The organism is Myxococcaceae bacterium JPH2, assembly GCA_016458225.1.
GTDB lineage: Bacteria > Myxococcota > Myxococcia > Myxococcales > Myxococcaceae > Citreicoccus.
In genome coordinates this window covers 57,672-114,019 of sequence record JAEMGR010000032.1, presented here as the reverse complement: position 1 = coordinate 114,019, position 56,348 = coordinate 57,672, and the positions used below count along the sequence as shown (strand labels likewise).

The following is a 56,348-nucleotide window of genomic DNA, read 5'->3' as shown; positions in this document are numbered from 1 at the left end:
GCCCCGTCGGGTGCACTCGCGGCCGAACGCGGCGATGGCGCGCGGGTGGGCCAGGAAGAAGCGCGACTTCCTGCGCCGGCAGAGCAGCTCGTCGAAGTCGTCCGGCGTGGGCGGGCCCGAGCGCGTGTGGAGCCGCTGCTTCAGGTCCGCGTTGTGCAGCAGGCCGAAGTCGCGGTTGTTGACGAGCTCGTACTCCTGCCGCTCGCGCAGGGCTTCAATCGTCAGGCGCAGCTGCTCTTGCGTCTGGTTCATCGGACCATTGAAGAGGTCCGCCACGCGCGTGTGCACCCGGAGCACGGTCTGCGCCACGCTCAGCTCGTACTCGCGGGGCTTCAGCTCGTAGTCCACGAAGCCGCCGTGCAGCGACGGCTCACCGGCGTGCCCCGCGGCCATCGGGATGGCGGCCTGCCCCATCTTGTCCTGGGGCTTCTTCAGCCGCGCCTTGAACTGCTCGATGTGCGCGCGCAGCGCCGGAGACTGGGAGATGAGCGACTCGAAGACCTGCTGCGGCAGCGCCAGCACCGTGCACGCGGTGGTCGCGCGAACCGTGAAGGGCCACTTGTCGTTCGACTCCACCACGGCCGCGTCGCCGAAGTGGTCGCCGTCGCCGAGCGTGTCCAGCGTGACTTCATCGCCGTACTTGCCCTGCCCCACCTTGCGCGCCTTGCCGTGCGCCAGGAGGACCACGTGCTCGGCGGACTGGCCCGCCTCGACGATGGCCTCTCCAGCCCGGACCTCGCGCTGGACGAAGCGCCCGGCGAGCGCGGTGAGGACCCCGGGGTCCCCGTCGAAGCCGCGCAACAGCGGCAGCTTGGCCAGCTCCTGGGGAGCGACCTCCACCTTCGCGCCGATGTTGCTGAACACGAGGCGGTCATCGCCCGCGGTGTACGTCAGGCGCCGGTTGACGCGGTACACGCCACCGGACACCTGCACCCACGGCAGCATGCGCAGCAGCCAGCGGGGCGAGATGCCCTGCATCTGCGGCGCGGACTTCGTCGTCGTCGCGAGCTGGCGCGCGCCCGCGGTCCCCAGACTCAGCTGGGACTCTTCTTCGGAGTGGGCCATGGATCAGTCCTGGTTGCGGCCAATCTCGACGCTCTCGAGGATGCCGAGCGCGTCCGGGATGAGCACCGCCGCGGAGAAGTAGCTGCTGACGAGGTACGAGATGATGGCCTTCTCGTTGATGCCCATGAAGCGCACGTTGAGGCTGGGCTCGATCTCATCCGGGATGCCCGCCTGGTGCAGGCCGACGACGCCCTGGTTCTTCTCTCCGGCGCGCATGAGCAGGATGGAGCTGGTGCGCGAGTCGGAGATGGGAATCTTGTTGCACGGGAAGATGGGCACGCCGCGCCACGAGGGAACCATGTTGCCGTTCATCTCCGTGCTGGTGGGGTAGATGCCCCGGCGGTTGCACTCCTGGCCGAACGCGGCGATGGCGCGCGGGTGGGCGAGGAAGAAGGACGGCTCCTTCCACACGGTGGCCAGCAGCTCGTCCATGTCGTCCGGCGTGGGCGGGCCCGAGCGCGTGTGGATGCGCTGGCTCAGGTCCGCGTTGTGCAGCAGGCCGAAGTCGCGGTTGTTGATGAGCTCGTGCTCCTTGCGCTCCTTCAACGCCTCGACCGTCAGACGCAGCTGCTGCTCCGTCTGGTTCATCGGCTCGTTGAAGAGGTCCGCCACGCGCGAGTGGATCTGGAGCACCGTCTGCGCCACGCTCAGCTCGTACTCGCGCGGCGACGTCTCGTAGTCCACGTACGTGCCCGGCAGCACCGGCTCACCCGAGTGGCCCGCGGCCAGCTCGATGGCGGCCTGACCCGAGGTGTCCTGCTTCTTCTTCGCGCGCGCCTTGAACTCGTCGATGTGCTTCTTCAGCGAGGGCGACTGGGCCACCACCGCCTCGAACGCGGACTGCTCCAGGATGAGCACCGTGCACGGCGTGACGGCCTTGGCCGTGAACTGCCAGTAGTCCTGGGACTCCAGCAGCGCCTGGTAGCTGTAGTGGTCGCCGTCCGCGAGCACGCCGAGCACCGTCAGGTCGCCGTACTTGCCCGCGCCCAGCTTGTTCACCTTGCCGTGCGCGATGAGGCAGATGGAGTCCGCCTCCTTGCCCTTCTCGGTGATGACGTCGCCCGCCTTGAACTCCTTCTGCACGAAGCGGTTGGCGAGCGCGGTGAGCACCTCCACGTCGTCGTAGCCACGCAGGAGCGGCAGCTCACACAGCTCCTGGGGAATCACCTGCACCTTGGCGCCGGTGGTCGTGAACGTCACGCGGCCATCGCCCACGGCGTAGGAGAGGCGGCGGTTGACGCGGTACACGCCGCCGGACACCTGCACCCACGGCAGCAGCTTCAAGAGCCACCGGGACGAGATGCCCTGCATCTGCGGAACGGACTTGGTCGTCGTCGCGAGCTGGCGCGCCGCCGCGGTCCCGAGGCTCAGCTGCGAATGCTCCTGCTCACTGCCCGGCTTCATCGAATTGGCCATGACTCACCTGATGTCACTGAGGGAAAGGGTTGAGGGATGCGGGAGAAATCAAGGGAGGCGGGGACCGGCGCGGCCCCCACCGAACAGCGAGGCGATGCGCGCGGCCGAGGTGCCCAGCCCCGTGGGGCCCACGTACCGGAGCGCGCGCCCACGCGAGGCGCGCAGCTCGAACTCCTTGTAGCGGTCCACGGTCTGGTGCCACTTCAGCACGCCCGCCATCCACGTCTGGAGCTTGGTGACGTACCGCTGCAGCTTGTCCCGAGCTTCGGCGTTCAGGTTGAAGTTGCGCACGAGCTGCGACAGCTCCGTCGCGACGATGTGCTCGAACTGCTTCATCCGCGCGGTCATCAAGTCATTGACGACCGCCACGGCCTTCGCCTTGTCCACGTCCAGGAAGCGCTGGACCACGAGGACGCCGTTGTTCAGCTCCCCCTCGAACTCGATCTCCTTCTGGTACGAGAAGACGTCGTTCGTGAGGCAGGCGTAGTCGGCCGCTGAGTTCTCCAGCGCGCGGATGGGGCGCGTGTGGAAGATCTCCATGGGGATGGCATCCCCCTGCGACAGCCGGGACAGGCTCATGGTCAGGTCCGAGCCGAACGTCCTGCGCCGCATCTCCACGTAGTCGACCGGGTCCGGGATGCGGTTCTGGATCTGATTGGCCAGCTCCCAGAGCCAGCTCTCCGTCATGTCCTGGATGGCCTTGCGGAACAGGCGGCGCGAGTTTGGCGTCAGCGTGGCCACCGTGCGGGCCCACAGGTCCGCCAGCCCGCGCTCCACGGGGTTGGTGGCCACCGCGCCCTGCGCCGTCGGATCATCCGGCATGAACGCCGTCAGCCGGGCGTTGAACACCTTCGCGCCGGCCATGTCCTTGGAGTGGCCATAGAGCGCGGGGAAGTAGTCATCCGCGTAGGTGCCCCACACCAGCCAGCCCGCGGTGAGGTTCAGCTCGGTGGGCGTGGCATCCGGGTGGATGAGCGCGCCGCACAGGGCCACGTCCGCCACGTCGAAGATGTGATCGTCCCAGATGACAGCGCCGGGGACACCGGGCAGCGCGTCCAGCATCCCCATGCTGCGCGCCCATTCCTTGGAGTGCCGGCGCGCGGCGTCCAGGTGCGGACTGGCGGACGTGGTGTACGGCATGTGGAACTTCGGGAGCGTCACCGGGCCCACGGGCAGGTAGGGCGCGTGGGTGAAGGCCTTGATGCGGCTGAGCCCCAACGCGCCGGGCGTCCGAGGAAGCCGCGCCGCGGAGAGCCCCAGCCCCGAGAGCCCCAGGGGCAGCGCCTCCTCCTTCTGGACCGCGCCCTTGTTCATGTAGCGGCTGGAGCGCAGGTGCCACTCGTGTCCGCCCGACTGCCAGTCCTGGAGCCCTCGGACATAGGTGAGGACCTGGGCCTGCTCCACCGGCGTGATGGCATGCTCGGCGAACAGCGACGGCAGCTCCGTCACCACCGTGTTCTCGAACTGCTGGAGCCGCGACGTCAGAATCTCATTGACGAGGTTCGCCGAGCGCTGCGTCTCCGTGCCCAGGAAGCGCTCCACCACGAGGACGCAGTTGGCCAGCTCGCCCTCCTCCATGATCTCCCGCTCGTAGGAGAACAGGTCGTTGCGCAGGTGCACCGCATCCGAGAACGTGTCCTTGAGGACGCGCATGGGACGGCTGGCCGCGATGCGATCCGGCACCTCCGCGGCCACCGCGTGCTCCACCAGGTCCGCGGACCACGGCGCACCGCCCACCTTGCGGCGCATCTCGATGTACTCGATGGGGTTCGAGACCCGGCGCTCGCTGATGTTGGCCAGCTCCCAGGTGGACTCGTCCAGCAGGCTCTGCGTGCTCTCGAAGAAGCGGCGTCGCCACTCCACCGAGCGGCTGGGCACCGTGCGGGCCCACAGGTCCGCGAGCCCTCGCTCCACGGGGTTGCTCGGCGGCGGTGACGCCACCGACAGGTCCACCGGCATGAACAAGGGCAGGCGATCCAGATACGCCTTCGCCCCCGCTTGGTCCTGCGTCTTCTTGTAGACCTCCAGGAAGTGGTCGTCGAAGTAGAAGACCCAGACGTACCAGTCCGTGATGAGGTCCAACTCCAGACTGGGCGCCTCGGGATGCGTGTAGGCGCACAGCAAGGCGTAGTCCATGGCATCGAACTTCGCCTCGCTCCAGATGACCGGAGCGCTCCCATCCGCGGGCGCCCCGATGATGCCCAGCGCGTGCGCCCAGGCCTTGGAGTGCACCCGGGCCGCTTCCAGATGCGGGTTCAGTCGCGCGGGCCAGGGGACGTAGAAGTCCGGAAGTTCAAAGGGTTGCTTCGATCGCGGCTTGGCCATGGCCACCTCTTGCGGAAAAGCGCGGCCGTTGTAGTGACGTCAGGCATTGAACTCCACGTCAAAGTAGGGCTCGCAGGCTTTTCCAAAATTCAAGAAATGACCCCATGCATGGGTAGATGGGAACCTCAAGGAACGTCAGAGAAGGAACGCTGCGGTGGTACGGTTCCGCCATGTTGCGCCGCGTGCTGACCTGGATGGGCCTGACGAAAGGCCACGACGCCGAGGAACCCCTGCTGGAGGCAGATGAGCTGGCCCGGTGGTATGCGCGCCTGCCGCTCGAGCAACGGCAGGTGCTCAGCCGGGAGCTGGCGAACCGCGTGCGCCCGGCAAGCCCCCCCGGGTCACTTGACGCGCTGCCCGCGGTCGCCACGGGCCGCGTGGTCTTCGAGCATGACGGCCCCACGGGGCCCATTCCCTTGCATCACCTGAAGGTCGAGCTGTGGGACCGGGACTTCGGCACCCCGGATGACTTCCTGGGCGAGGGGTTCACGGACGCGGAGGGCCGCTTCGCGGTCCGGTACGATCCGGCCAGCGCGGGCGCCGGCGATCTCCCGGACCTGGAGCTGCGCCTCTTCGAGCCACAGCACACGTTCGCGAAGAATGGCCGCGTGGTGGAGCACTGGCGGCGCATCGGGACGGAGCGAGGCCCGGACGACTTCGCCGGCCTGGAGTACGACTTCGGGACGCTGCGGCTGCCGTACTGGGAATACGATCCGACCACGCCCCTGGCCCGCCTGCTCGTCACGGAGGAAGGCACGCCCCCCACGGCCTATGCGCCGGGCCGCGCGCTCGCCATGGTCAAGGCCGTGGCGCCCATCGAACTCGTCAAGCGCCGGCACCTGCTCCAGAGCCGCCTGGGCAAGTCCCCCAGCCTCGAAGCCATCCAGGCGGACTACCCCGAATCCATGACGCGCCGACTGGAGCGCGAGTCTCCCGGGTCCACGCGCACGGATGCCTTCTTCGGAGAGCGCCTGCTCAACGGCATGTTCTCCACCCTCCTGGACGGTGACCCCGAGTCGCCCGGCGACACGGGCGCCTTCCGTCTGTATTTCCCGTGGAATGCCTATGAGCAGGACGGCATTCATTGTCTTCCGGACGTGGACATCCGTCTGCGATTGGAGGACGGGCGGCTGCTCCCCACCCGCATCATCCTGGGGATGCGCGAGCCCGGAGCCACCGCGCCCGGCTCGCCGGTGACGCGACGCACGTTCACCCCCCAGGACGGCGCGGGCTGGGAAGCCGCCAAGCGGATGGCGCGCGTGAGCGCCACGCTGGACACCGAGCTGGGCAACCACCTGGGCCAGTGCCACTTCAACGTCGAGCAGTACGCCATCGCCGCGCACCGCAACCTGCGGCTCAATCCCTTGCGCTGGCTCCTGCTCCCCCACCTGCGCGAGGTGGTGCTCATCAACCACTCCGCCAATGGCTTCCTCATCGGGCCTTCGGGTTACATCACCCGGGCCAGCGCGCTCACGCCCGCCGCGGTGGAGACGCGGCTCGCCCACTTGCTGGGCAGCTACGACTGGAAGGGCTTCGCGCCCAAGGCCCCCGTGTGCGAGGGCCACCACTACGCCCACTGCGCCCACCTCTTCTGGCGACTCATCGGCGAGCACGTGGACGCCTTCTTCGCCGAGCACGGCGAGCAGATTGAAGCCCAGTGGCGCGAGGTGCGCCGCTTCTCGGACGACCTCGTCACCCACGCCGCGCCCGCCTTCATCTGCCGCTATCTGCGCGCCACCGTCACCGGCAAGCCCGCGCCCTGGTTCGCGCGCAGCGAGCGCATGGACCTGGACGCGAAGGCCGCCGAGCCGCCCCCGCGCGCCGTCAGCCCGGTGACGCACACGGACACGCCCCAGCCCGGAGAAGTGGACGCGCTCCGGCACCTGTGCCGCTACGTCATCTTCTTCGCCACCTTCCGTCACGCCTGGGCCAACAACCTGCAATGGGAGGACGCGGGCGAGGTCCTCTACTCCTGCCTCGGACTGCGCTGGGGCAAGGCCGGCGCCCTCTCCTCCGAGGCGGACCTGGACGTGGCCCCGCCCCCGGATGACGCCACGGAGATGCTGTGGATCTCCTGGATGCTGTCCAAGACGCGCTACGGCTTCCTCGTCGCCAACGAGGAGGAGGACGTGCACCCACGGTTCGTGGAGCTGCTGCGCGCGCATGCCAGCGACTTCGCCGCCCACGGTCTGGACGTCCGCACGGTCAGCTCCCGCATCAACATCTGACGCCGCGGCGCGGTGTTGTCTGGTCAACACTGCCCGAAACTCGCGTCAGGGGAGTCTGACAATATTCTGGGCGAAGACTCTCAATGGGGTCCGTTTGGCTTCGCGAGCCTGACGCCGATCCCGTCGGCACTCGTCTTGAATTGAGGGGGAGCAGCCCATGCCGGGCTTGGACTTGACCGACTTGTACGGCCGCTTCGGCGCGTCCGTGTACCGAAGGGCGTTGCTCCTCCTAGGGAACTCCGAGGAGGCGCGCGACGTCACCCACGACGCCTTCGCCTCCCTGGTGGAGCAATGGGGACGCCTGCGAACCCATCCCGCGAACCCGTCCCTCCTCCACCAGATGGCGACGTGTCTGGCCATCGATCGCCTCCGCCAGCGCGGCCGGTGGCGGGATGGACAGCCCGCGTCAGAACCCTCTCATCCCGGCGACATGCGGCGCGCCGAGGCCGCCAAGGACCTGGCCCTGCTGCTGCACGGCGAATCCCCCCAAACCCTCTCCGCGGCCATCCTCCACTTCGTGGACGGCCACAGCATCACCGAGGTCGCCACGCACCTGGGCCTCTCCGCCAAGACGGTCCGCCACCAGCTCCGGCGCTTCGTGGCCCGGGCCCGGAAGCGCAGCGTGCGCCTCGACGGCAAAAATTAACCAAACTAGAAATTCGTGCATTTCAAGAAATAATCTTCCCATTCCAGACGCCTCGGTCGATCCCTCCACCGCAGTCCACCCAGTGGTCCCGAGGAGTGCACGTGAAAAGAACCCTGCTCCGGTTGCTGCTGTCCGTGCTCGCCGTACCGATGATGTCCGCCTGTGGCCCCGAGGCAGAGCAGGCGCTCGCGCCCGCCGCCGTTCCCGACGTGGCCGTCCAGGCCCAGTCCTTGAACGAGGTCGCGCTGGCGGACGCAAGCCCCAAGGGAGAGCGTCCGCTCGTCCGGTTCATCCAGGCCCCTGATGCCAAGGGCTCCGCCGATGGCGACGTGAAGACGTTGGGACCTGAGCGCTACGGCCTCATCCTGCTCGATCGCTCCGGCTCCATGACGGCCATCCGGAAGGCCACGGGCAACAGCCGCTGCAAGGACGCGAAGAAGCAGTCGCTCCTCCAGTTGGAGAACATGTTCGATCCGAACATCGGCAACCGCACCCGCGTCGCCGTGGTCAGCTTCGCGGGCACGGTCGTCACCAAGCTCACGATCGGCTACGTGGACAAGGCCACGGCCAAGGCTGCGCTGGACGCCCTCGGTGACGAGACCTGCTCGGGCGGCACGCCCCTGGCGGACGCCATGTGCTTCTCCATTGACTACCTCGCGGCCCAGGACCCGGGGAACTCCACCAGCATGTACGTCGCCACGGATGGCGAGGAGAACGCGAGCACCGGCGTCTGCAGCGGCCCCTCGGGGGATCCGGTCCTCAATACGAGCTCTTGGCCGTACAAGGTCTACGCCAAGGCCACGGCGTCCCTGGTGAAGATGGACACGGCGTACTGGACGGGCTCGTCGGTCCTCAACCTCCTGCCCTCGGAGGGCGCGCCGTCCGCGACGACGACGGCGTGCACCACCGCGGTGCTCTGCGAGGACAAGCTCTTCTCGTCGCTCGCCACGGTCACCGGCGGTGAGTATCGCCGCGCCAACGACGTGAACGCGGCCTACCCGTGCGCCGCGGGTGCCTGCCCGGCCCCCTTCGCGGGCACGCGGGGCAACCTCTTCGCCTTCAACGTGCAGGGCACCAGCGGCGGCACGGTCAACACGGCCAACACCTCCATCTACCTGCGCCAGGGCGAGACGCTGAACGTGGGCACCTGCGGCGTGAATGGCGCCACGGGCACGGGCGACACGACCATGCGCCTGTTCAACCCGAGCGGCACGCAGGTGGCCCTGAACGATGACGGCTGCGGCCTCTTGTCGAAGATCACCTACGTCGTGCCGGCGACGGGCACGTACCAGGTTCGCATTGGCTGCTTCGCCAACAACCCGTGCGGCGGCACGCTGGCGTACACCGTCGGCTCGTCGTTCACGTTCAACGTGAGCAACACCAACGGCGGCACGATGAACACCGCCAACGCGAAGATCTACGTGCGGCCGGGCCAGCGCGTGCAGGTGGGCACCTGCGGCCTGACGGGCGCGAGCGGCACGGGTGACACCATCATGCGCCTGTTCGATCCGGCCACCCCGCCCGCGCAGGTGGCGATCAACGACGACGCGTGCGGCGGCAGCCTCTCCAACTTCGTCTACAACGTCCCCGACACCATCTGGGGCGATGCGGAGATTCGCGTCGGCTGCTACGCGACCACGGCGTGCAGCGGCACCGTGAGCTACTTCATCACGGACGTCCAGGCGCCGTGATGAGCGCCTGATACCTCCCGCCCGGGATGCGCCGGTCCCCCATGGGGACAGGTTCGTCCCGGGTGTGGAGGGTTTCGTCACATCCCGCACCGCGTGGGTCCCCGTCGCCGGTATCCCTCACCGCGACTTGGGGGACGCGGCGTTCGCGCTCGGCCCCCGAGACGTCGTGCGCATGTCGCGCACGCTCGCGGGGAGCGACACCATGATGCAGTGGAAGTCCATGCAGCGGCATGCGCTGACCGGGGCCCTGGCGCTGGGCGTGCTGGCCGGCTGCCAGGGGGAGGACCTCAATGATTCCAATGCGGACGCGTCAGGCTCGCAGGTTCAGGCGCTGACGTGCACGAACCTCGTGCCGGTGATGACGTCCGCCACGGCACCGTCGGGCGCCGTCACGGCCTCCGGCATCTTCGGCGCGTCCTATGACGCCTGGAAGGCCTTCGACGCCACCAACACCTTCTGGCTGTCCCCCGAGGGGCAGACTCCGGCGTGGATCGCCTATCAGTTCGGCGACGGCGCCAAGACGGTGCGCCGCTATGCCATCACCTACTCGAACGGCTCCATCGTCACGCGCGCGCCGAAGGACTGGACCCTCGAGGGCTGGAATGGCTCGGCCTGGGTGGTGGTGGATACGCGCACCAACCAGACGGGCTGGCCCGGCTCGCAGCGCCGCGAGTTCGACGTCGCCACGCCCGGCAACTACGTGAAGTACCGGCTGAACGTCACGGATGACAACGACACCCGCGCGGGCAACGTGGTCATCTCCATCGGGACGCTCGAGCTGATGAGCTGCCAGACGAGCGCGACCCTCTGGACGAAGACCTCCGGGGCCACGGGCGGCTTCACCCAGGCCTATGACATCGCGGGCATTCCGTCCGGCCGCAACTACATCACGGGCTTCACCAAGGTCGGCCTGGAGGGCGTCCCCGCGACGGGAGGCCCCATGGATGGCTTCCTCACCGCGCGCGACGCGAACGGCGCGACCCTCTGGTCCAAGCAGCTCGGCTCCACCGCGTCGCTCGTGTGGCCGTACGCCGTCGCGGCGACCATGACATCGGGGCAGGTGCTCGCCGCGGGCTTCGTGGATGGCCCGCTGGATGGCGCCACGGAGATGGGCGGCCGAGAGTCCTTCCTCACGAAGTACAGCGACACCGGCGTGCGCCAGTGGACGAAGCTCTTGGGGACGACGAGCGGTGACGTGGAGACCTATGGCGTGGCGCTGGATGGCTTGGACAACGCCTTCATCGGGGGCTACACCACCGGCAGCCTGGACGGAAACACGCTCGCCGGCGTCTACGACGCGTTCGTGAGCAAGTACGACACCGCGGGCAATCGCTTGTGGACGCGGACGGTCGGAAAGGCGGGCCTGCGGACCATCGGTCGTCGAGTCGTCTCCGATATCTCCGGCAACGTCTATCTCTCGGGTTGGACGAACGGTGGCCTGGACGGCAACACGGCGATGGGCCCGATGGATGTCTTTGTCACCAAGTACAACGGCAGTGGCGTGAAGCAGTGGACCCGGCAGTTGGGAACGGCCACGGGCAACGCCTACAACTATGGCATCACCTCCGATTCGAGCGGGAATGTCTATCTCACCGGCAACAGCCCGGGCGGGATGGATGGCGTCCCCAACGGCGTGAACGAGCCCAGTGTCTTCGTCGCGAAGTACTCGCCGGCGGGCGTCAAGCTCTGGGTCTGGGAGCTGACGTCGGGCTCGGGCTCCTTCGGGACGGGCATCGTGGCCACCTCGAGCGGCATCTACGTGAGCGGCGGCGGGAGCGCGAACGTGGCCCTGGCCAATGACACCAGCGGCGGCCCGGCTCACACCTTCGTGGCCAGGCTCGACTTCAACGGCGTCCTGCAGTCGGTGGTTCAGCAGGCTCCGGCGATCAAGAGCGGCGTAGCCACCGACGTCCTGAACTATGGCCTCATGGTCGACTCCGCGGGCAGCCCCTATATGACGGGCTTCCTGTATGGCGACTTCGAGGGGAACACGCTCAAGGGCAACCCCGACGCGTTCGTGACGAAGCTGCTGCCGCAGTAATCGAAGAATCGGGCGGCACACTTCTGGGGGGAGGTGTGCCGTCTGTGTTTATCCGGTCCCTGCCAGGAATGGGTTCGTCCCGGGCATGGAGCGTTTCGTCACATCCCGCAACAGGTGGTTCACCGTCGCCGCTATCTCTGGTTGCGACTCGGGGTGACGGCGTTCGCGCTCGGCCCCGAGACAGCGTGCGCATCTCGCGCACGCTCGCAGGGAGCGACATCATGATGCAGTGGAAGTCCATGCAGCGGCACCTGCTGACCGGGGCTCTCGCGCTGGGCATGCTCGCCGGCTGCCAGGGGGAGGACCTTCGTGATTCCAAAGCGGATACTCACGGTGCTCAATCACAGGCATTGACCTGCACCAACCTCGTGCCGGTGATGACCTCCGCCACGGCACCCGCGGGCATCGCCAGCGCCTCGGGCACCTTCAGCTCACTCTATGACGCGTGGAAGGCCTTTGACGGCAACTACTCCTTCTGGCTGTCCGCCCAGGGGCAGACGCCCGCGTGGCTCGCCTATCAGTTCGGCGACGGCGCCAAGACGGTGCGCCGCTACGCCATCACCTACTCGAATGGAGACATCCTCACGCGGGCCCCGAAGGACTGGACGCTGGAGGGCTGGAACGGCGCGGCCTGGGTCGTATTGGATACGCGCACCAACCAGACGGGATGGTCCAGCCCACAGCGCCGTGAGTTCGACGTGGCCACCCCGGGCGCCTACGTGAAGTACCGACTGAAGGTCACCGATGACAACGACACCCGCACGGGCAATGTCGTCATCTCCATCGGGACGCTCGAGCTGATGAGCTGCGAGGGCCCCGTGACGCTCTGGACGAGGACATCTGGAGCAACCAACGGCGACACCAAGGCCTACGGCATCGCAGGGACACCTGCCGGACGCACCTACCTCACAGGCTTCACCAATGTGGGGCTGGAGGGGACGCCCGCCGCGATTGGCCCCACCGATGGCTTCATCATCGCGCGGGACTCGAACGGGGCCGTCCTCTGGTCCAAGCAGTTCGGCTCGCCCACGTCGCAGGTGTGGCCGTACGCCATCGCGACGACCCAGACGTCGGGTCAAGTGTACTCCGCGGGCAACATGCATGGTCCGCTGGATGGCGCCCCTCAGATGGGGAGCTATGAAGCGTTCCTCACGAAGTACAGCGACACCGGCGTGCGCCAGTGGACCCGTCTGTTGGGCACGACGAGCGGTGAGACAGCGGCCTATGGCGTGGCCGTGGATGGCGTGGACAACGCCTTCATCGCGGGCGACACGTGGGGCAACCTGGACGGCAATACGCGCATCGGCATGCACGACGCGTTCTTGAGCAAGTACGACAGCGCGGGCAATCGTCTGTGGACTCGGACGGTCGGCGCGACAGATGCGCGAACCCAAGCCCGCAGGGCCAGCACGGACAGCTCAGGCAATGTCTATATTTCGGGCTGGACGACGGGTGCACTGGACGGAAACTCGAAGACCGGCCCCGGCGACATCTTCGTCACCAAGTTCGATACCAACGGGGTGAAGCAGTGGACCCGGCAAGCAGGGACGACATCGGGTAGTGCGATGACCTGGGACACCACCACCGACGCGAGCGGAAATATCTATCTCACAGGTGGCAGCACGGGCGGGATGGACGGCATTCCCGCCCCTGTGGACCCGGACCGAGCCCTCGCCTTCGTCGCGAAGTACTCGCCGGCCGGCGTCAAACTGTGGATCTGGGAGCTGAAGTCCGGCTCGGCCTCCGCCGCGACAGGCATCTTCGCCAGCGCGGACGGTATCTACGTGAGCGGTGGAGGGGTCGCTGACGTGACTCGGCCCGATGACACCAGCGGCGGCACGATCCACAACTTCGTCGGCAAGCTCGACTTCAACGGCACCTTGAAGTGGGTGACGCAGCAGCCTCCGCCCATCATCAACGGAGCGTTCACCGACATCCAGCCCTACGGGCTCACGGTCGACTCAGCGGGCAGCCCTTATCTGGGCGGCTTCCTGTACGGCGACTTTGATGGGAACACGCTCAAGGGTCGTCCCGACGCGTTCGTGACAAAGCTGGCGCCGCATCTGTGACGCAGTCGGACGGCACACTTCGCAAGGCAAGTGTGCCGTCCGGTGGGGTCATGGCGGCTGCGTCACCCGCCTGCGTTCGCCCGCTCCAAGGCGGCCTGGAAGATGCGGTCCGTGCCCTGTCCGAAGCCCGCGCCGTCGAAGGGGACCTCCACGCTCGGCGGGATGCCCACGCGCTCGTAGATTTGATGATCCGGCGCGGTGTACAGCTCGACGGAGAGCCCGAACTCCCAGCCGTTGGGCAGGTGTCGGGTGGGGACATCGGACAGCGCGCCCATCGTGCGCTCCCCCACCACGGTGACGTTCGGCAGGCCGCGCATGGCCATCGTGAAGTTCTCCGCGGCGCTGGCGGTCACGCCGCTGGTGAGCAGGTAGACCGGCCGGGTGAACTGCTGAGCGCCCGAAGGAGCGAAGCGGAACTCCCGCTGCGGGGTGAAGCCCGTCGGCGTGCGCGTCTTCTTGTAGAAGCCGGTCCGCTCGACATCCGTGAAGCGGCCCGCGAGGGCCAGGGCCACGGCGTCATAGCCACCGGGATTGAAGCGCACGTCGATGATGAGTGCTTGCTTGGTGGAGAGCGCCGCCAACGCGGCATCCAAGGCCTGTCCCGCCGCCGCGACTTCCGCCGCGACGCCGGCCTCCGGATCGGAGCTGAACTTCTCCATCCGCCCCAGGAAGATGTACCCGACCCGCTCGTTGAGGGATTGCCACGCCACGCGGTTCTCCGCCGCCGTCGTCACGCCAGGGCCGCCCAGGTAGTGGGAGAGGACGTACGGGCCGATGTCGGAGAAGTGCTCCTCGAAGTCGGCGGGAAGCGATTTGGGATTGAAGACCTCATCGCCCGCGACGAGACGGATGTGTCCATCGGTGAGGGGCGTGAGCATCTCGGACAGGAGGGTGAAGAGCTCGACGTCCGTCGTCGTCGCCGTGACGCGCGGCCGGAATTGCGCATAGCGCGCCTGCCAATCGACGCCGTACAGGTCGAACAAGGCGTACTGCTCGGCGAAGGTGCGCCAGAAGATCTCGAAGTTGAGCACCGGATCATTCGGCTGTGACACCGGCTTCGAGCAGTCTTCCGGCAAGGGCGCGCGCTGACCGGTGACATGAACCGTGCCGGGGTCCTCGATCAACAGACGGTGGTCCGCGAGACGAAAGTGAAAACCCGCCTCGGGGAGTGTCCCGTCCACCAGGTCTCCCGACAACCACGGCAGGCAGCTCGCGGAAGTCGTCTCGAAGAATTCGACGTGTTTCCCCTGGAACCGGACCGCGAGCCCGTATCCATCGGTGCGCCAGGTCCCCTCCAGAGTCTCGTCGGGCGAGGGATGTTCACCTCCCCCGGGCTCATCCTTGCCGCACGCAAGGGAGAAACAGAGCAATGCCAGGGGAAGCACGACGGGGTAGCGCGACATCGGAACCTCGAAGCCTGCGAGTTGTCAGGCTTCAACACCGACGTCGCCGCGCCCTGCTACTCGCATCGTGTGGGCCCCTTCACGCCGCGACAGCATGCGTGGTGAAAACGGGACCTGATTCCCAGCGCATCCTGAGGAGCGAGCAGGGCCCAGAGATCGGCGACCCTCCGCGACACGACGGGAACAGTCCCGATGTCCGCGAGCGAGAAGTCGAGGGGATCGCCGGGCTGGACAATCGAAACGCGGGGCATGCCTTCCACGCGAACGGGTTCGCCGCGCAGCAGCACGCGCGAGCCCAGTTCCTGACCTCGGACATCCACGGGTGTCCCGAGGTCCCAGCGCCCTGGGAGGTCGAGGTCATCGGTGAGCTTGAAGTATCGCTTCGCCATGGCACGGTTCATCGGAGTTCGGTTCACCCTACCGCTGCTCCGCGATGATGAGGCCGCGCTTCGGGTCCACGGCGTAGATGCCACCTGTGTCGTTGGAATCATCGTTCGGATCGCAACGCTCCCGATGAGGAGCGATTGCGACAAGGATGATTCCATCGGGTTGAGGCTCCACCATGACTTCGTAGATGTCGCGCCTGTAGAGGCATGTCTGGAGTGGCGTTGCGTCTTTCGGGGGCTTACGGCCCAGGGGCAGGAAGTCGTCCATCGCGAGCTGAATCGCAGTCGCGACGTCGCCTCCGAGGACGGTGGTGCGCCCCGCCTCGAAGGTGACGCTCGGGAAGACGTACCGATCTGCCTCTTCCCGCGATGCGTGGGGCGCGTGTGTCGAGCGCTGAAAGAGAGAGCAGCCACTCAGCAGGCCGAGCGACAACAACAACAGAGAAGAGCGCATCATGGACTCGCCTCCGGGATGGATTGGATGGTGCCTGTCGCCTTGTTCACGACGTGCCCGATGAGTACCCACTTGCTGCCTCGTCGCTCGTAGACTTCCCCTGGGCGAGCTTCGCCTGCATGCGGAACGTACATCTGCACCGTGCAGGTAGGATCCATCTGGATGCGGAACGAGTAGCGCTGGTGCGACTCCGAGCGGTCCCACGGGGACAATCGGGAGTTGCGCCACGGGTGGGTGTGATAGTCCGCAAGGGTTGCAGTCCGCCCTCGCTCATCCATCACCTTCAGCGGCGTGCGGCAGTCCTTGTAGTCCGAGTTGTCCGCATTGAGTCTCTGGGTCTCGATGGCAGCGGGCCAGGAAGCGTAGTAGCGGCCGGCCTGGGAATAGATGACGCCACAGTATTCCTGGCCGTACTCCCCTCGAGGCGGCGCGGCGGCTGGCAGTTCCATCAGCGGAGCGCACAGCTGGTCAATGATGCTGTCGACAGCGGTCGAGGAGATGATTGCGGGCCACGGCCCACGGACCCAGGTGATGTCGCGACCATTGCGAACCTCTGTGCCGTAGTAGGTGCCATTGCCATCCCGGAGATACGAGGATCCACCGCACGCCCCAAGAAGGGTGAGCGCTCCCAGCCAGCATAACCACGACGCGCATCTCATGGGCTCCCCCGCTGCGAAATGGCTTCCCAGCCCCCGTGAGTCCACGGGGGCCAGGTCACCACAGTGCACGGCCGTGCCGCGTCTGTCTTTCCCCTGACAGAGGTATGCCGTGCTCGCGCCCTGCCCTTCGGTGCTACCCGCCGCGAGGGACAGACACGCGGGCCGTTCGGCCGCAACCTGCCGGGTACATGCCCGAAAGACGCCCATGTCGAACTCCCCGCGTCCGCCGCGAAGGAGCATTCCAGACACGTCCCGCCCACGCGCGGGCGGGTGAACCCGGCGAGGAGTGGCGATGAGATATCCGTCACGGACGGTGGCGAGCCTCCTTCACGAGCGCATGCTCCAGCGAGACCCCGTGGCCACCACGGAGGTCCTCCGAGCCTTCGTGGACCCGATTCGCAAGGCCCTCGAGCACCACCTCTCCTGCTCGGCCGATGACGCCTACGACGCCACCATCGACGCGCTGATGCCCTATCTGGCCACCCCTGAACGTTTCGATGCCAGCCGCGGCACGTCCCTGGGTGCGTACCTGACCCAGGCCGCGAAGAAGAAGGTCCTGGACCAGTGGAGAAAGAACACGGCGCGGGGTCAGCGAGAACTCAAGTTCGCGGGCGTCGTCGAACTCCAGGCCCGGGCCCCGAATGAGGTGATGGAGCACTACGTGGAAGCCAGCCAGGCCGTGAAGAAACTCGCGCCTCCTCGAATGCCCGAGAGGGATTGGGCACTCCTGCGCGACGTGCTCCTGGGGGAAAGCTCCACCCAGGAGATGGCGGTGGTGCTGAGGCTTCATCCCGGTCCTGAACTTGAGCGGCGGCGTGAGGTCAAACGCCACCGCGACCGGGTCATGAAGCGGGTGGTACGCCTGGGAAGAGAGGACCGCGATGACGAATCCTGACTGGCTGGCGGACGCCGCGCGGAAAAGCGAAACCCAACACTGGGCGCTCGGTCGCGTGCTCGCGAACTACCGCAAGGTGGAGCAGTGCACCGAGGAGGCACTCCAAGCGGAGCTGGGGTGCTCCCGAGAGACGCTCCAATGGCTGGCATTGTGCCGGCGCCCCGAGGGTGAAGCCTTCGCCGCGGATGCCTCCCGCATCGCCAAACGTTTTGCAGTGGATCTCTCGGCGCTCATCCGGGTGATTCGGCATGGCGAGGTGATGAATGATTTGTGTTCGCGAGGAGGAAGCGACGCCGAGTCGCGCCGCGACACCCTCCCGCGCCAGATGGCGGCCCGTGACCGAACGCGAGACGACCCGGACGACCCATGAGTGAATCCTGGCTGCAGGAGGCCGTCGCGCTCAGTGGCCTGCCTCCTCCCACGACCTTCCCACGAGACCTCATCATCGAGGCGCCGCCGCCCCACCTCCTCCCCATCACGTTCGTGGGGCTGCGCGGACTCACGGTCGCCGCCATCGAGCACTGGCTCGTGCGCCGGGGGCTGGACTGCCCCATGAGCGGCGCCTCGCGCAAGCTGCATGGGCTCATGGTGTGGATTGAAGGCAAAGGCATCCTCTTCCACGACCTGGATGACGCCGAGGACGAGCAGCGCTTCACCGTGGCGCACGAGCTGGCGCACTTCGTCCTCGAACAACGGATGCCCCAAGCCCGGGCGTCGCGCCTCTTCGGCGCGGGCATCCAAGCGGTCCTCGATGGCCAGCGTCCGCCCACGCCCGAGGAGCGCGTCTCCGCGTTGCTCGAACACACGCCGCTGAGTACACAGGTCGATCTCCTGGAACGAGGCGCGCAGGGCGAAATCCTCCAGGGCAGCATCCGCAAGGCCGAGCGCCGCGCGGACCAGCTGGCGTTCGAGTTCCTCGCGCCCGCGAGTCAGGCCCTCGCCGTCGTGAACGGGACGTCCGCGGCAGAAGGCGTGACAAGGCTCGCGCGGACTTTCGGACTCCCGCGCCACGCGGCCGAGCGCTACGCGCGACTGCTCCGCCCGAGCCTCCACGCGCCGCGCTTCTCCCTGGCCGAGTTCCTGGACGGGACGGAGGATGACCATGGTCGACCCTGACCTCCCCGACGAGGGCGATGACGACTTTCGCAGGGCCTTCGGCGCGGACCTCGCGAGCCTGCTCGACCTGGAGTCCTGGACGCAGGACATGGACCTGGGCCCGGTCATCCAGACCTTCCGCAAGGAGGTCACGCAGGCGGTCAACAAGGAGGACTACCTGCGCGAGCTCGTTCGCCGCGAGCTGCTTCCGCGCATGCAGGGCCGCACGGGTGGCCCGCCGGAAGCGGGGCTCTATCAATGTACGGAAGAGGAGCTCATCGACATCCAGCAGGGCCTGCTCTTTCGCGGCAACGTGGATGCCGTGTGCGGCAGCGCGGTGTCCCACGACAACCTGTCCCTGGGCATCACCCAGCTGGGGCTCGTCATCGCCAACTACGGCGGCACCTCCGGCTCGCTCTCACAGCGGCTGTTCCGCCGGGAGGTGGCGGACACCCACGCCAATGCCTTTCAGGAGGCCTGCGACTTCATCGAGCGCCGGCAGAAGAGCCCCTACGGCGAGCGGGACAGCCTGTCCAAGCTCGCGCGCCGATGCATCCGCCCCTACGCGGAGCGTGCCCTCCTGGTGCACCGCGCCGAGGCCGAGTGGCGCATGGGCGTGGGCAACCCCTGCACTCGCGAGCTGGTGACGGGCGCGGGCTATCACAGCCTCCTCCATGCTTCGCTCAGCGTGCTGCGCAGGCTGGTGACGAAGCACCCGAAGTTCGTCTTCGTCTCGGACGACCTGGAGGAACGCGGGCTGCTCACGCTCGGACACGCGCTCGATTCCCGCGAGTACCTGGTGCTGGAGACGATGGAGCGCGAGTGCCATCAGTATGTCAATGAGTGGGAGTACCGGAACCACGACAGCCCCCGGGCCCGCCGCTTCGTCCAGGAGTGCTGCCCGCTCATCCTGCGCGGCGTGTATCGCGTATCGACCCGCTCGCCGCCGCGCCTCTTCTACGCACATCGGGACCACGTACACCTCGCGGTGCGCGTCGCCATGGCGGACAGCGCCATGTACCCCGAGCGCGGCCTTCCCATGCTGCTCGGCGTCGCTGCGGCGACCTGTCGGTCTGTCTTTGGCGAGGACGGCTTCCTCGGCCTCGTGCAGGACGCCTATGCGCAGGCGGGCGCGAGCCTGCGGTATCTCCACGCGCCCGCGCGGCGCCGGTAGTCAGTCCACGCAGTCTTCAGGGGGGAAGTGTCATGGCGGATGATGGCAAGGCATCACAAGGCCAGGGGGTTCCCATGGCGCGCGGTGGCGCGATGCGTGCCTCGCCCGTGGACGAGGGCCCCAGTCCTTATGGCGCATCGAGGTCCGCGCCTCGGACCTCGACCGCAACGGTGAGCCGGCCTCCCTTCCCCCCCGGCGCGGGCGGCCCACGCGGCGAACCCGCGCGGCCTCCCCCACCCGTGCAGGAGGCCCCGCCTCGCGCGAATGTCCGCCCCCCCTCGGCGCGCGCGCCCCTGGTCCGCCCCACACCTCCCGACGCCCTCCAAGCGCTCCAGGAAGTGAAGGTACAGGCGCAAGAGGCCGCGCGACTCGACCCGGAGCTGGAGAAGGCCGTGGCCTTCACGCACTTCGACACGGCCGGGAGCGACGACAATCACGTCACGCTGCTCATCACCCGCGAGGATGTTCCCAAGCTCGCCTCCCAGTCGCTCGTGCGCATCCAGTCACGGGCGGATGGGCGCACGTATCTGGGCATCGTGGTACGGGGTCCGTTCGCGGAACCCAACGCGGTCCCCGCCAATTCGAGCATGGCGGTGGGCGTGGTGACGCAGGGCAAGAAGCTCGACTACACCTTCGACTTCCACGGCCGCGCGGAGGTGGAGGTGTTGGGCGAGGAGGTGGAGGGCGCGCTCGAGCCACCGCGCTTCCGTCCACAGCCGCAGAGCCCCGTGTTCCTGCTCGACGAAGCGGAGAGCGCGCGCGTGCTCGGCGTGGGCGGCGACCTGTGCCTGGGGCGCGTGGTCGGCTACGAGCGGATGGAGGCCCGGCTGAATCCCCGGGACAAGGCGCTCTTCCCTCGCCACACCGGCATCCTCGGGACGACGGGCGGCGGCAAGTCCACCACGGTCGCAACCCTCATCCACCGGGCCCAGGCCGCGGGCATCGCGACCATCGTGTTCGACGTGGAGGGCGAGTACACGCATGTGGATGAGCCCGCGGACCACCCCGCGATGAAGGAGGCACTGCGCCGGAGAGGACAGACTCCCGAGGGCGTGCGAGACCTCCACATCCATCACGTGCACGGGCGGAAGAGTCGCAACCCGCGGCATCGGAACCTGCACCCGTTCTCGCTCCAGTTCTCGCGCCTGTCGCCGTACGCGGTGGCGGAGATCCTCGACCTCTCCGAGGCGCAGTTGGAACGCTTCATCCGGGCCTACGACGTCACGAAGCTCCTCTTGGGGGACTTCGGCATCTTCCCCAAGCCCCATGACCCCAAGACCCTCAGGCAGGCGCTTGAACTGGACGAGCACACCGCGGGCTATCCGCACATGACGCTCCAGCATCTCCTGGACGTGGTCAGCGTCTACATCCACAGCCTCAGCGCCGAAGGCCGCGCGGAGGGCACGTCCCGCGCTCGCGGTTCGGCGCGCAAGCAGGGCTCGCTCTTGGACGGCCTCGAAGCGGACGACGCGCCAGCGCCTGAAGAAGACACCCCGGCGCGCGCACCGGGGCTCGTGCTCTACAGCGAGTTCCGCACCGCGTCGCACAAAGTCATGGCACGGGTGAGGGCGCAGCCCAGCCGGAATGAAATCAGTTGGAAGGCCCTGGCGGGAAAGCTCCACCGCCTGCACCGGGTGAAGCTCTTCGACACGGGCAACTCGGGCGTGAACTACGACGCCCTGATTCAGCCCGGGCGCGTGTCCATCATCGACTTGTCCGACACGGAGTCGCCCCAGCTCAACAACCTCGTCATCGCTGACCTCTTGCGCGGCGTCCAGGATGCCCAGGAGGAGAGCTACGAACGCTCGCAAGCGCAGGACACTCCCGTCACCCCCGTGCTCCTCATCATCGAGGAGGCCCACGAGTTCCTCTCCCACAGCCGCGTCACGACGCAGATGCAGAATCTCTTCGAGCAAGTGGCGAACATCGCCAAACGCGGGCGCAAACGCTGGCTGGGGCTCGTCTTCGTGACGCAACTGCCGCAGCACCTCCCCGACGAGGTGTTAGGGCTCATCAACCAGTTCGTCATCCACAAGATGACCGACATCGGCGTCATCTCCCGGCTGAAGAAGACCGTGGGTGGCATCGATGAGAGCCTTTGGAACCGGGTGTCTCGATTGGCCCCAGGTCAAGCCCTGGTCTCGTTCAGCAGCTTCACCCGACCGCTGCTCGTCGCGGTGGATCCCGCCCCCATGAAGCGCCTGCTCGTGGACTGAGAGGGGCCTGTCTATCATCACTCCCGGCACCGGCGCGCTCCCGTCCAGCTCTGTCTGACTGACACCACCGCGCCCCTCGAAGGTGGCTCATCCACGCCCCGTCCAGATGGGGCGCGGTGAGCTGTGACCCATGGGCTTACTTGGTGGTCTCCGCATTCCTGTAGTTGAGTCAGCCCATGCGAAAACTCCTCCTCCTCTGCTTGCCGCTATTCGCCTGCGTGACGACGAAGTCCGCCCCGGTCCCGGCGTCTGCCGACTCCAGCGCGTTGCATCAGGTGAAGCGGGTGAAGGTGGCCGAGGGGGTCGAGCTCGAGCTGCTCGACTTCGGAGGCCAGGGGCCCGCGCTCGTCTTCCTGTCGGGCTTGGGCAACACGGGCCACGTGTTCGACACCTTCGCGCCGGAGTTCACCGCGGCCCATCACGTCTATGCCGTCACCCGCCGGGGGTTTGGCTCGTCGAACTGGCCCGAGCAGGGCTACGACACTGCCACCCTGGGCGAGGACGTCGTCCGGGTGCTGGAGGGGCTGGGAATCGCGAAGGCGTCATTCGTGGGCCACTCCGCCGCCGGGCCAGAGCTCACCTGGGTGGCAACCCATCACCCGGAGCGCGTGGAGAAGGTGGTCTACCTGGACGTGAGGACCAACGGTGACCTGCTGGCGGAGCTCCTTTCGGTCGTGCCCATGCCTCCTCCGAGCGAGCCCGCGCCCGAGGACGTGGCCTCACGCGCCGCGCTCGCCGCAGCAGTCGTGCGTGACGCCGGAGGAGCGTTCCCCGCGCACGAGATCGACGAGACGAACGAGTTCGATCCGAAGACCGGGCACTACCTGCGCAGCCGCAAGTGGCCGCACGCGGAGGAGCGGGTGATGAAGGGTTTCTCGAAGGTGGACTTCGCGGCCGTGACGGCGGCCGTGCTCTTCCTCTACGTGGAGCAGCCTCGGGCCGGGCGGCCGGAGGACCTCCCTGGCTTCTCCCAAATGGACCTTCCCGTGCAGGAGAAGTTGAGGGCCCTGAGCGCCAGGGCGATCCAGCGGGACGCCGAAATGCTGAGCGTGATGAGCATGCCGAACTGGAAGGGCATCAAGCTCGAGCACGCGCGGCACTACGTCTGGCTCACCAACCATGACGAGGTGCTGCGCGAGATGAAGACCTTCCTCGAGACATTTTGAAAGGGCGGCGAAGGCGCGCTGGCCAAGCCCTGGTCTCGTTCAGCAGCTTCAGCACGCTCGAAGGTGTTGGGCTGCCCCGGCCCACGCCGGCGCTCCACGCAGTCGTAGCTCTTGTTGGCGAGCGCTCGCGCATACGCAGCCGAAATGCCGGCGTGCTCGCCGAGCACCCGGGCGTGATAGGCGTGACTGAGTTCGTGCAGCACGAAGATGGGCATCCGCCTGGTCTCTTGCTCGAAGATGAGAACGTTTGAAAACTCGATGCTCTTCAGCATCGCCATGTTGCGACAACTCCGGCGAAGCCAGGGTTCGGCAGCGTGGTACTGACCCACCTGCGGTGCGTTGGGATAGGGCGGCGAAAGCCACAGCGTCACCTTGCGAAGCTGAGCCACAGGACCTGCCGGGACGAGCCGGACGACCTCCTTGAGCTGCGCCGCCAGGAGCACCAACGCCTTGTCCGTCAGGGACTTGTTCGCCGCAGCGAACAGGCGGTCATCAATGCGAACCGTCCAGCCCTCGATCGTCTGGGTCTGGTAGGTGGGAACAGGACTGGCTGCGGAGACGACGCAAGTGAATGCCAGGACGGCGAGCAGGAGCCATTAGGGAGAGGGCTTGACTCATCATACGCTCCGCATGTCTGGAGATGCTGCGGGGCGCCCTCGGCCGCCTTGTCGCCGGTGACACCGCCGAGGCGGCTCATGCCCATGAAGCGTCTGCTCGTGGACGGAGAGAGGCCGAGTTATCATCCGCGCCGCGCGCCTGGCCCGACCGAGGGCGGCGCGCGGAGGCGGGATGTCGTTTCAGGAGAAGCTGAAGCTGGAGCTGACGCTGACCCTTGGGGAGAGGGCCTTCACCATTCCCGGTGGACAGGTGGAGCACTTCTCCCTTCGCCTCTCGCCCTATGGCTTCACGGGCACGGTGCGGTTCTGGACCTCGTTGGAAAAGGCCGACGCCCCGCTCTTCCTCGCCTTCAGCAAGCCGGACCTGCTCCGAGTCCGCTTCTCCGTCGCCGGGGTGTACGACCCTCCGCCCACGCCGCTCGTCGTCCAAGGGATTGCGCGCTCCCGAGGGCTCACCGGCGTGGAGCATGGCACGGCGCAGGGTGAGGGCCGCGCCTTCCGCCGCTATGACATCGAGTTCGCCGACAGCGCGCAGGTGCTGTGGCGCCAGCACCGGCCCATCGAGCTGCACACCGACAAGAAGGTCTCCGAGCTGCTCAACCTCCACAAGGCCGGAGGCATGGCGCTGGACCTGGACTGGGACGTGCTCGAAGCGAAGCAGGCGCTCATCTGTCTGGGGATTGGCGAGGACGACCCGGCCGCGAGCTTCTACGACTTCGTCATCTGGTTCATGGACACGCGCGGCGGAGTGCTCGCCTATGACTGCGCCAAGGACCGCTACGCGTTCCTCGAAAAGAAGACGGCCACGGGCAAGTCCACGCTCGTCAGTCGCCGCCACGTCGAGCGAGCAGACGTGGAGCTGCCTCCGGTCATCCGCCACGCCACCCGCGTCCTCAATGGCTTCTCGACGCGCCCCACCACCGTCACGCTCGAACAGGCGCAGACCGAGCCCGGCATCCAGCACGACATGCTCGTGCGCACCCCCATCGCCGCCGAGGCCGAGCAGCGACAGTCCCTGGAGAAGGGACGCCTCCGCCTGCGCCAGCGGCAGGTGCGCGTGTCGTTCAAGGACTTCCCTCCCCTGCCCTTGCAACCCGGCGTGCTGCTCCGCATGGAAGGCGGACTCTGGAGTCCCGACCTCGTCGGTGAGGGCGAGGACCTCCGCGTGCGCGAGCTGGCGCTCGAAGGCCTTCGCATCGACGAAGGACAGCACCAGGGTCAGCAGGACCTGCTCGAAGGCTACGACGTCACGCTCTCCACCCTGCTGGAGCAGAAAGCGGACACCGCCCCGAGCCTCCCCACGTACCGCCCGCCCCGCTATCCCATCTACGTCGAGGGGAAGATTCACAGCCCGGGCGGCGAGGCCACGGATCGCATCTACCTCCAGGTGGATGACCCGAAGACCTCCGTCACGAACTACCGCATCACCATTCCGCTGTGGAACAAGACCGTGAGCGTCCCGGCCGAACCCGGCGCCTTCTCGGGTCACTTCTACTTCCCGCCCTACAAGAACGAACGCGCCCTGGTCGCGCTGCACTTCGAGCGCGCCGAGCTGCACCGCTTCCTCGACTGGGCCGAGGGCTCGCGCGTGCCGCAAGACAGCCAGGGCGACCAACTCCTCCTCGGCAAGCGCGGCACCAATCAGACGGCCATCACCCACGACTACCAGGACGGAAACCCCGTCTGGAACATGGGCCGGGTGAACGCCAACGACACGGAGATCATCCGCATCTCCGAGGGGCGTCTGCTCATCCAGACGAAGGAGGAGCCCGGAGGCGCCCCGACCACGCCCACGTATGACGTCACCCCGCAGGTGGAGACGGCGAAGGGCGACCTGAGCGCGGGCGTGAGCGGCGCGGTCGGAGATGCGACCGCCGCCTACCGTGGCGCCTCCTCGGCGGTGAACGCGAAGCTGAACTCTGCCACATCGGAGACCTCCGCCGTGCTCGCCACCGCCGAGTCCGAAGCGAAGGCCAAGGCCGCCGAGTCCAAGGCGCAACTCGAAGACGCGCTGAATCAGGTGTCCAGCCAGACGGGGGCGCTGGCGGGCGCCGCCGCCGACGCGAAGGCCGCGCTCGCGGGGCTGCGATGAGCCAGCCCATCCGTCGAGGCAGGAGAAACCCATGAACGACCTGCGTGCCACGGTCGCGAAACTCAAGGCGGATGTCGAGGCCTTCGGCTCGGGGCTCACCCCGCGCATCACGGCCTCTCGGGGCGAGGTGGAGTCCCTCGCGGGGGGCGTCGCGGCTCTCATCGCCGCGCTCAAGCCCGAGGTGGACACGAAGCTCTCCGCGCTCACCGCGCAGATTGACGCCGCGGACCTCACGCTCGCGGACCCGTCGTCGCGCTTCACCCAGTTCGCGGGCCAGCTGGATGCCCATGGGCAGGCGCTGAAGGCAGCGGCCACTCGCGCCCGTGCCCCCCTCGACGCGCTCCAGGCCGAGGCGACCTCGCGCACTCAGGCCTTGGAGCAGTCAGCCCGGACGTCCAGCCAGGGCTCTCAGGCGCAGCTCACCGCGCTCCAGCAGCAGGTGACGCAGCGCTGTACAGCCTATGACACGGAGCTGGAGTCACGGCTCAAGGCGCGGGGCGGCACGTCGTCGGAGGTCGCGGCACGCCGGGCCCGAGGCAAGGCCCTCATCGAACAGACGCGCACCCAGCTCGATGGAGACCTGAAGCAAGCGGGGACGCAGGTAGACTCCGCCGTCGCGGCGCTCCTCACGCGCATCGGCGGGACTCGCGACGCGGCGAAGGCCCAGGCGACGCAGCTCGGCACCACGCTCGACACCACGGTGGCCGAGCCCACGGGTGTCCTGGATGCATTGCGCAAGGAAGTCCTCGCCGCGGGCAAGTCCACGCAGGCCACGCATCAACAGCAGTCCAAGCTGCTCGACACGCAGCGCAAGTCGCTGCGCGAGCAGGTGGCCAGCGCATCACGGGCCGCGAGCGGACTCATCACGCCCCTGGACACGACGGTGGGCGGCGCCTTGGCCACGGCGAAGAAGCAGGCACAGGGCGCGCTGGACACGCTCAACCAGACGCTGGGCGGACAGCTCGGCACCGTGCGCTCCCAGCTCGAAGCCGTGGAGAAGATCATCGAGCAGGCCCAGGTCCGCATCGAGGCGCTCATCACGCAGGTGGGGACGCTCATCGACGGGTTGGTGAAGGGCACACTCGACGCCGTCGCCACGCTGCGCGCGCCGCTCCAGCAGGCCATCGACGCCGCGTCCGCCACGCTCGACTCGCTGACGGCGCAGATCTCCGCGCTCAAGGAGCAGGTGCTCGCGCTCTTCGAGGTATTGCCGCAGCAACTCGAGAAGCTCCAGGCCCTCTTCCAGCAGATCACCGGCTCGCTGGAGGCGCTGCTCGCGCGCGCCATCTCGCTCTTGGAGGCCGTCCCCGCGGAGAACCTGCCCAAGCCGCTGGTGACTCCGGCCGTGACGTCCATCGGGCAGGTGGTGAAGCAGATCACCACGCAGCTCGGCACGGTGACCTCTCAGATGGGCCAGCAGATGCAGTCGATGCAGACGCAGCTCATCACCCAGGTGGATACGGTACAGACGCAGGCCCAGCAGCAAGTCACCGCCGCGCAGCAGCAGGTGGTGGCGCAGATGGGCACGCTCACCCAGTCCGTCGTGCAAACCATCCAGCAGGCCTCCACCCAGATTTCCCAGGTGGTGGCGACGGGCGTCACCCAGATTGGCGCGGCGAAGGAGCAGGGCGTGCAACAGATTCAGGCCCTCAAGCAGCAAGTGGCCGCGCGCGTGGATCCGCTGAAGACGCAGGTGCCGCAGCGGCTGTCCGCGCTGGATGCACAGGTGACCTCGGGCCTTCAGGCCGCGGTGACGCCCATGAAGGCGGCACGGACCTCGGCCGAGGGACAGGTGTCCGCCACGCGCGCGCAGCTCGCCACGGGCGTGGACTCGACGAAGGCCACCATCACACAGGGCCTGAACGCGCTGAAGCAGGCCCGCACCCGCGCGGAGACGGCGATGACAGCGCCCATCGACCAGGCCCTCGCCGCGTTCCAACAGCGCGCGGACGCGACCCGGGATGGCGCCGTCGCGCAGGTGAACGCCGTGTCGAGCCGAGCCACCGCGTCCAAGCCCCAGCTCTTCTCTCCCTTCGACGCCATCGCGGCCCAGCTCCAATCCGGCACGCTGCTGGCCCAGCCTGTGACTGTGGTGCAAGCCAGCGCGACCGCGGCGCTGAATGCGCTCGGCACGCAGCTCGCGGCCCTGGTGCGCTGAGAGGAGTCAGCTACTTCGGTGCCGCGAACTTGGGCGCGGCCGGAGGCACGGGAGCCGCCGGCGCGGCGGGCGCCGCAGGAAGCGCGGGCGCGGCGGGCATGTCCGGGACCGACAGCGGCAACGGAATGTCCGTCCGGATGCGGCTCTCTTGCAACTCGATGTCGATGGAGTCCGGCACCGGCGTGTCCAGCAGCGCCTGCCACGCGCCATTGGGCGTGGTGAAGAGGAAGCTGACCGCCACGGCCTTCTCGGGCGGCAGCTTCACGCGCACCTGCGTCGAGCGGCTCGGGTAGACCACCGCCGTCTGCAGCACCGACTCGTCCGGGGTGATGACCTTGGCGGCGACGTCGCCGTAGCCCTCCGACAGGTACGTCTTGGTGACGACCGAGCGGATGACCATGTAGAGCGGTCGCCCCTGGTTGGTGCCCGGCGGTGCCTTGACGTTGACGGTGAGGTGCGGCGTCGCACAACCCACGCTCCCCAACAGGAGCAGGAGCCCCGCCGCGATTCCCAGGTGCTTCATGGCGTCATCCCCCGGAACGGCGCCCAGGGCTCGCCCCGGAGTCCGAAGCTGAGCTCCAGCACCTTCTCGGCCAGCGCGGATCCGCGGCCCGGCAGCACCCAGACCACGTTCTGCTGCTCCGTGAGGGTGGCGGACTCCAGCAGCCGGAAGCAGTTCCATGACGAGTGAGACATCTCCATCGAGCGGTAGCGCTTCCCGTCACGCGCGGGGGTGCGCAGCTCGACGCCAATCGAGGCCGGCTGCGGGCTCACCCAGCTCAAGGGGAAGTCCGCCCAGGTGGGGCGCTGGTTGAAGCCAAACGCAGCGGCCCCGCCGCACTTCAAGAAGGACATGGTGACGAAGTTGTCCGGCGCCGGCGAGGGCGGCAGCGGCAGCGGACGCACCTGCATCTGGATGGGCTTCGCGTTGCCCTCGTCATCCCACAGCAGCCGCGACAGGTGGCCCACCTGGCTGAGCGTGGTCAGCATGCGCGCCGGAAGCTGCAGCCGCGTCTTGAGCGGGAAGCGCAGCGTCCACTCCGAGCCGCGCTCCTCCAGGAGCGGCGACAGCACCTGGGTGACGAACTGCCAGAAGGTCCCGTCCTTGCGCCGAAGGATCTCCAGCTCCGATGGATCCACTTCCTGCTGCGCGTTGGCGTTGAACGGATAGCGCTTCACGAGCGGCTCCAGCACGCGGCGTCCCTGCCACGCCCACTGCTCCGCGATGACGCGCTCCAGCTCCGCCCGGCCCCGGCTGCGAACCACGAGGAAGGGCTGACGGAACGGTTGACGGAACTCGCCCACCAGGCCGTGCTGATCCAACCAGGCGTCCACCCGGCGCAGGTACGAGTCGTCCTCCTCCAGCAACATCGCCAGCGCGACGCGCCCCGTGGGAGACAGCAGCTCGCTCAGCTGCACGCCCGTGGGGTTCGGCGCGGGGGCCGCGGCATCCTTGGCCGGCGCGGGCTTGGCGGTGGCGGCCTTCACCCCGTTGAGCTCCATCTGGAGCTGCGAGATGAGCGTCGTGTACGCAGCCAGCTCCGCCAGGTTGCCGTTCTTGTCCGGCGTCATGAGCTGGACGACGGGCTTGAACGGCGCCACCGCGTCGCGCATCGCCGCGTAGTAGTCCCCTTCCAGCGGCCCGATGCTGGCGCGGCCCGACACGTCCCGGAGCATGGCCTCCAGGTTCGAGGACGGCTGGAGCAGCACGGCGAGGTCCGCAGACAGCGTCGCGCGCGAGGTGTGGAAGCGATAGCCCCGGTAGCTCGCGAACAAGTCCTGTCCATAGCGGCGGGCGAAGTCCTCCACCTTCCCGCGCACGAAGCTGGCGCGCTCCACGGCCTCCTCGCGCGACAGCTTGGACTTGGCGAGCCGCTCGGTGAACTCGTCCACCAGGGGGCTGATCTGCGATTCGAAGTCGGAGCGGCCGAGCACGCGCCCCACCACCGGCGCCTGCCCGCTGGCGAACTCCACGTCGTCGTCGCCTTCGCCCTCGGTCGCCACGGCGGACACGGTGCTCCCCGTGCGCGGCGTGGACACGCTGGTGTCGAAGGGCGAGCGCCCCGTCTCCTTGAGCTTGCGGATGAGCTTGTCGAGCAGTTGGCGCGACACGTCCATCGGGCTGAACTCGAAGTCCCGCTGGAGCACCTCGACGCGGTACAGCGCGTCTCCATCCGCGGGAGCGAAGAGGCCATCCGCGCGCGTGAGCAGCTGCGCCGGAGTCATCTGCTCCGCGGCACGCAGGGCCACGTCCGCTTCGTCCTCCATGCGGAGCACGGCCTCGAGCACTGCCTGGTTCGAGCGCATCCAGTCCAGCGCGCCCAGCATGCTCTCCACGCCCTTGAGCCGCCGCGAGTCCAGCTTGACCGACGAGGCATTCAACAGGTCGAGCACGCGACGCGCGGAGCCGAACGGTGCGCTCTGCGTGAGCTGCTCGCGCAGCACCACCCGCTCCTCACGCAGCTCCTTCCACGCCGCGAGGTCGAAGTCTCGCGCCTCCAGGAGCGTGTGCAGCTGCTGGAAGTGCTCTCGCCACGGCCCGAGCAAACCCTCGCTGCTCAGCCACGCGAAGGGCCACGTCGCCCACGGGACGTCCTGATCGAACGGCGTGTCGCTGGCGATGACGTAGTCGGCGATCATCGGGCCGGCCAGGCCCACCGCGTCCACCCAGTTCTTCTCGGTGTTGCCCACGGTGCCGCTGGACAGGTGCAACCCGAGCGCCTCGGACGTCCAGCCGAGCTGCCGCTTCTGCGGATCGCGCAGGCCCTCGAGGACGAAGTGTCCCAGGTCGTCGTTGCGCGAGGCGTACAGGACGCCGAGCGTGTAGAGGACCTCCTCCGGCCGGCAGAAGTCCTCGCGGTGGCAGGTCTCATCGTCACCCGGGGCCGGGCGCGCCGGAGCGAGCGGCTGCGCTCGCGTCGTGCGGCCCAGCACCGGAACGGGGTGACAGCCCGGGATGCGCGCGCCACAGCGGCGGCACTGCTCCTGGCACCACTCGAGCTGCGGCTTCAGGTACGACAGCCGGATGCTCTGGGCGAGCTGCGAGCGAAGGTCCGCCCACTCGTCGGTGAAGCTGCTCGCCAGCGGAGGCCAGTAGCGCGTCGCGCCCCAGAGGTCCTCCATCGCCTTCATCGCGTCCTGCGTCTGGCCCTCCACCACGGAGCCCGACACGCTCTGGTGCCGCTCCTCCAGCCGCTGCACCGTGGACTGGAACGTCACCAGCTTCTGCTGGGCCTGAAGGAGGAGCTGGTAGAAGTGCGCGTAGGCCGCCAGCACGGGCAGGCAGCACACCGCGAGGATGAGCGCGCAGCGCCGCAGGTGCATCCATCGATAGCGCGCGAAGAGCTGCTGCGGCTTCTGATCCATGCGCACGGACAGGGCCCCGGGAGCCCGGTCCTCGGTCGCCAGCGCGGACAGGTGCACGCGCGACAGCTTCAGCGGATACGCCAGCGAGCCACCCTCGACCAACGTGGCGACGAAGCGGCCCAGCACCGCGAAGCTCTCGCTGCCTCGGCTGAAGAACGAGGCGAGCCGCTCGAACGCATCCGGCGCGAGCGACGTCAGGCCCAGCGCCAGGTACTTCTCCAGCGGCCGGAGGCTGTTGCCGAGCTGCTCCTCCTGCCCCGCGGGCGGAACCTCCAGCTCCAGCGGCACGCCGTTCTGCCGCAGCAGCTTGGCGAAGTCCGAGAAGCCCTCCAGCGTGTCCATGTGCGTCAGGCACAGCCGCGTGTCCACGGACGCCTGACACACCTCCGCCAGCAGGTTGATCTTCCCGCGCAGCAACTGCGTGACGCGGCGGACCTCGTCCGGAGACGTGTCCGCGAGCCAGCGCACGTCGAGCACCACCACCACGCGTCCCAGGTGCTGGCGGCCGAAGCTGGCCTTCCACAGCTTGCGCAGCGCGCGGCGGGCGTTGCGCGAGCCGTCTTCCAGCACGGGCGCGGACACCTCGTGCACCACCACGTCCGGCCCCAGGTACATCTGGAGCAACGGGTCCTCGGTGAGGCTGGGCAGGAACTGGTTGGCTTGCCGCTTCCAGTCCACCTCGACGTCAATGAGCCGGGACTTGCCGCTGCCCGCCGGGCCCAACACGACGACCGTGGGGAAGTCCCGCACGGAGGCCCGATAGCGCCACGGCAGCGCCTTCAAGAAGCGCGCGCGCAGGCGCATCAACTGGCCACTCGCCAGCGGGCGCTGACCTCCGCTGGGGGACACGCCGGCGCTCGAGCGCTTGCGCCACCAGAGAAACACGCCCGCGCCCGCGGCCAGCAGGACGCCGAGCCCCGCCAGCACGAGCGCCAGGTGCGGCTTGAGCACCGCCCAGGCGTTCTGGAGCGATGCGCCCATCAGCCCTTCCCTCGCGTGGACTCACGCGTGGCGAGCTGGAGCGCCTCCAGCACCTCCTCGGCCTCGTCGAGCGACGTGCCAATCCGAGCGCGCAGCGCCTCCTGCTCCTGGGGCGGCGGCATCGCATCCCCCTCGGCGGGCTCCAGCGCCGCGATGTCCCGGCGGATGTCCGCGAGCAGTGGCGCGAGGCCCTCGTACAGCTTCCCCAGCTCGGCGGTCAGGTCGCGCGTGAGCGTGTCCAACACCGCGGAGAGCTTCGGCCCCGGTCCCTCGCTCGCGGGCTTCGGCTCCTGTCCCTCACGTGAGGGCCTCGGCTCCTGTCCCTCGCTCGGCGGCTGCTCCCCCAATTTCGACCCGAGCTTCAATTGGAACTCCACCACAGCAGCACGGGCAGCCCGACGACGATGGCGGCCGTCACCAGGTAGTAGTGCGAGGGGAAGTCGTAGATGGTCGGGGGTGCCCCCTCGGGCACGGCCAGCGGCGCCGCGGGGACGGCGAAGGGCTGGGGAATCCGCTCGGACAACCGGTCCTTGAACGCGCGGATCCGCTCGGGCTGGCCCACGAGGCGCCCGGTGAATCCAGCGGCGAGACAGAAGCGGAGCATCTCGAACACGATGGGCGGCGTGTCCTGCCGGCGCAACTTCTCTTCCACGAAGTCGTAGAAGAGGTCTCCGCCCGCATCCACCTGGAAGAGGTTCTGCTGGAGCAGCGGCCACATCGGCTGCTCCGCGTCCGCCAGCCTGCGGAGGACCTGCTCGTCGATGAAGTAGGCGAAGGGCCGGATGACGTCCTCGACCTCGTCGGGGCGCAGCGTCTCACCGAAGGCGGCCCGCAGTCGCTCGAGCTCCACCAGGAGCTGCTGCTCCAGATGGCCCAGCGCTTCCATCCCCACCCGCACCTGCGCCCGGCGCGCCCCCGGTGCTGGCTCGGCGGGCAGGATCCGGTCGAACAGCGCGCGCACGCGTCGCTGTGTCGCCAGGATGGAATGCCAGAGCTCCAGTTTCATGGATGACCTACGGCAGTGGAAGCGGGCCCAGCCCCGCCACCGAGGCCCTCAGCTCAACAGTTGCCTCGTTGTTCCAAGCATCCAGCAGGTCTCTGACCTGCTCAAGAAAGCAGACGACAACAGGCTCATAGCCGGCGTCGAACGGCTCCATCACCACCTCGTAGACATGACGGAGGCCGGTGCCCTTCAACGCGCTGTCCGGGACAACACTACACCGCAGGTCCTTCAACCACGGCAGGACCCGCCGGAACGGGCTCTCAGCGGGCGTGCCCAGGTGCCCCAGGAGCGCCACCACCTCGTCGCGACCCAGGGTCGCCTTCGCCTTCCACGCCAGGAACTGCGTGAGGGCCTCCACGTCGTTGCGCACCGTGCTGTCCCGGTGAGGCTGGAGGCTGCCCACCGTCTGCCAGCGCAGCCCTTCGATGTGGCGCCCCGGCACCGTCACCTCCACGCGCCCCGCCGCCTGCGGCGAGAACTGCGGCTGGTGCCAGAGCGCCTCCAGGACAATCTTGCGAGGCGCGGTGAAGGCCTCGGGCATGCGCACGATGAGGCTCTGCCGCGATGACAGGTCGTCGTCGAACGTCTCATCCACCTCGTAGCTGGGACCGCGGCCCGGCAGGAACGCGGGCCGCAGCGGGGACAGGCCCGCCTTGGTCATCTCGAACACGCCCGTCACCGAGTGCAGGCTGAACTCGCGCCCGGCGCTCATGCTCAGGATGGGGTGCTCGGCGCGCGTCCCGTCCGCGACGATGACCTGCGCGGGCTCGGCCTTGAGGTTGACCAGCGGCACGGTGAAGAGCTGGAAGAAGTCCGGATGCAGCGACCGGCCCACCGTCCAGTCCTTGTCCAGGTCCAGGCACAGGCTGAAGCGCTGCCACGAGCTGTTGCGCGGCGGCGGCACCTTCACGTGCAGGAAGAGCTGCCGCTCGGGGAACTGGAAGAAGGCGCGCAGGCGCTGGAAGGGGTGCGCGTAGAGCGCGGTGTCGTCCGGAGCCGGCGGGTCGCGGTTGAACGACACCTCGCACGGGCTGCCCGCGGAGTGCTCATCCGCCTCCTCGTCGTAGACGACGCTCACCTGCTGCACGTGGCGACGCAGGGCGTGGAACACCGCGAGCGACGAGCGGTAGTCGTCCAGGTGGCGCACGTGCAGGCTGAGCACGTCGATGGCGTCCTTGCGCGCGAAGCGGGACTCGAAGCGCAGGATGAGCCGGTGGCCGCTTCTCACCTGCGGCACGACGTCCGTCTGCTTGAGGAAGATGGGCAGCACGCGCAGGTCGCGCTGGAGCCGGAAGGAGCCTGAGACTCCCTCGGCGGGCGTCAGCCGCAGCTCCGTGCCGCGCGTGAGCACCACCGGCTCCACCATCTTCTCGGTGGGCACGGCCTGGGCCATGGCCGCGGCGGGCACCGGCTCCAACAGGAAGTCGAAGAACCCGGCGAAGAGGCGCCGCCACGTGGAGCGCAGGTTCATCAGCGTGGCGTGCCGCGTCTGCACGGAGAAGAACGCCATCGCCTCGATGAGGCGCCGCACGTCCGGGTCCTCGCGATCCAAGGGCGCCGCGGGGTGCCGCTCCTGGAACCGCTGCCGGAAGCGCTCCAGGCCATCCAGCTCCTGGAGAAAGTCGAGGTAGATACGCTCCGAGAAGTCCTTCACCGCCCGCTCCCGCCTCGCGCCCGGCTCAGCCGAGCTTCACCAACGAGCCGCCGACGCTGGTGATGGAGCCCTTCAAGTTGGCCAGGCCGCTGGCCTCCAAGTCGAGCTTCCCCGTCGCCGACACCTTCGTCATCGCGCCTGACAACTCAGACTGCGCCTGTCCCGCCAGCTTCAGCGTGACGCCCTGCACCTTCGCCTCGCCGCCCGACGTCACCATCGAGGCGGCCATGTTGCCCTTCATCGCCAGGTTGGACGTCGCCTCGATGTTCACGTTCGCGCTGGAGGACAGCTTCGCATCGCTCGTCGCGGTCTGCGTGAGCTTGGCGTTCGTGGTGAGCGACATGTCCTTGGTGCTCTTCACCGACAACGTGTCCTGGCTCGTCCACGCGGACGTGCTCTTGGACTTCATGGTGATGGTGTCGGTGTCCAGCGTGAAGTCCTTGCAGGTGACGACGATGCTGTCCGCCTTCTGCACGATGGTGCTCGTCTCCGAGGGGCCTTTCACCTTGATGGTGATGCTGGTGCCGTCCAGGTGCATCGTCTGGGTGATCTGATCGTCCGCATTGTCGATCTGCACCGTGATGCCCTTTTCCTTGTCCAGCTCGATCTTGCAAACCAGGGTACCCATCTGACCTCGCCTTCCGAGCTGGACCCAATTTCTGGCCCTTACGCCGACTCTTCCTTCACCTGGATCAGCAGCGCGCCTTCCTTGATTTCAATCTTCTCCGTGTCCTGGTCGTGCGTGCGCTGCAGCAGGAGCACGGGCTTGTTGTCATCGTAGAAGTGACGCATGGACGTGCCGCTCTTCGTCGTCTTGCCCACCAGCAGGTGCACGCCCTGGCCGTCCGAGGGCAGCCGCGCCCCCGCGCGCCAGTCCAGGAAGCGCTTGAGCCACGCCCGCTGGAAGTCGAGCGCCACCAGCACGCGCGCGCCCTTGTAGGCCGGGAAGTAGAAGTGGCCCGGCTGGAGGTTCGCGTTGAACGGCACGGCGACAATCTGGTTGGCGAACAGCGGCAGCTTCACCTTGTAGCTGTCCAGGGACGTCGTGCTGTCCGTGTACGCCTGCCACGTCTCGTCCTTCGTCTCGCCCACCTCGCTGACGATGGTGCCCTCGACGAAGCGCGGGTAGTGCGGCGTGACGAACGGCGGCAGCTCCTGGTTCGGCTCGTCCTTGCGCTCCAGCCGCGTGCTCAATCGCAGCGCATAGCCGCCATCCGGATTCGCGTGCTCCGCGTCGGGACCCGCCTCGAGCGCCTCGGCGCGCACCTGCACCCGCCGCACGCGGAACGTCTCCGAGCCCGGGACTCCCGCCGCCGCGAAGCCCGCCGTCGTCGGCAGCTTCACCAGCGCGCCCGGGGCGAACGCCACCGTGGGCAGCCGGTTCCACGTCAGCTCCAGCTCCAGGCCCCGCGCCTTGAGTCGCGCCGTCTCCAGCGTCACGCGCTTCTGGACATCGTTGTCGATGTCGGTGCGCAAGAGCACGTCATGGCGGATGCCGCTGACGGCCTGGTCCTGGGTGATGGCCTGGTTCTTCGGATGCTCCGCCGCGGCGTTGAGCACCGCCACGTCATGGCGGATGACCTCGGGGAAGACGACCTGCACGGACGACACGTCCTCGGCGCGCAGCGTGAGGGGCGTGCCCGTGCTGTCCTTGGCGGCGCGGAACACGTAGCCCTGGCTGGCGTAGTCGTAGGCCAGGATGCCGTTGCGCGTGTGCACGTACCACAGCACGAAGTCGTAGAAGCTCGCCCCGCTCTCCGGCGCGAGGCCCAGGAAGATGAGCGGACAGGTGCTCCCCAGCCCCGCGCTCCAGTCATACGTCAGCGCGATGCGGTCGCCCTTGTGCGCGTCCAGCACGTCCTCGAGCGTCTTCTCCGTGTAGAGGACGCAGGGGTGGTGCTGTCCCCACAAGAGGCGCGCGGCGTCGATGAAGCGCACGCCGTAGCGCCGCGTGGTGATGGGCGCGCCCTTGGCGGGCACCACGGTCTGCTCGGACAGCGTCTTGTCCACCCCGAGGCCCTTCACCTTCACCGAGGTGAACGCGGGCCGCGTCGCCGTGTCCGAGTACACGGCCTTGAGTGCGAGGGAGACCTCCACGAGGTCCGCCTTGAGGAAGTCCGGGAGCAGCGCGTCCTTCTCCTGGCCTCCCCGCCCCTTCGTGTCCGCGACGTTGAACTCGACGCGGCCCGAGTGGCCCCAGGTGTGGAGATCCAACTCCAGGAGCTTCACGTCTCCGGGGGCCACCTCATGGGCCGTGCCCCCGATGGTGAGCGTGAGGGAGATCGCCAGCCGGTCCGTGGTGAGCGGCGCCATCAGTCGTCCTCCTGGACCCGCACCTGGCCGGTGACGGTGTGGAAGACGATGCGCAGGCGACAGCGCTCCTCGTTGAAGACGCCATCACAGTCGAAGTGCAGCCACAGGCCGCTGTCACGGCCGCGCAGCTTCACCTCCACGGTGCCCAGCCGAGGCTCGTGCATGGCCACCTCCGCGCGGATCTCCTCGGTGAGCGCCTCCACCAGCTCGCGCGTGCCCAGCTTCTCCGTGTACCCGCCGAGCCCGAAGTCGTGCATGAAGAAGCCGTAGCCGCGCTTCGTGTTCAGCACCGCTTCGATGTTCTGGATGACGTGGGCCAGGCTGTCCCGCACGGTGGGCTTGTGGCCGTGACCCGCGAACTTCTCCAGGAAGGGTGCGCGGGCCATCGCTAGGACCTTCGCCAGAAGAGAGAGGTCTGCGCGCCCTTGAGCGCGGGCGTGACATAGAAGGCCACGCCATCCTCGCGCAGCGCGTGCTGCCACTCCTCACCCAAGCCGAGCACGTACCAATCAATCTCCGGCCCCAGCGCGTGCGGGAAGGACGGGAACGGCACGTGGGTGAAGGTGACGCCCTTGAGGGCCTGCCGGCGCACCAGGGGAAGCCGCGAGGGGCTCGCCAGCTTCACGCCATCCAGCGGCGTGCGCGCGCCCGGCTGCGTGCGCTGCACGAGCAGGTACATCTCCGTGGCGGTGCGCACCTCGGGAGGCAGCGGCGAGCAGAGGAACTGCCCGTCCTTCACCGCGAAGGCCTTGTGCGTGGAGCGCGTGGCCTCGGGCTGGAAGCTGCGCGTGAGCAGGCGCATCCATCCGCCCAGGCTCTGCGACAGGTCCTCGTGCTGGTACACCGGCATCTGCTCGTCCGGGAGCATCTCCAGGTAGCAGCACGACTCGAAGTACACGCGGCGCAGCGAATCGAACAGGTGATACGGATGCGGATACACCTGCCGCGTCATGTCCTTGCGCAGGGCCTGCAGCCGATGCACCTCGAACAGCGCGCGCCGGGCGTTGGTGAGCCGGTCGCTGCGCAGGTACGTGTCCGAGATGTGCGTGAGCAGCTGCTGCCGGACTTGGTCCAACAGCTCGTCCAGCCCCGCCAGCAGCTTCTCCAGGAAGGGGTTCGTCCCCACCAGCAGCAGGGGCGGCACCCAGTCCGGAGACGCCGCCCAGGCGCCCTCCTCGTCTTGAGACACGGCCGCCAGCCCCATGGAGGCCACGGCGCCGTCGAGCACGGGCTCGGACGAGAGCTGGAGTCGGTGCAGGACGCGCTGGAGCACCGGCGGATCATCCGCGTACAGGCGCACGCCCTCCGCGCTGGTCGTCTCGCGGAGCACGTGCAGGTAGACGATGAACTCGGAGCGTCCGGAGGCGTCCAGCGACAGCGGCGGCAGCACCGCGTTGCCGGGCACGTCCACCACCGCGCCGTTCTTCATCACCACCGTGAGGGATGAAATGGAGAGGCTGCCGGCGCTCAGCAGCGACTCGTTCCACGCCAGCGCGGCCACGCCATAGGACGGCAGGCCCGACAAGGAAGCATGGAGCCGGACCTCGGCGTCCAGCGCCTCCTCCTGGGCAGTGAAGTGTTCCGGGAGGAGGGTCTGGCCTACGTGCCAGCGGACCCGTGCGAGCTTGTACCGCTGCATGACGCGATCATCCCTTTGCCAGGAGCCGGGGCGGTGTGCGCGACCCGCTCCCGGCTTGGTGTATCAGGATTCCAATCGCCTAGCCGGCCGTCTCAGTGACGCCCCACTTCTTCGCCAGCTTCTTGGTCGAAGAGGTGGCCAGGTTCAGCGACTGCTCCAGGGTCTGCGGCTTGATGCCAATCTGGAACGTGTAGTTCTTGGGCGACTGGACCTCGGAGGACGGGTTGTCCGCCACGGCCATGTTCAGGTCGTCGCCGTTCTTCTCCAGCAGACCCTTCAGCTCCGCGTCGAGGAAGTTCGACTTGAAGTACTTCTTGCCGAGCGGATCGTACTCGTACACGACGTACTTGAAGACGACCTCGATGTTGGAGAACTTGCCCAGCAGCATCTCGGCGATCTTCTGCTTGTTCGCCGTGGACACCTGACCGGAGAAGTACATCGCGTCCGTGATACCCGTCTCCCACAGATAGTGGTTGAGCACCGCCACGACCTTGTCGGCAATGGCCTGCTCCGGGTTCTCCGGATCCTTGATGGTCTCCTGGTCCGCCGTCAGCGCCACACCACCAATGGTGACGGCGGTGATGTAGCCAACCGGGGTCTGCTTGTCCTTCTTGAAGTTGAAGCCCTGATACACATCGAGATTACGGGAGAATTGAGGCATCCCTCACTCCTTGTGATGAAGGCAGGCGTACCTGCCGGAGGATCAACCGAGCCGAGACTCGAGCATCAGCTCCACATTGAGGCCTTCGAACTGGATGTGGGGCAGCACTGCCAGCTTGCAATCGTACCAGCCAAGCTCCCCGGGCCGGGGGAACACCTCGACGCTGCTCGCCTTGAACGGGAAGCGCCGCACGGTCAGGTCATCCGGATTGGTCACCGTCGTCACGTAGCCAGACAGCCACGAGTCGAGCTGGCGCTGGATGTAATCCGCGTCCGCCGTGTTGCCGATGTTATCACGCATGATGCACTTCACGTAGTGCGCCAGCCGCGTGATGGAGAACGTGTACGCCAAGTTGGTGACGAGCTGCGAGTTCTCGGAGTCCTTCGGGTCCTTGAACTGCTTGGACACCTTGGCCGCCTGGGTGCTGAAGAACGTCGCGTCGCTGGAGCCCTTGCGGTAGACGAGCGGGATGAAGCCGCTGCGCGCGAACTCGTACTCGCGATAGTCCGGGATGGCGATCTCGACCGGCGCCTTGATCTCGTCCTGGCCGCGCAGGCTGAAGGTGTCCACCGGGAGGCCGGTGATGAGACCACCGCCCTTGGGGCCGCGGATGGACTGGCACCAACCGGAGATCTCGAACGCCTTCACCAGGTTGCGCGCCAGCAGGATGGCGGAGTTGCCCCAGAGGTACTTCTCCGAGTCACCGCGCGCCTCCTCCGTGAAGTTGAGGACGTCGCAGGGGTTCTTGTCCGGATGCCAGGGCAGGCGCAGCACGTAGCGCGGGAAGGTCAGACCGATGTACGCGGCCTCCTCCGTGTCGCGCAGCGCGTTCCAGCGGCCGAACCGAGGATGGGCCAGCACGCCCTCCAGGTTCTTGATGGCCTCCATCTCCTCGATGGTCTCGCAGCCGAAGAACTTGTGGCTCACCGCGGAGATGAACGGACAGTGGGCGGCGTTGGCCAGCTTCGCCATGCGCTGCAGCCACGTCAGGTCCGCCGGCGTGGACGAGAACTCATACAGGCCGACCATGGCGCCGAACGGGCGACCACCGTACTGGTCGTACTCCTGGATGTAGACCTTGTCGAAGAGCGCGCCCGCGAAGAGGTTGCTCGAGTTGTTCTCGAAGTCCTCGGCGAGCTCGTCCTTGGCCACATCGAGGATGTCGATGCCGATGTTGGCCTTGAAGTTGGTGTGCTCGACGAGGTCTTCCAGACCGCGCCACGCGGACTCCATCTTCTGGAAGGTCTCGTTGTGGAGGATCTCATTCATCTGCGCGTCGATCATGCGATCGATGCGGCTGATGACATCCAACACCTGACCCTTGTCGAAGCGGAAGCTGTTGTCGGGACCTCCCACCGGCTGGACGTTCTGCATCAGCGCCGCGACGCTGGAGAGGAACCGGCTCTCCAGAGTCACCGCCTGCTCGTCCACCACGGTGGAGAAGTTATTGACAATCATCGGCTCGGAAGCCTGCGGCGCTTCGAGCCTGACACTGCTGAAGAGGCGATTCAGATAAGTGGTTTCGGCCATGGCTGGCTCCTCAGAAGGATGTCGGCGCTACTTAGGCGGGCGGCTTGGTGGAGGCAGCCGCGGTGGCGGTGGCCGTGGCGGCGACAGTCGCGGCCTTGGGCGTACCGGCCGGGACGTCCTTCTTGGCCTCGGGCTTGGCGTCGGACTTCGCGTCCGCCTTGCCCTCGCCAGACGGCAGCCGCATGCTCTCGTAGCCCTTGAGCTCGCCGAGCAGCGCCTTGAGCGCGTCCGGCTTGGAGAACAGCTCATACAGCTCGCGGCGCAAATCCTTGCGGTTGTCGATATTCGACTGCATCTCCACGAGCAGCGTCTTCAGGAGCAGCAGCGCCTTGAGCTTCGGGACGTGTTTCACAATCTCATCCGGATGGAAGGACTTCATCCGGTCGATAGGAAGCGCAACGTCCAGGTCAGACTCGACGTCTGGATTGATGCGATTGGGCACCTGGAACTTGACGGACATTTTCATGTCCTTCATCAGCTCATCCAGGTTGCGTCCATCAATGGAACGCAGCCGGCGCGCCTCGAGGTCGTTCTTGCGATCCTCCGAGGAACCGAGCGAGAAGTCTCCCAACACCAGCAAGCGGAGCGGCAGGTTCACCGTCTCCTGTTCGCCATTGATGGTGGTGCGATACGTCAAGGTGATGCGTGATTTGGGAAGCTGGTCCTGAATGGCCACGTTGACTCCCTCACGGTGGAGGTATGCGGCCCCCGATGCGCATCAACCTTCCCGGGAACGCACCCTGCCAATGAACTTTTCCAAAGTTAGGCGTGATCCGAAGAGGCGTCAATAAGCGGATAGTCGTCATCACCGAGCATCCGCGCTACGTACCTGTGCCGTGTCTCCCGAGAACAAGAGGACTTCTTGGGTATGTTCGGGACCCCCGACAAGCGGATCATAGCCAAGGTAACTGGCGGCATGGAGCCGCGCGTGGCTGCTCTGATCCCTCAGCGCCATGATGATCTTGAGCGCGAGCGGCGTCTCCGCGAGGCTCGGGAAGATGCGGGTGGTGAGGCGACGACGCGCCTCGACCGCCCACGGGATTCCGGTGCCAGAAGTCGACTCGTCGAGGTGGATCCGCACCTCCACGCCGCCGGTGGGAACGGTGGCGAATCCGCCCACCGCGCTGCCGTCCCCCAGCGCCACGGCCCCCAAACGGATCCCCTTGGACTCGATGCGTTGCTTGCGCGTCTCGCGCCGCACCGTCACCTCGGCCTCGGGGAACACCTTGGCGAACAGCCAGTGGAGGCTGCTGGGGCACGCGAGCCGCAGCAGGCGCAGGCGGTGCGCCGTGGAGCGCTCCCAGCCGGGCAGCAGCGTCTCGTCGCGATCCGGGAACTGCCCGGCGAAGCGCGTGCGCAGCAAGAGATGGTCGAAGTAGCCGATGAAGTCGACCATCGCGTCGTGCTCCAGGCGATCCATGGCCTGAAACAAGAAGGATGGCAGGGGCGTCTGCACGCTGAGCAATCCCATGTTCACGGTGATGACCGCCCGCTTGCGCGGCTGACGCGTGAACTCGATGGCGTGCACCAGATGCTGCTGTCGCAACGTACTGCGGTGGCTGCGGAACTCGATGTCTGACTCGCTGTAGCCTTCCTTCGCGAGCAGGTCCAACAGCGCCGGGATGTCGAAGCTGCGGATCCGCTCGCTGATGCGCTCCTCGACGGTGAGCGCCCTGCCCTGCTCGCCCCGCTCCACCTCCATGGCGCTAGTCCTCGTCCCCGAAGCCACCGCCGCCGCCCTGCCGCGACTGCGCCACCAGGAAGGCGTCCAGGTCCACGCGGTAGAGCTGATCCAACGCCCGGAAGGCGAGGGACTCGGTGTTGTGCAACAAGGGCTCGATGGAGTCCGCGTTCTGGCTCAGCCCGGTGAAGAAGCCGGAGAAGAGCAGCGGCAGGTACACCCGGGGATCAAACCGCTCAATGACAGCCAGCACATCCACCGCGACGACGCTGGCCTTCACGAAGTCCTGGCTCGCGATCAGCGCCTCGAACGCGGACAGCTTGCGGATCAGCTGAGCGAGCGGCGGGGAGATGGGCAACACCGGACCGGAGGGCGCCCTGGGCTCCGCGCGCGCCGTGGCGCCCTTCGCCTCGCTGGGGGACGGAGCCTCGGACTCTTCTTCCTCCTCTGCGTCTTCCTCCACCGCGGGGACGACGGAGACCGGCTCGGGCAGCGCCTGGAGGTGCGCGCGCAAGCCAGTGAGGAGCGTGCGGAACGGCTCCATGGCGCCGCTGCGCGGCATGGCCCCGAACGCGGCCATCACCGGATCCGCCAGCCCCAGGGCCTCTTGCAGCGGGGGACGGTTGTCGCCGGAGGTCCACGCCTGCCACTGCGCGTCCTTCAGTCGCGCATGGTGCTCCATGAGCTTGCTCATCAGCCTGAACATCCAGCGCAGGCCGTTGTCCATGAACAGCGCCTTCTTGGCCGTGGGCCCGAAGGCCTCCCAGTTCTCCGTCAACGTCAGAGTCAGGGAGCGGAACAGCACGGGCAGCGCGTGCATGCCGCGCGCGACGAAGCCTCCGAAGAGGTACGGGCACACGAGCCGGACGTCTCGCAGGTCCTGGCGCAGCAGCGCCTCTGCGGACCGCGCGGCGTCCAGGTACGAACCCTTGGCCACCCAGGTGGTGATGGCTTCCAGGCGGGGATCCGCGCCCTCCTCCGTGGAGAGGTCCACCGGCGCGCCGGTGAGGGGGCGATCCAACAGGGTGATGTCCAGCACCTCCAGGACCGCGGCCGCGTCACCCATCCATCACCACGAACTGACCGGGGGTCACGACCTGGATGACGCCGCCATAGCTGCACATGAGCTTCGAGTTGCTCTCCAGCGCCGGCATGTTGCCGATGAGCGCCTTGGGACATCCGGGAGCCCAGGGCGCGGCGGTGGCGGGGATGCACGGCATGGGTGTCAACACGCCCAGCGCCGCGGCGGTGGCTGCCGCCACCATCGGGTTCGCCATGGACGAGCACATGCCGAAGGGCAGGATGTTCATCATCGGCTTGTTGTCCATGATGTTCGCCGCCGGGGTGGGCGCCATCACCCGGTTCACCGGCAGCACCATCAGCGACGAGGGCGCGACTCCGAAACTGCATTGGAGCATCGCGCCCATCACGACCTGGACACCCATGGTCCCGTCCCTTTCATTTCACTGCGGGGCCCGCATCTTCACCCGGACGGCTCGCGCTTTCCAACAAGCGTCCGCGGATGGTCACCAGCGCCTGGAACGAGGGATCCGACGCCTTGCGGTGGAGCGCGCCCGTGAAGAACTGCGACGCGCACCACGCGTCATCCACCGCGCCCTTCTTCCGGCGCGGAAACAGCGGAAACAGCGCGACGCGGTCCGGCAGGAACTCCACCCCCAGTTGGTGCTCGATGCGCCGGCGGATCTCCTGCTCCGCGCTCGCGGAGGGAGCCCGGGCGCCCGTGAAGCCCAGCAGCACGAAGCGGGGCTGACTGGCGACTCCGCTCGTCGGAACGGCCACGATGGACGTCCCCACCAGCGAGGGCAGCCCCTCCAGCACGGCGGTGACCTCGGCCGTCGGATAGACGCGGCCGTCCCGGCGCGGCCCCAGCGTCCCACCGTAGTGGTAGCGCTCGCGGATCCGCGCGAGGACGACATGGCTGGGCGGGCGCTTCTTGTCCGGCAGCGGCGTGTAGAGGCCCACGTCCGAGGCCGAATCCTGTCCGCTCTGGTTCGCGTCGCGCAGCGCCCACCGCCGGCCCGGCGCGGGGAGCACATCCGTTTGCGGCTCCCCGTTCCAGCGCGGAGACAGGAGCACCGCGCCGCCCAGGGCCGGATCCACCAGGACGCTGGAGCACGGCGTGGAGCCGAGCGCCGCCTGTTTGATCCACGCGCGCCAGGCCTGGGCGTCGAGGGGCTCCTCGGGATTGCGGAACCAGTGCGACACGTTGCGCAGCGCCCCGACCCGCGTGCGGGTGAGCAGCTCGCGGAGCGCGTTGGAGACGCCCAACGCGCGCAGCGGCTGCTCCAACAGCGGTGCGGCGTTGCGCTCCAGGTCCGCCAGCTCCACGTGGACGAAGGTCGCGCCGCGCAGGAGCGTGGCGAACAGCATCGCCGGCAGGCCCTGGAGCAGCGAGAAGCCCGGCGCCGCCAGTTGCTCCCCCGGCCCCAACCCGAAGGTGATGAGGCCATCCGCCAGCGCGCCCCGCCAGGCGTCGTCCGCGGACAGGGGCACCGGGACATGGGATGGATCCGCCAGGGGCGAGAACACGAGCCCCACCGGATCCGCGGGCTTGTAGCTGTACGACGAGAAGCCCGGCGAGGCTCCGGTCCGGACGCGCAGCAGCGTCTTCTCGAAACCCTTGAGCAGCGGCAGCTGGTGCGGCTCGGCGGCCACGTGCTCCGGCGCGAGCGCCTCCAGGCGGCGCGACACGAAGCGCGGCCCCAGCGGCGGCAGCAGCGAAACACAGACGCCCAGCTTCACGCCCGCCATCAGCGAGATGAGCAGCTCGGAGCCCATCCCATACAACAGGCACACCTTCGCGCCCGCCTTGACGCCCTGCTCGGCCCACTCGCCCGCGCGGCGCGCGGCTTGCTCATGCAGCGCGCGATAGCTCAGCGTCTGCCAGCCCTGGAGTCGCTCGAAGGTCCGAAGCGCGGGGCGCTCCTGGGCCACGTGGCGCACCACCAGGTCATGGAAGAAGTCGTACTGCTGACCGGGGCGGCTCTTCGGTGGCGGGGCGCCGCGTCCCGCGTGCGCGTCGGCGAGGGCGGTGGCGAACCCGTCCGGCTCCGCCCAGCTCTCGCGCCACCACTCGGGGATGCCCGCCTCCGGCGCGGTCCCCGCCTCGACCTGCTTGAGGATGTCCTTCACGTCAAAAGGCATGTCGCGCCGGGACTCTAGCGCGACGGAAAGTCGAAGCCGACTCGAACCATGAAGCGGACCTTGGAGCGCTCCATCGCGGTGGAGGAATCCGGCCCGGCCACCGGCGCGGGGCGATTCTCCATGCGACGCTGCGCCTGCACGGCGGTCCCTCGCAACGACGGCCCCTGCCCTGCCTGTCGCACCAGCGCGGGCCTCGACTGGAGCGGCGGAACGCGCTCCTCCACGTCTCGGCCATACAGCCACGCGCCACACCGCCACAGCACGTCGTGCCGCTGGGTGAGCAGCGTCCAGAACCTGTCGCGCAGCCGCGTGGCCTCGATGAGCAGGGGCGTGGCCTCGCGGTCGCGCGGATCCGCCGGGGCCGCCAGCAGCGCTCCGAGCTGCTCCGCCACCAGCTCCGCCTCGCCGACCTCCGCGGGCGTCACCGGCGAGCGCCCCGCGAGCTTCTCCTCGTTGCGGCGCATCAAGCGGGCCAGCGCGGCGCAGTCTCCCAGGACGTCCCGGCGCCCTTCGTCCTGGGCCGCCTCCAGCTCCGCGCGGGCCAGGAGCCCTGCCTCCGCGAGGGCATCCGCCGCCTTGAGCAGCTTGCGCCGCAGCTGCACCGCCCGCTCGTAGAGGGGCCCAAATGCCCCCGTGGGCAGGTCTCGCTGGGCCTGCAGCACCGCGAAGGCGAGCCCCTTGGCAATCTCGGGCAGCTCGCGGAGCAGCTCCACCTGGATACCGGGCAGGCTCGCCACCTCGGACTCGCGCAGGAGCACCGCGTCCACGCCCTGCTTCGCGTTCTGGAAGGCGAGCGCGATGTTGGCGCGGCACTCCTCGACGGCGCCCTCCTCCAGCGCGCGTGCGGGTGCCAGGAAGCGCTCGTAGGCGGCTTGGGAGCTGATGACTTCCAGCTCGGCCACAGCCTCGCGAGCGAGTCCCGCAGTCACTGGTGACGGGCCGCCCGGGTACCCAGCCATTCCAGCAGCCTAGCGGGCGAGCCCGGCGCCCACAACTCGCGCGCCACACCCGGCCGCGATTCTTCCTCGTTGAAGGCCGCCGCGGCCTCTGGGAGAGAAGGGGCCATGAAGCAACCCCAGACGATCGCGACCGCGCTCACCATCGCGGGCTCGGACAGCGGCGGCGGCGCCGGAATCCAGGCCGACCTCAGCACCTTCGCATTCCACCGGGTGCATGGGACCTGTGCCCTCACCGCCGTCACCGCCCAGAACACGCTCGGCGTCACCCGCGTCGACGTACTCCCCGCCGCGTCGGTCTCCGCGCAGCTCGACGCGGTGACCTCCGATGTCGGGGCGGGCGCCGTGAAGACAGGCATGCTCGTCAACCGGGAGATCATCACGGTGGTCGCCGAACGCCTGCGCGCGTGGGGACTCGGCACGGTGGTGGTGGATCCGGTCATGGTCTCCCGCGCGGGTTCTCGCCTCATCGATGACGAGGCGGTCGGCGCGCTGAAGGAGCTGCTCCTGCCCCTGGCCGCCGTCGTCACCCCCAACCGACACGAGGCCCAGCTCCTCGCGGGCATGGAACTCCACACGCTGGAGGACATGCAGGAGGCCGCCCAGCGCATCCATCGACTCGGCTCGCGGGCGGTGCTCGTCAAGGGCGGGGGCATGTCGGGTCCGCTGCGCGGCACCGATGTCTGGTTTGACGGCGAGCGGCTGGAGACGCTCCACCTGCGCTCGGTGGAGACGCGCAACACGCACGGCACGGGCTGCACCCTGTCCGCCGCGCTGGCCGCGCACCTCGCCTTGGGACGCGCGCCGCTGGAGGCCACGCGTCGCGCCAAGGCCTATGTGACGACGGCCCTGGAGCACCCGCTCGCCCTGGGGCGGGGCCCCGGTCCGTTCAGCCACTTCTTCGCCTTGGATGAATGAGCGGGCTCAAGTCCCTCGATACGTCGAGTAGCCAAACGGGCTCAGCAAGAGCGGCACGTGGTAGTGCTCGTCCGCCGCGGTGACCTCGAACACCACGGTCACCGAGGGATAGAAGCCTCGGATGCCTTGCGCGCGGAAGTACGCGCCCGTGTCGAACGTGAGCCGATACGTGCCCGGCTCCAGGCGTCCGCCCGCGGGCAGCAGCTCGCGCACGCGCCCGTCCGCGTCGGTGACACCGCGAGACAGCGAAGCCCAAACGCCCGCCTGGCCCTGGGCCTCCAACGTCAGCGGAACTCCCGAGGCCGCGCGTCCTCGCTGCGTGTCGAGGACATGGGTGGACAAGGTGCTCATGGGGTCAGGAGCTTCTCCAACCGAAGGCGGGTGATCTTGGCCTGCTCTCCGGCCGCGATGCGCAGCTCGTCATCGGGTGCGTTTCCCAAACGCTCGCGCAAGGTCGCCAGCAGCTCCTCGGCGCCCTTGCCCGCGGCGCACACGAGGAAGATGAAGCCAAAGCGCCGCTCGTATTCGAGGTTGCCTTCGGCCAGCCCTGCCAGCACGACCTCGGGCGCGCCTCCCACGCCGGCCTGCTCGCGCGAGGTCCAGGTCGCGGTGGAGGCAAAGCGCTCGCGCAGCGCGGGGCCGTCACCGATGCGCGGGTGGTGCTGGAAGGCTTCGTGCCAGTCGTCGGGGCCCGTCTGCTCCCAGAGCCACTGGGCCTCGCCGTACAGATGGCTCGCGTCCCGGAACGGTCGGGCGCGCACCATCGCGTCCGCCCAGCGCGACGAGCCACAGCAGCGCAGCATCTCCGTGCGGGCCTCGGCCACGGGCAACGTGTTGAGCCGATGGAGCGGGCTCATGCGGGCCGCCCGTGCACACAAAGGCGGCTGATGCCTCCGTCTGGAAAGATATTGAGTCGCACGTGCGTGAACGGTCCCTTCGCTTGCAGCTCGGACGCGAAGAAGTGTCGGTGGTCCGCCTGGAGCTTCGTGCGCGTCAGGAGCTCCGTCCAGACAATGTCTCGCGCGTTGGCGAAATCCACCACCGGCTCGCGCAGATAGCAGCCCTCCAGCGAGCAGGTATCCGGGAAGTTGCCTTTGTAGTGCGCGGTATCCACCTCGACGCGCTCCACCGTGCCCGGTGCCGCCAGCTTCACGATGATCCAATCAAAGCCTGGCACGCGCTTGCGACGCGTCTCCCACCCTTCGCCCATGTGCGCCGCGCGGCCCGGGAGGATGAGGTTGTCCCGAGGCCCGAAGAACGCGTCATTGCATGCCACCACCACGCCGCCATTCTCCAGCGCGGCCAGGTCCACCGGCTCGCTGCCCTGACTCAGGCGAGCGAGGTCCGGTCGCACCTCGCCGTGCACTCGGAAGCGCGCCACACCGCCATCCGGAAAAATGTTGAGCCGCAGGTGCGTCCAGCGCTGCTCGCTCGCGAGGGCGAAGAGATTGCGCGAGCCGCCCTGGAGCCGAAGCTGCGGCATGAGCGGCGTCCATCGCGCGGATGCGAGCGTGTCGGCGTCGGGCGAGCCCGACACCTCCAGGCCCTCCAGCGACGCGTACTCGGGGAAGTTGCCGAGGAAGTGGTTCGTGTCGATGTCCACACCGCGCACGACGCCGGGCAGCCCGAGCTGGATGATGCACCAGTCATGGCCCGGCGTGCGCCGTCGGCGCGTCTCCCAGCCATCCATCCACTTGCCCCGCTCCGTGTAGCGGTCCGCGATGAAGACGCCTCGTCCGGGCCGGAGCAGGTTCTCCTTGGGCGCGAAGAACTCGTCGTTGGCGATGATCGCGCGTCCACCCACCTTCTCCGCGGCCAGGTCCGGCCAATCCGTGAAGGCAACGCGCAGCTTCCCATCCTCGTCGGCGTGCATGGTGTGTCCTCTTCGGTGACTCAAGCGGCGACGCGCGACGCCACGGGGCGCCGCACCCAACGTCCGAGCGGCGCGGCCAGCGGCCGGCCGTGCTCGTAGATCTTCATCCCGCGCAGGAAGGTCAGCTCCACCACGCCTGTCAGCGAGTGCCCCGCATAGGGTGTCAGTGAATGCCGATGCAGCAGGTTCGCGGGCTCCACCGTGAAGGTGGCGTCAGGGTCGAACACGACGAAGTCCGCGTCCGCGCCCACCCGCAGCGACCCCTTCACCCCCTCCAAACCCACCAGACGCGCGGGCGCCTCACACATCCAGCGCGCCACATCCGCAAGAGCGAACCCGCGCCGCCGCGCCGCCGTCCACACCACGGGCAGGCTGAGCTGCAGCGACGCAATCCCTCCCCACGCCGCGCCGAAGTCTCCGTGCTCCAGGTGCTTCAGTCCCGGAGTGCAGGGCGAGTGGTCCGAGACGACCTGATCAATGTCACCCTGGCGAAGCGCCTCCCACAGCCGCTCCCGGTTGCGCGCCTCACGAATGGGCGGCGCGCACTTGAGGAACGTGGCGCCATCCGGAATCGTCTCCGCCGCGAACGTCAGGTAGTGCGGACACGTCTCCACCGTCACCGGCACACCCGCGCCGCGGGCTTCACGCAGCAGCGACAGCGCGCTCGCGGATGACAGATGGACGATGTGCACGCGACAGCCATGCTGACGCGCCAGCGACACCATCAACCGGATGGCATCGTCCTCCCAGCGCGCGGGCCGAGACGCCAGATAGCGGGAGTAGGCGCGGACATCTCCCTCCGCGCGCACGGTGGGTGACTCCAGCTCCGCGTGGACGAGCAGCGGAATCCCCCAGCGCGCCAGCACCGGCATGGCCTCCGCGAGCACCTCGCGATTCGCGGCGGGGAACTCATCCACACCCGATGGGCACAGGAAGCACTTGAACCCGGGCACTCCCGCCTCGATGAGCCCTTCCAGTTCGTCCGCGTTGCCCGGGATGACGCCGCCCCAGAAGCCATGATCCACGTGGCAGCGCCCCTCCGCCGCGCGCGCCTTGAGCAAGAGCGCATCCAACGTGGTGGTGGGCGGCAGCGAGTTGAGCGGCATGTCCACCAGCGTGGTGATGCCTCCGGCCGCCGCCGCGCGCGTGGCCGTCTCGAATCCCTCCCATTCCGTTCGCCCGGGCTCGTTGATGTGCGCGTGGCAGTCCACCACGCCAGGCATCACCACCAGCTCGCCCACGTCCGTGACAGGCAACCCCGAGGGAGCCTCGGAGAACGCAGACACCGCGGCCACCCTCCCCGCCTGGACCACCACCGCCGCCGCGCGCAGTCCGCCGTCCACGAGGACGCGCTGGCTGCGCAGCACGAAGTCTCCCGCGCTCATGGCTCGAATTCCCTCTCCGCATAGCACTCCAGGGACCGATAGAAGGCATCCCTGTCATCCAGATAGAGCTGTCGCGTCACCCCCGCGACCAGCCGAGGCAAGCTGTACTTCATGCCCGAGATGCTCGCCCCACCCAGCCCCAGGGAAAGCAGACAGCCAAAGGTATAATTGAAGACCGCCGCGACGTGCGGCGCCCGGCCCGGCACCTTCTCCTGAAACTCGAAATGGGCGCTCAGGTAGGGATGCCGCGAGAGGTCCGCGTGCGCCAGCTCGGGCGGCGGCTGGAAACGGTCTCGCCACAGCGCGATGTCTGGGTAGAGCAACGCCAGCTCGGGTCGCAGCGACAGGTCCGTCACCGTGCCGCTGCCGAGAATGAGCCGATCGAATAGATAGACACCTTGCGGCGTGGTGACACGCGCCCGCCCCTCCACCGCCGCCACGGAGAGCCAGGGCGACCCCGGGTGCAGGTGGAAATGCGAGAACCCGACCGCGCGTCGATAGGTGTCCGCGGGAGGCAGCTGTCCCATCTCCAGGATGCGACGGATGAAGCGCCAGCGGTCCACGTCCGGCAGCTCCGCATGGTGTTTGAGAAAGCCGACGAACTCCGCCCAACGATAGGCATTGACGGTGGGCAACTCACGGCGACGAAAGAACAGCCGCACCTCCGAGGCGCCGTGCTCCAGCGCGAGGGAGGCATTGTCGAACGCCGAGGCCCCCGCCCCCAGCACGCCCACGCTCCGGCCCCGCATGGACTCGAAGTCGATGGGCTCACACGTGTGCACGTAGAGCGCCCGAGGCACGCTCGCCAGCTCTGCGGGCACCTCCCACCGCCCCGAGCCATCGATGCCCGTGGCCAGCACCACCTTGCGGGCATGCACCACGGCCGCGGAGGCGCCCCCCGAGTCCGCCAAGGGAACGCGGAAGCAGCCCTCGTCGGCGCGCCACTCCAGCGGGCCCGCGCGCGTCTGGCTGCGCACGGGGATGCCCAGCACCCGGCGGTACCAGCCCAGATAGTCCGCCCACAGCTCCTTGGGGATTCGCCCCAGCGACGTCCAGGCCTCCGCGCCGTATTGGGCCTCGAACCAGGACTGGAACAGAAGATGGGGCAGCCCATGGTCCGGCCCCGTGAGGTGCTTGGGCGTGCGCAGCGTCCGCATGCGGGCGAAGGTCTTCCACGGCCCCGCCCGGTCTGGCGCTCCGTCATCCACCACGAGCAGGTTCGTCACCCGCTCTCGCATCAGTCCGAACGCGGCGGTGAGTCCGCTCTGCCCCCCGCCAATGACTAGCACGTCCAGGACGGGCAGCCCGGCGCGCGTCTGCCGCGGCGGCACCCAGGAGCGCCCCGGATAAGCCAGGCGCTCCAGATCCGCCTGGAGCGCCAACTCCAGCGCCGCCAGCCCGATGGCCGGCGTCTCCTCGGGGCTCGGTGACAGGACGCGCATTCCCCATCGTCGCGGCGCGTCGCCCACCCGGGGCATCCGACCGAAGTCGGGCCTTCATGTCAGGAAATGAACATACACACACCTGCACGCAGGTGATTCCTACACCAACACCACACTCATGCAATACAGCTCTAACTTGGTATTCTCTGTTTCCTAGAACATCATTGGGATATGGTGTTGACGAGTGGGTGGGGGAATCGTCCAACAATCTGAGTCCTGATTCCCGCTCTCCTCGAGCCTGCGGACCTCAAGCACGGGAGCTGTGATGCGAAACCATTCCATCGAGGCGGCGCTAGCGAAGAACTCCAGTCGGGAGCAGCTGATCAAGCACCGCTTCTTCGAGGTGGTGGACGAGAAGACCTTCTCCGTGGAGCAGGCGGAGTTGGTGTTGGGTCAGTGGTGGCATCCCCTGCACTACTTCCCCACGTTCCTCAGCCGCCTCATCGCCGTCTGTCCCAACCTCGAAATGAAGACGGCGGTCACCCACATCCTCAACCAGGAGGTGGGCGAGGGAGACGTCGAGCGAGCGCACGAGCGCTTCTTCATCCAGACGATGACCGACGCGGGCATGGCGCGCGCGGCGGTGTCGGAGGCGAAGATGACGCCGGCGACCCAGCGACTGCTGGACGGCTATGCCCGCTCCACGGACAACTACCTCACGGGCCTGGGCTTCCTGTACGGCACCGAGGTGGCGGACCTCACCATGGTGGCCAAGCTGGGCAAGCTGGTGCGGCGCACCACCGGCCTCAAGTCCCTGCCGTGGGTGGACATCCACGTGAAGCAGGAGCCGGACCATGTGCAGACCGCCGGGCAGACGGTCGGGCTGAGCTACACGGACGCGGAGATGGCCACCATCGTCAAGGGCGCCGAGGAGATGTGGCAGCTCTGGGTGGGCTTCTTCGAGGAGCTGCGCAACCGGGTCGTCTGAACGCCGCAAGCCCGCGAAATTCGAGGGGGATTTCACGGAACGCTGGCGATTCTCCCCCAGTAGGGTAGTCACGGGCGCGCCACGGAGGGGTCACGGCCAAGTCACGGCCACCGTGGCGTTCCATGCCTGTGCGCGCAGGCGCCTCTGGGAGAGACGATGCTCGAGAAGCTGATGCCCAAGTCGGACGAGTTCTTCGACGACTTCGATGCTCAGTGTGCGGTCACCGTAGAAGGCGCGCGGACGCTCCACGCGCTGCTGAGCGACTACCGCGACGTGGCGGAGCGCGTGCAGAAGCTCAAGGCCATTGAGCATCGCGGTGACGAGGTGACGCACCAGGCCTTCAACCGTCTGCACAAGCAGTTCATCACCCCGTTCGACCGGACGCAGATTCACGCCCTGCTCTCCCGCATCGACGACGTGCTGGACTTCACCAACGCGGCGGCGGCGCGGCTCCACTACTACGAGATTACCGAGAGCCTGCCGGACGCCACGGAGCTGGCGCGCGTGCTGGTGCTCTGCACCGAGAAGGTCCAGGAGGTCGTCGCGGCGCTGCGGCTCATCAAGAAGCCGGCGCAGATCCTCGCGGGCTGCAAGGAAATCAAGCGGCTGGAGACGCAGGCGGACGAGGCCCTGCGCTCGGGGATGGGACGGCTCTTCAAGAGCGGCATGGACACGCTCACCATCATCAAGTGGAAGGAAATCTACGACCTCATCGAGACCGCGACCGACAAGTGCAACGACGTCGCGAACGTCATCGAGGGCGTGGTCCTGGAGCACTCCTGAGATGCTGCTCGCCGCTGTCATCACCATCGTCGCGGTCGCGCTCATCTTCGATTTCATCAATGGCTTCCACGACGCGGCGAACTCCATCGCCACCGTGGTGTCCACGCGCGTCCTGTCCCCCAACCTGGCCGTCGCCTGGGCGGCCTTCTTCAACTTCATCGCCGCGTTCAGCGGGGGCGTCCATGTGGCCAACACCATGGGCAAGGGCATCATCAACTTCGACATGCTCCGAGCCCAGGGGCCCTCGGCTGTCTTGATGGTCATCTTCTCGGCGTTGATGGGCGCCATCACCTGGAACCTGCTGACCTGGTGGTGGGGCCTGCCCTCATCGTCGTCTCACGCGCTGGCGGGCGGGATGATTGGCGCCACCCTGCCGGTGCTCGGCGTGAAGGGCCTGGTGGGCGCGGGCATCGCGAAGATCGCCGCCTTCATCGTGCTGTCGCCGCTCATCGGCATGATTCTCGGCACGACGATGATGCTCATCAGCACCTGGGTGGTGCACAAGCAGACGCCGCTGAAGGTGGACTCGTGGTTCCGGCGCCTGCAGCTCGTCTCGTCGGGAATCTTCTCCTACAGCCACGGCACCAATGACGCGCAGAAGGTCATGGGCATCATCGCCGTGGTGCTGTTCGGCACCATCTGGAAGGACCGGCCGTTCCACATCGACTGGTGGATGATCATCTCCTGCCACGCGGCCATCGCGATGGGCACCTTCTTCGGCGGCTGGCGCATCGTCCGCACCATGGGACACAGCCTCACCAAGCTGGCGCCCATCGGCGGCTTCTGCGCGGAGACCGGCGGCGGAGTCACCATCATCGCCCTGGCCGAGCTGGGCATCCCCGTCTCCACCACGCACACCATCACCGGCGCCATCGTCGGCGTGGGCTCCACCAAGGGCTGGCGCGCCGTGAAGTGGGGCGTGGCCGGCCGCATCATCTGGGCCTGGGTCTTCACCATCCCCGCCGCCGCGCTCACCGCGGTGTGCGTCTACGGGCTGACGTGGGGAATCATGCAGTTGGTGGGCTGAGGCTCACGCCAGCCCTCACGTCGTCCCTACCGGGCGGCCCGCTCCAGCGATGGAGCCGGCCGCCCGCGTGCTTTTCAGCGCCGCTTCGCCGCGGACGGCACGGCCGCCGGCGCGCGCAAGAAGTCGCGCACGCTCTGCTGATGGATGTGCTGGGACTCGAGGCACAGGTGGATGGACTCCAGGGCCCGTGACAGCTCACGGGCTCCACCTTCCACCTTGGCGACGCGCGGGGTGAGGAAGGCCTCGACCTCGGAGCGCGTGGCGTCGTCGCACAGGTTGCCGAGCAGCTTGAGCACCCCGCCCGCATCATCCGAGCGCATGGGCCCCATGATGGCGTCGTAGTGGTCGCGCAGGTACGCCCAGGCATCCCGCATCGTCTCCGTGTCCTGCAACTGGCCGATGAGGATGATGTGGGTATCGCGCGCGTCGAAGTCCGGCGACAGCAGCAGCTCCAGGGCGCGGTGGGCCAACGCGGGCTCGCGGAACCGACCCAGCGCGCCGAGCAGACGCAGACGCGCGTTGCGGTCCGTCTCCTTCTTCGCCTCGGCGAGCAGCGCATCGAACAACGCCGCGTCGCCATGCCGCGCCGCCGTCATCAGCGCGGACGGCACGGTGTCCGCGTCCACCGAGTCATGGCGCGCAAGCCACGCGTTCGCGAGCCGCCGCGCCTCCTGGTTGAGCGCCGGGTCATCCCCCAGGTTCGCCGCCTGCCACACCAGCGACGTGCGCGCCTCGCGCGTCTCGTCTTCCTCACCCGCCTTGGGCAGCCAGCCAAGGGCCCGGGCCTGCGGGCCGTAGAGCGAGCGCACCCAGCCCTGGAAGCTCGTGCGCTCCGCGGGCGTGAGGTGATCCAGGCGCACCCGCCCCAGCAGCTCGGCGCCGCTCTCGCGCACGAGCCGGCTGGGGTTGAGGGCCGTCGCGGGCACCGCCTTCAGCGCCTCGCCCAGCGGGATGTCACCCCGGCCCACCGCGGCGTCCAGGTCCGCCATCAGCGCGCCCTGCTCCGTCACGGAGAGCGTGCCGCTCGGCACCGCGAGCAGCCGGGCCAGTTGCTCGCGCGTGTAGCCGGAGCGGTAGTAGCCCGTGCCGCCCGCGTTGAGCAGCACCCACTTGGGGCAGCTCTTGCCGGGCAGCTCCATCTCGCCCGTGGCCTCTGTCAGCAGCTTGCAGGTGCGCGTGGCCTTGGCGCCCGTTCCAGCGCGCACGCACACCGGTACATCCCAGGTGCGCGCGCGATCCGCCGACGA

General features: G+C 68.0%; 46 protein-coding genes and 1 pseudogene (1 of these 47 only partly in view). 17 read left to right on the top strand and 30 right to left on the bottom strand.

The features are described 5' to 3' along the window. The 3 genes from JGU66_31280 to JGU66_31270 form a co-directional block, all read right to left on the bottom strand. A partial coding sequence (locus JGU66_31280) for a cyclic nucleotide-binding domain-containing protein (protein MBJ6765270.1) occupies positions 1–1,065 on the bottom strand: 1,065 nt, incomplete at its 3' end. Between the two features lie 3 nt (positions 1,066–1,068). Next, positions 1,069–2,481 carry a cyclic nucleotide-binding domain-containing protein gene (locus JGU66_31275; GenBank protein ID MBJ6765269.1) on the bottom strand — a complete coding sequence of 471 codons (1,413 nt, stop codon included), beginning with the start codon at positions 2,479–2,481 and terminating at the stop codon, positions 1,069–1,071. A 48-nt stretch (positions 2,482–2,529) separates the two neighbouring features. Beyond that, positions 2,530–4,806, bottom strand: coding sequence for a germacradienol/geosmin synthase (locus tag JGU66_31270; protein MBJ6765268.1), 2,277 nt, complete (start codon positions 4,804–4,806; stop codon positions 2,530–2,532). A gap of 116 nt (positions 4,807–4,922) precedes the next feature. Here JGU66_31270 and JGU66_31265 point away from each other — a divergent pair, with 116 nt between their 5' ends. The 5 genes from JGU66_31265 to JGU66_31245 all read left to right on the top strand — a co-directional run bounded on the left by JGU66_31265 (position 4,923) and on the right by JGU66_31245 (position 13,481). Continuing rightward, complete coding sequence (locus tag JGU66_31265) at positions 4,923–7,034, top strand: hypothetical protein (protein ID MBJ6765267.1); 2,112 nt, start codon at positions 4,923–4,925, stop codon at positions 7,032–7,034. Positions 7,035–7,191: 157 nt separating this feature from the next. Further along, entirely contained in the window at positions 7,192–7,680 is a 489-nt protein-coding gene (locus tag JGU66_31260) for a sigma-70 family RNA polymerase sigma factor (GenBank protein ID MBJ6765266.1), read from the top strand. A gap of 101 nt (positions 7,681–7,781) precedes the next feature. Then, positions 7,782–9,371, top strand: a complete 1,590-nt coding sequence (locus tag JGU66_31255; protein MBJ6765265.1) for a VWA domain-containing protein — start codon at positions 7,782–7,784, stop codon at positions 9,369–9,371. A 202-nt stretch (positions 9,372–9,573) separates the two neighbouring features. Further along, positions 9,574–11,412, top strand: a complete 1,839-nt coding sequence (locus tag JGU66_31250) for an SBBP repeat-containing protein (protein MBJ6765264.1) — start codon at positions 9,574–9,576, stop codon at positions 11,410–11,412. 221 nt (positions 11,413–11,633) lie between these two features. Next, on the top strand, positions 11,634–13,481 hold the full coding sequence (locus JGU66_31245; GenBank protein ID MBJ6765263.1) for an SBBP repeat-containing protein: 1,848 nt from the start codon (positions 11,634–11,636) through the stop codon (positions 13,479–13,481). Positions 13,482–13,543: 62 nt separating this feature from the next. Here the strand turns inward: JGU66_31245 and JGU66_31240 are convergent, their stop codons facing one another. From JGU66_31240 to JGU66_31230, 3 genes are all read right to left on the bottom strand, one after another. Beyond that, positions 13,544–14,884 (bottom strand): S41 family peptidase, encoded by a 1,341-nt coding sequence (locus JGU66_31240; GenBank protein MBJ6765262.1) that lies wholly within the window; start codon positions 14,882–14,884, stop codon positions 13,544–13,546. Positions 14,885–15,301: 417 nt separating this feature from the next. After that, positions 15,302–15,727 carry a hypothetical protein gene (locus JGU66_31235; GenBank protein MBJ6765261.1) on the bottom strand — a complete coding sequence of 142 codons (426 nt, stop codon included), beginning with the start codon at positions 15,725–15,727 and terminating at the stop codon, positions 15,302–15,304. Beyond that, positions 15,724–16,173, bottom strand: a complete 450-nt coding sequence (locus JGU66_31230; GenBank protein ID MBJ6765260.1) for a hypothetical protein — start codon at positions 16,171–16,173, stop codon at positions 15,724–15,726. Before JGU66_31230 ends, JGU66_31235 begins: the two co-directional genes overlap by 4 nt. Before the next feature lie 502 nt (positions 16,174–16,675). Between JGU66_31230 and JGU66_31225 the strand changes: the two genes are divergently transcribed. The 6 genes from JGU66_31225 (at position 16,676) to JGU66_31200 (ending at position 22,929) form a co-directional block, all read left to right on the top strand. Then, positions 16,676–17,278 carry a sigma-70 family RNA polymerase sigma factor gene (locus JGU66_31225; GenBank protein ID MBJ6765259.1) on the top strand — a complete coding sequence of 201 codons (603 nt, stop codon included), beginning with the start codon at positions 16,676–16,678 and terminating at the stop codon, positions 17,276–17,278. Further along, complete coding sequence (locus JGU66_31220; protein MBJ6765258.1) at positions 17,265–17,648, top strand: hypothetical protein; 384 nt, start codon at positions 17,265–17,267, stop codon at positions 17,646–17,648. Before JGU66_31225 ends, JGU66_31220 begins: the two co-directional genes overlap by 14 nt. Next, complete coding sequence (locus JGU66_31215; GenBank protein ID MBJ6765257.1) at positions 17,645–18,394, top strand: ImmA/IrrE family metallo-endopeptidase; 750 nt, start codon at positions 17,645–17,647, stop codon at positions 18,392–18,394. The genes JGU66_31220 and JGU66_31215 overlap by 4 nt, the downstream gene beginning before the upstream one ends. Next, positions 18,375–19,547 (top strand): hypothetical protein, encoded by a 1,173-nt coding sequence (locus JGU66_31210; protein MBJ6765256.1) that lies wholly within the window; start codon positions 18,375–18,377, stop codon positions 19,545–19,547. Before JGU66_31215 ends, JGU66_31210 begins: the two co-directional genes overlap by 20 nt. 32 nt (positions 19,548–19,579) lie before the next feature. Beyond that, entirely contained in the window at positions 19,580–21,763 is a 2,184-nt protein-coding gene (locus JGU66_31205; GenBank protein ID MBJ6765255.1) for an ATP-binding protein, read from the top strand. Between the two features lie 275 nt (positions 21,764–22,038). Beyond that, complete coding sequence (locus JGU66_31200; protein ID MBJ6765254.1) at positions 22,039–22,929, top strand: alpha/beta hydrolase; 891 nt, start codon at positions 22,039–22,041, stop codon at positions 22,927–22,929. Here JGU66_31200 and JGU66_31195 read toward each other — a convergent pair. After that, complete coding sequence (locus tag JGU66_31195; protein ID MBJ6765253.1) at positions 22,863–23,207, bottom strand: hypothetical protein; 345 nt, start codon at positions 23,205–23,207, stop codon at positions 22,863–22,865. The genes JGU66_31200 and JGU66_31195 overlap by 67 nt on opposite strands. A 511-nt stretch (positions 23,208–23,718) precedes the next feature. Between JGU66_31195 and JGU66_31190 the strand changes: the two genes are divergently transcribed. Together JGU66_31190 and JGU66_31185 are read left to right on the top strand one after the other, a co-directional pair. Further along, positions 23,719–25,638 carry a hypothetical protein gene (locus JGU66_31190; GenBank protein ID MBJ6765252.1) on the top strand — a complete coding sequence of 640 codons (1,920 nt, stop codon included), beginning with the start codon at positions 23,719–23,721 and terminating at the stop codon, positions 25,636–25,638. Positions 25,639–25,669: 31 nt separating this feature from the next. After that, positions 25,670–27,796: a hypothetical protein gene (locus JGU66_31185; GenBank protein ID MBJ6765251.1), complete on the top strand. Its 2,127-nt coding sequence runs from the start codon at positions 25,670–25,672 to the stop codon at positions 27,794–27,796. Positions 27,797–27,806: 10 nt separating this feature from the next. On the opposite strand, the gene JGU66_31180 is transcribed toward JGU66_31185, so the two are convergent. The 17 genes and pseudogenes from JGU66_31180 to JGU66_31100 form a co-directional block, all read right to left on the bottom strand. Then, positions 27,807–28,319, bottom strand: coding sequence for a hypothetical protein (locus tag JGU66_31180; GenBank protein ID MBJ6765250.1), 513 nt, complete (start codon positions 28,317–28,319; stop codon positions 27,807–27,809). Then, a complete protein-coding gene (locus JGU66_31175; protein MBJ6765249.1) occupies positions 28,316–32,143 on the bottom strand; it encodes a hypothetical protein in 3,828 nt (1,275 codons plus the stop codon). Before JGU66_31175 ends, JGU66_31180 begins: the two co-directional genes overlap by 4 nt. Continuing rightward, on the bottom strand, positions 32,143–32,508 hold the full coding sequence (locus tag JGU66_31170) for a hypothetical protein (GenBank protein ID MBJ6765248.1): 366 nt from the start codon (positions 32,506–32,508) through the stop codon (positions 32,143–32,145). Before JGU66_31170 ends, JGU66_31175 begins: the two co-directional genes overlap by 1 nt. Then, positions 32,505–33,149 carry a DotU family type IV/VI secretion system protein gene (locus JGU66_31165; protein ID MBJ6765247.1) on the bottom strand — a complete coding sequence of 215 codons (645 nt, stop codon included), beginning with the start codon at positions 33,147–33,149 and terminating at the stop codon, positions 32,505–32,507. Before JGU66_31165 ends, JGU66_31170 begins: the two co-directional genes overlap by 4 nt. 7 nt (positions 33,150–33,156) lie before the next feature. Continuing rightward, the gene (locus tag JGU66_31160) at positions 33,157–34,800 is read right to left on the bottom strand and encodes a type VI secretion system baseplate subunit TssF (GenBank protein MBJ6765246.1); all 1,644 of its coding nucleotides are present in this window, start codon (positions 34,798–34,800) and stop codon (positions 33,157–33,159) included. Positions 34,801–34,825: 25 nt separating this feature from the next. After that, the gene (locus tag JGU66_31155) at positions 34,826–35,428 is read right to left on the bottom strand and encodes a hypothetical protein (protein ID MBJ6765245.1); all 603 of its coding nucleotides are present in this window, start codon (positions 35,426–35,428) and stop codon (positions 34,826–34,828) included. 38 nt (positions 35,429–35,466) lie between these two features. Beyond that, the gene (locus JGU66_31150; GenBank protein ID MBJ6765244.1) at positions 35,467–37,113 is read right to left on the bottom strand and encodes a hypothetical protein; all 1,647 of its coding nucleotides are present in this window, start codon (positions 37,111–37,113) and stop codon (positions 35,467–35,469) included. Continuing rightward, positions 37,113–37,499 (bottom strand): GPW/gp25 family protein, encoded by a 387-nt coding sequence (locus JGU66_31145; GenBank protein ID MBJ6765243.1) that lies wholly within the window; start codon positions 37,497–37,499, stop codon positions 37,113–37,115. Before JGU66_31145 ends, JGU66_31150 begins: the two co-directional genes overlap by 1 nt. A gap of 2 nt (positions 37,500–37,501) precedes the next feature. Next, a complete protein-coding gene (gene tssK / locus JGU66_31140; protein ID MBJ6765242.1) occupies positions 37,502–38,752 on the bottom strand; it encodes a type VI secretion system baseplate subunit TssK in 1,251 nt (416 codons plus the stop codon). A gap of 79 nt (positions 38,753–38,831) precedes the next feature. Beyond that, a complete protein-coding gene (locus tag JGU66_31135) occupies positions 38,832–39,413 on the bottom strand; it encodes a hypothetical protein (GenBank protein MBJ6765241.1) in 582 nt (193 codons plus the stop codon). A 42-nt stretch (positions 39,414–39,455) separates the two neighbouring features. Further along, the gene (gene tssC / locus JGU66_31130; protein MBJ6765240.1) at positions 39,456–40,943 is read right to left on the bottom strand and encodes a type VI secretion system contractile sheath large subunit; all 1,488 of its coding nucleotides are present in this window, start codon (positions 40,941–40,943) and stop codon (positions 39,456–39,458) included. A 163-nt stretch (positions 40,944–41,106) separates the two neighbouring features. Further along, positions 41,107–41,619: pseudogene (gene tssB / locus JGU66_31125) on the bottom strand (type VI secretion system contractile sheath small subunit). Between the two features lie 129 nt (positions 41,620–41,748). After that, complete coding sequence (locus tag JGU66_31120; protein ID MBJ6765239.1) at positions 41,749–42,645, bottom strand: hypothetical protein; 897 nt, start codon at positions 42,643–42,645, stop codon at positions 41,749–41,751. Positions 42,646–42,649: 4 nt separating this feature from the next. Beyond that, the gene (locus JGU66_31115; GenBank protein ID MBJ6765238.1) at positions 42,650–43,690 is read right to left on the bottom strand and encodes a hypothetical protein; all 1,041 of its coding nucleotides are present in this window, start codon (positions 43,688–43,690) and stop codon (positions 42,650–42,652) included. Continuing rightward, entirely contained in the window at positions 43,683–44,069 is a 387-nt protein-coding gene (locus JGU66_31110) for a DUF4280 domain-containing protein (GenBank protein ID MBJ6765237.1), read from the bottom strand. The genes JGU66_31115 and JGU66_31110 overlap by 8 nt, the downstream gene beginning before the upstream one ends. Before the next feature lie 13 nt (positions 44,070–44,082). Further along, entirely contained in the window at positions 44,083–45,789 is a 1,707-nt protein-coding gene (locus JGU66_31105; protein MBJ6765236.1) for a long-chain fatty acid--CoA ligase, read from the bottom strand. Positions 45,790–45,803: 14 nt separating this feature from the next. After that, the gene (locus JGU66_31100) at positions 45,804–46,748 is read right to left on the bottom strand and encodes a hypothetical protein (GenBank protein ID MBJ6765235.1); all 945 of its coding nucleotides are present in this window, start codon (positions 46,746–46,748) and stop codon (positions 45,804–45,806) included. Positions 46,749–46,853: 105 nt separating this feature from the next. On the opposite strand from JGU66_31100, the gene thiD reads away from it, so the two are divergent. Further along, positions 46,854–47,663: a bifunctional hydroxymethylpyrimidine kinase/phosphomethylpyrimidine kinase gene (gene thiD / locus JGU66_31095; protein ID MBJ6765234.1), complete on the top strand. Its 810-nt coding sequence runs from the start codon at positions 46,854–46,856 to the stop codon at positions 47,661–47,663. Positions 47,664–47,669: 6 nt separating this feature from the next. Here thiD and uraH read toward each other — a convergent pair whose 3' ends face one another. From uraH to JGU66_31070, 5 genes are read right to left on the bottom strand one after another with little or no spacing between them, the layout of a single operon-like run. Next, positions 47,670–48,014 (bottom strand): hydroxyisourate hydrolase, encoded by a 345-nt coding sequence (uraH, locus tag JGU66_31090; GenBank protein MBJ6765233.1) that lies wholly within the window; start codon positions 48,012–48,014, stop codon positions 47,670–47,672. Then, a complete protein-coding gene (gene uraD, locus JGU66_31085; GenBank protein ID MBJ6765232.1) occupies positions 48,011–48,520 on the bottom strand; it encodes a 2-oxo-4-hydroxy-4-carboxy-5-ureidoimidazoline decarboxylase in 510 nt (169 codons plus the stop codon). The genes uraH and uraD overlap by 4 nt, the downstream gene beginning before the upstream one ends. Continuing rightward, positions 48,517–49,536, bottom strand: coding sequence for an allantoicase (gene alc / locus JGU66_31080; protein MBJ6765231.1), 1,020 nt, complete (start codon positions 49,534–49,536; stop codon positions 48,517–48,519). Before alc ends, uraD begins: the two co-directional genes overlap by 4 nt. Positions 49,537–49,556: 20 nt before the next feature. Then, on the bottom strand, positions 49,557–50,921 hold the full coding sequence (gene allB, locus JGU66_31075) for an allantoinase AllB (protein MBJ6765230.1): 1,365 nt from the start codon (positions 50,919–50,921) through the stop codon (positions 49,557–49,559). Next, positions 50,918–52,363, bottom strand: coding sequence for an NAD(P)/FAD-dependent oxidoreductase (locus JGU66_31070; GenBank protein ID MBJ6765229.1), 1,446 nt, complete (start codon positions 52,361–52,363; stop codon positions 50,918–50,920). Before JGU66_31070 ends, allB begins: the two co-directional genes overlap by 4 nt. Before the next feature lie 265 nt (positions 52,364–52,628). Between JGU66_31070 and JGU66_31065 the strand changes: the two genes are divergently transcribed. The 3 genes from JGU66_31065 (at position 52,629) to JGU66_31055 (ending at position 55,101) form a co-directional block, all read left to right on the top strand. Beyond that, complete coding sequence (locus tag JGU66_31065) at positions 52,629–53,291, top strand: iron-containing redox enzyme family protein (protein MBJ6765228.1); 663 nt, start codon at positions 52,629–52,631, stop codon at positions 53,289–53,291. A gap of 156 nt (positions 53,292–53,447) precedes the next feature. Further along, a complete protein-coding gene (locus JGU66_31060) occupies positions 53,448–54,074 on the top strand; it encodes a DUF47 domain-containing protein (GenBank protein ID MBJ6765227.1) in 627 nt (208 codons plus the stop codon). Between the two features lies 1 nt (position 54,075). Then, a complete protein-coding gene (locus tag JGU66_31055) occupies positions 54,076–55,101 on the top strand; it encodes an inorganic phosphate transporter (protein ID MBJ6765226.1) in 1,026 nt (341 codons plus the stop codon). A gap of 74 nt (positions 55,102–55,175) precedes the next feature. On the opposite strand, the gene JGU66_31050 is transcribed toward JGU66_31055, so the two are convergent. Then, on the bottom strand, positions 55,176–56,348 hold the final stretch of the coding sequence (locus JGU66_31050; protein MBJ6765225.1) for a M1 family metallopeptidase. The gene runs 1,548 nt beyond the window's last position; 1,173 of the gene's 2,721 nt are visible here — the last part of the coding sequence; the start codon falls outside the window, past its right edge; its stop codon occupies positions 55,176–55,178.

Bases quoted from the DNA above. Each gene is read 5' to 3' on its own strand.
- JGU66_31230 (MBJ6765260.1), bottom strand. From the start codon at position 16,173: ATGGAACTGCCAGCCGCCGCGCCGCCTCGAGGGGAGTACGGCCAGGAA.
- JGU66_31275 (MBJ6765269.1), bottom strand. From the start codon at position 2,481: ATGGCCAATTCGATGAAGCCGGGCAGTGAGCAGGAGCATTCGCAGCTG.
- JGU66_31175 (MBJ6765249.1), bottom strand. From the start codon at position 32,143: ATGGGCGCATCGCTCCAGAACGCCTGGGCGGTGCTCAAGCCGCACCTG.
- JGU66_31195 (MBJ6765253.1), bottom strand. From the start codon at position 23,207: ATGGCGATGCTGAAGAGCATCGAGTTTTCAAACGTTCTCATCTTCGAG.
- JGU66_31190 (MBJ6765252.1), top strand. From the start codon at position 23,719: ATGTCGTTTCAGGAGAAGCTGAAGCTGGAGCTGACGCTGACCCTTGGG.
- JGU66_31135 (MBJ6765241.1), bottom strand. From the start codon at position 39,413: ATGCCTCAATTCTCCCGTAATCTCGATGTGTATCAGGGCTTCAACTTC.
- uraD (MBJ6765232.1), bottom strand. From the start codon at position 48,520: ATGAGCCCGCTCCATCGGCTCAACACGTTGCCCGTGGCCGAGGCCCGC.
- JGU66_31240 (MBJ6765262.1), bottom strand. From the start codon at position 14,884: ATGTCGCGCTACCCCGTCGTGCTTCCCCTGGCATTGCTCTGTTTCTCC.
- JGU66_31060 (MBJ6765227.1), top strand. From the start codon at position 53,448: ATGCTCGAGAAGCTGATGCCCAAGTCGGACGAGTTCTTCGACGACTTC.
- JGU66_31105 (MBJ6765236.1), bottom strand. From the start codon at position 45,789: ATGCCTTTTGACGTGAAGGACATCCTCAAGCAGGTCGAGGCGGGGACC.
- JGU66_31265 (MBJ6765267.1), top strand. From the start codon at position 4,923: ATGGGAACCTCAAGGAACGTCAGAGAAGGAACGCTGCGGTGGTACGGT.
- JGU66_31165 (MBJ6765247.1), bottom strand. From the start codon at position 33,149: ATGAAACTGGAGCTCTGGCATTCCATCCTGGCGACACAGCGACGCGTG.
- JGU66_31055 (MBJ6765226.1), top strand. From the start codon at position 54,076: ATGCTGCTCGCCGCTGTCATCACCATCGTCGCGGTCGCGCTCATCTTC.
- JGU66_31180 (MBJ6765250.1), bottom strand. From the start codon at position 28,319: ATGAAGCACCTGGGAATCGCGGCGGGGCTCCTGCTCCTGTTGGGGAGC.
- JGU66_31205 (MBJ6765255.1), top strand. From the start codon at position 19,580: ATGGCGGATGATGGCAAGGCATCACAAGGCCAGGGGGTTCCCATGGCG.
- JGU66_31150 (MBJ6765244.1), bottom strand. From the start codon at position 37,113: ATGGCGCCGCTCACCACGGACCGGCTGGCGATCTCCCTCACGCTCACC.
- JGU66_31155 (MBJ6765245.1), bottom strand. From the start codon at position 35,428: ATGGGTACCCTGGTTTGCAAGATCGAGCTGGACAAGGAAAAGGGCATC.
- tssK (MBJ6765242.1), bottom strand. From the start codon at position 38,752: ATGCAGCGGTACAAGCTCGCACGGGTCCGCTGGCACGTAGGCCAGACC.
- JGU66_31115 (MBJ6765238.1), bottom strand. From the start codon at position 43,690: ATGGGTGACGCGGCCGCGGTCCTGGAGGTGCTGGACATCACCCTGTTG.
- JGU66_31250 (MBJ6765264.1), top strand. From the start codon at position 9,574: ATGATGCAGTGGAAGTCCATGCAGCGGCATGCGCTGACCGGGGCCCTG.
- JGU66_31270 (MBJ6765268.1), bottom strand. From the start codon at position 4,806: ATGGCCAAGCCGCGATCGAAGCAACCCTTTGAACTTCCGGACTTCTAC.
- JGU66_31100 (MBJ6765235.1), bottom strand. From the start codon at position 46,748: ATGGCTGGGTACCCGGGCGGCCCGTCACCAGTGACTGCGGGACTCGCT.
- alc (MBJ6765231.1), bottom strand. From the start codon at position 49,536: ATGCACGCCGACGAGGATGGGAAGCTGCGCGTTGCCTTCACGGATTGG.
- allB (MBJ6765230.1), bottom strand. From the start codon at position 50,921: ATGAGCGCGGGAGACTTCGTGCTGCGCAGCCAGCGCGTCCTCGTGGAC.
- JGU66_31220 (MBJ6765258.1), top strand. From the start codon at position 17,265: ATGACGAATCCTGACTGGCTGGCGGACGCCGCGCGGAAAAGCGAAACC.
- JGU66_31120 (MBJ6765239.1), bottom strand. From the start codon at position 42,645: ATGGAGGTGGAGCGGGGCGAGCAGGGCAGGGCGCTCACCGTCGAGGAG.
- tssC (MBJ6765240.1), bottom strand. From the start codon at position 40,943: ATGGCCGAAACCACTTATCTGAATCGCCTCTTCAGCAGTGTCAGGCTC.
- JGU66_31235 (MBJ6765261.1), bottom strand. From the start codon at position 15,727: ATGATGCGCTCTTCTCTGTTGTTGTTGTCGCTCGGCCTGCTGAGTGGC.
- JGU66_31210 (MBJ6765256.1), top strand. From the start codon at position 18,375: ATGACCATGGTCGACCCTGACCTCCCCGACGAGGGCGATGACGACTTT.
- JGU66_31070 (MBJ6765229.1), bottom strand. From the start codon at position 52,363: ATGCGCGTCCTGTCACCGAGCCCCGAGGAGACGCCGGCCATCGGGCTG.
- JGU66_31110 (MBJ6765237.1), bottom strand. From the start codon at position 44,069: ATGGGTGTCCAGGTCGTGATGGGCGCGATGCTCCAATGCAGTTTCGGA.
- JGU66_31225 (MBJ6765259.1), top strand. From the start codon at position 16,676: ATGAGATATCCGTCACGGACGGTGGCGAGCCTCCTTCACGAGCGCATG.
- thiD (MBJ6765234.1), top strand. From the start codon at position 46,854: ATGAAGCAACCCCAGACGATCGCGACCGCGCTCACCATCGCGGGCTCG.
- JGU66_31185 (MBJ6765251.1), top strand. From the start codon at position 25,670: ATGAACGACCTGCGTGCCACGGTCGCGAAACTCAAGGCGGATGTCGAG.
- JGU66_31065 (MBJ6765228.1), top strand. From the start codon at position 52,629: ATGCGAAACCATTCCATCGAGGCGGCGCTAGCGAAGAACTCCAGTCGG.
- uraH (MBJ6765233.1), bottom strand. From the start codon at position 48,014: ATGAGCACCTTGTCCACCCATGTCCTCGACACGCAGCGAGGACGCGCG.
- JGU66_31245 (MBJ6765263.1), top strand. From the start codon at position 11,634: ATGATGCAGTGGAAGTCCATGCAGCGGCACCTGCTGACCGGGGCTCTC.
- JGU66_31215 (MBJ6765257.1), top strand. From the start codon at position 17,645: ATGAGTGAATCCTGGCTGCAGGAGGCCGTCGCGCTCAGTGGCCTGCCT.
- JGU66_31260 (MBJ6765266.1), top strand. From the start codon at position 7,192: ATGCCGGGCTTGGACTTGACCGACTTGTACGGCCGCTTCGGCGCGTCC.
- JGU66_31145 (MBJ6765243.1), bottom strand. From the start codon at position 37,499: ATGGCCCGCGCACCCTTCCTGGAGAAGTTCGCGGGTCACGGCCACAAG.